This window comes from Streptomyces kaniharaensis (genome assembly GCF_009569385.1).
In the GTDB taxonomy this organism is placed as follows: Bacteria; Actinomycetota; Actinomycetes; order Streptomycetales; family Streptomycetaceae; genus Kitasatospora; species Kitasatospora kaniharaensis.
The window spans coordinates 1135867-1190914 of the sequence record NZ_WBOF01000001.1 but is presented as its reverse complement, the minus strand read 5'-3'; the positions used below and the strand labels follow the sequence as shown (position 1 = coordinate 1190914).

Annotated in this window: 54 protein-coding genes (2 of these 54 running past the window's edge); 22 read left to right on the top strand and 32 right to left on the bottom strand. The window is 72.2% G+C overall.

Annotated features, from left to right (window positions below):
- A protein-coding gene (locus tag F7Q99_RS05430) for a class I SAM-dependent methyltransferase (RefSeq protein WP_153460302.1) crosses the window boundary here: on the bottom strand, positions 1–391 show its 5' portion. It extends 338 nt beyond the left edge of the window; the window shows 391 of its 729 coding nt (coding positions 1–391); its start codon is at positions 389–391; the stop codon falls past the left edge of the window.
- Between the two features lie 412 nt (positions 392–803).
- Here F7Q99_RS05430 and F7Q99_RS05425 point away from each other — a divergent pair, with 412 nt between their 5' ends.
- Both F7Q99_RS05425 and F7Q99_RS05420 read left to right on the top strand, forming a co-directional pair.
- The gene (locus F7Q99_RS05425) at positions 804–3515 is read left to right on the top strand and encodes a beta propeller repeat protein (RefSeq protein WP_153460301.1); all 2712 of its coding nucleotides are present in this window, start codon (positions 804–806) and stop codon (positions 3513–3515) included.
- 294 nt (positions 3516–3809) lie between these two features.
- The gene (locus tag F7Q99_RS05420; RefSeq protein WP_153460300.1) at positions 3810–4469 is read left to right on the top strand and encodes an HAD family hydrolase; all 660 of its coding nucleotides are present in this window, start codon (positions 3810–3812) and stop codon (positions 4467–4469) included.
- Positions 4470–4596: 127 nt separating this feature from the next.
- Here F7Q99_RS05420 and F7Q99_RS05410 read toward each other — a convergent pair whose 3' ends face one another.
- From F7Q99_RS05410 to F7Q99_RS05370, 9 genes are all read right to left on the bottom strand, one after another.
- Positions 4597–5124 carry a GNAT family N-acetyltransferase gene (locus F7Q99_RS05410; protein WP_195910995.1) on the bottom strand — a complete coding sequence of 176 codons (528 nt, stop codon included), beginning with the start codon at positions 5122–5124 and terminating at the stop codon, positions 4597–4599.
- On the bottom strand, positions 5121–5957 hold the full coding sequence (locus tag F7Q99_RS05405) for a protein kinase family protein (RefSeq protein WP_153460298.1): 837 nt from the start codon (positions 5955–5957) through the stop codon (positions 5121–5123). Before F7Q99_RS05405 ends, F7Q99_RS05410 begins: the two co-directional genes overlap by 4 nt.
- A complete protein-coding gene (locus tag F7Q99_RS05400) occupies positions 5921–6574 on the bottom strand; it encodes a hypothetical protein (protein WP_153460297.1) in 654 nt (217 codons plus the stop codon). Before F7Q99_RS05400 ends, F7Q99_RS05405 begins: the two co-directional genes overlap by 37 nt.
- Complete coding sequence (locus F7Q99_RS05395) at positions 6571–6996, bottom strand: hypothetical protein (RefSeq protein WP_326846291.1); 426 nt, start codon at positions 6994–6996, stop codon at positions 6571–6573. Before F7Q99_RS05395 ends, F7Q99_RS05400 begins: the two co-directional genes overlap by 4 nt.
- Positions 6997–7099: 103 nt before the next feature.
- Positions 7100–7924 (bottom strand): helix-turn-helix domain-containing protein, encoded by an 825-nt coding sequence (locus F7Q99_RS05390; protein WP_326846290.1) that lies wholly within the window; start codon positions 7922–7924, stop codon positions 7100–7102.
- Positions 7925–7976: 52 nt separating this feature from the next.
- Positions 7977–8504 carry a DUF6879 family protein gene (locus F7Q99_RS05385; RefSeq protein ID WP_153460295.1) on the bottom strand — a complete coding sequence of 176 codons (528 nt, stop codon included), beginning with the start codon at positions 8502–8504 and terminating at the stop codon, positions 7977–7979.
- Positions 8458–8739: a hypothetical protein gene (locus F7Q99_RS05380; RefSeq protein ID WP_153460294.1), complete on the bottom strand. Its 282-nt coding sequence runs from the start codon at positions 8737–8739 to the stop codon at positions 8458–8460. Before F7Q99_RS05380 ends, F7Q99_RS05385 begins: the two co-directional genes overlap by 47 nt.
- A 117-nt stretch (positions 8740–8856) precedes the next feature.
- Positions 8857–9060 carry a DUF397 domain-containing protein gene (locus F7Q99_RS05375; RefSeq protein ID WP_153460293.1) on the bottom strand — a complete coding sequence of 68 codons (204 nt, stop codon included), beginning with the start codon at positions 9058–9060 and terminating at the stop codon, positions 8857–8859.
- On the bottom strand, positions 9057–9911 hold the full coding sequence (locus tag F7Q99_RS05370) for a helix-turn-helix domain-containing protein (RefSeq protein WP_153460292.1): 855 nt from the start codon (positions 9909–9911) through the stop codon (positions 9057–9059). Before F7Q99_RS05370 ends, F7Q99_RS05375 begins: the two co-directional genes overlap by 4 nt.
- 249 nt (positions 9912–10160) lie before the next feature.
- Between F7Q99_RS05370 and F7Q99_RS05365 the strand changes: the two genes are divergently transcribed.
- From F7Q99_RS05365 to F7Q99_RS05340, 6 genes are all read left to right on the top strand, one after another.
- Positions 10161–10553, top strand: coding sequence for an ATP-binding protein (locus F7Q99_RS05365; RefSeq protein WP_195910994.1), 393 nt, complete (start codon positions 10161–10163; stop codon positions 10551–10553).
- On the top strand, positions 10550–10825 hold the full coding sequence (locus tag F7Q99_RS05360; protein ID WP_153460290.1) for a hypothetical protein: 276 nt from the start codon (positions 10550–10552) through the stop codon (positions 10823–10825). The genes F7Q99_RS05365 and F7Q99_RS05360 overlap by 4 nt, the downstream gene beginning before the upstream one ends.
- A complete protein-coding gene (locus tag F7Q99_RS05355; RefSeq protein ID WP_153460289.1) occupies positions 10822–10998 on the top strand; it encodes a hypothetical protein in 177 nt (58 codons plus the stop codon). The genes F7Q99_RS05360 and F7Q99_RS05355 overlap by 4 nt, the downstream gene beginning before the upstream one ends.
- 162 nt (positions 10999–11160) lie before the next feature.
- Positions 11161–11514 carry a hypothetical protein gene (locus F7Q99_RS05350; RefSeq protein WP_153460288.1) on the top strand — a complete coding sequence of 118 codons (354 nt, stop codon included), beginning with the start codon at positions 11161–11163 and terminating at the stop codon, positions 11512–11514.
- A 250-nt stretch (positions 11515–11764) separates the two neighbouring features.
- Positions 11765–12289 carry a GNAT family N-acetyltransferase gene (locus F7Q99_RS05345; RefSeq protein WP_153460287.1) on the top strand — a complete coding sequence of 175 codons (525 nt, stop codon included), beginning with the start codon at positions 11765–11767 and terminating at the stop codon, positions 12287–12289.
- A 321-nt stretch (positions 12290–12610) separates the two neighbouring features.
- Complete coding sequence (locus F7Q99_RS05340; protein ID WP_153460286.1) at positions 12611–13474, top strand: alpha/beta fold hydrolase; 864 nt, start codon at positions 12611–12613, stop codon at positions 13472–13474.
- Between the two features lie 168 nt (positions 13475–13642).
- Here F7Q99_RS05340 and soxR read toward each other — a convergent pair whose 3' ends face one another.
- Positions 13643–14170, bottom strand: a complete 528-nt coding sequence (gene soxR, locus F7Q99_RS05335; RefSeq protein ID WP_153460285.1) for a redox-sensitive transcriptional activator SoxR — start codon at positions 14168–14170, stop codon at positions 13643–13645.
- A gap of 72 nt (positions 14171–14242) precedes the next feature.
- On the opposite strand from soxR, the gene F7Q99_RS05330 reads away from it, so the two are divergent.
- Both F7Q99_RS05330 and F7Q99_RS05325 read left to right on the top strand, forming a co-directional pair.
- Positions 14243–14935, top strand: a complete 693-nt coding sequence (locus F7Q99_RS05330; RefSeq protein WP_153465824.1) for a thiamine pyrophosphate-dependent enzyme — start codon at positions 14243–14245, stop codon at positions 14933–14935.
- 113 nt (positions 14936–15048) lie between these two features.
- Positions 15049–15945, top strand: coding sequence for a transketolase family protein (locus F7Q99_RS05325; RefSeq protein WP_153460284.1), 897 nt, complete (start codon positions 15049–15051; stop codon positions 15943–15945).
- A 1-nt stretch (position 15946) separates the two neighbouring features.
- Here the strand turns inward: F7Q99_RS05325 and treZ are convergent, their stop codons facing one another.
- From treZ to glgX, 3 genes are all read right to left on the bottom strand, one after another.
- A complete protein-coding gene (gene treZ / locus F7Q99_RS05320) occupies positions 15947–17683 on the bottom strand; it encodes a malto-oligosyltrehalose trehalohydrolase (RefSeq protein WP_153460283.1) in 1737 nt (578 codons plus the stop codon).
- Positions 17680–20124 (bottom strand): malto-oligosyltrehalose synthase, encoded by a 2445-nt coding sequence (gene treY / locus F7Q99_RS05315; protein ID WP_153460282.1) that lies wholly within the window; start codon positions 20122–20124, stop codon positions 17680–17682. Before treY ends, treZ begins: the two co-directional genes overlap by 4 nt.
- A 72-nt stretch (positions 20125–20196) precedes the next feature.
- Complete coding sequence (gene glgX / locus F7Q99_RS05310; RefSeq protein WP_153460281.1) at positions 20197–22344, bottom strand: glycogen debranching protein GlgX; 2148 nt, start codon at positions 22342–22344, stop codon at positions 20197–20199.
- Between the two features lie 443 nt (positions 22345–22787).
- On the opposite strand from glgX, the gene F7Q99_RS05305 reads away from it, so the two are divergent.
- Entirely contained in the window at positions 22788–24062 is a 1275-nt protein-coding gene (locus F7Q99_RS05305; RefSeq protein WP_153460280.1) for an SAV2148 family HEPN domain-containing protein, read from the top strand.
- A 457-nt stretch (positions 24063–24519) separates the two neighbouring features.
- On the top strand, positions 24520–25221 hold the full coding sequence (locus F7Q99_RS05300; RefSeq protein WP_153460279.1) for an exonuclease domain-containing protein: 702 nt from the start codon (positions 24520–24522) through the stop codon (positions 25219–25221).
- Between the two features lie 163 nt (positions 25222–25384).
- On the opposite strand, the gene F7Q99_RS05295 is transcribed toward F7Q99_RS05300, so the two are convergent.
- Complete coding sequence (locus tag F7Q99_RS05295) at positions 25385–26392, bottom strand: polysaccharide deacetylase family protein (protein WP_230210161.1); 1008 nt, start codon at positions 26390–26392, stop codon at positions 25385–25387.
- Positions 26393–26587: 195 nt separating this feature from the next.
- Complete coding sequence (locus F7Q99_RS05290) at positions 26588–27481, bottom strand: phosphotransferase enzyme family protein (protein WP_153460278.1); 894 nt, start codon at positions 27479–27481, stop codon at positions 26588–26590.
- 555 nt (positions 27482–28036) lie between these two features.
- Between F7Q99_RS05290 and F7Q99_RS05285 the strand changes: the two genes are divergently transcribed.
- The 3 genes from F7Q99_RS05285 to F7Q99_RS05275 all read left to right on the top strand — a co-directional run bounded on the left by F7Q99_RS05285 (position 28037) and on the right by F7Q99_RS05275 (position 32545).
- Positions 28037–30214 (top strand): MMPL family transporter, encoded by a 2178-nt coding sequence (locus F7Q99_RS05285; protein ID WP_153460277.1) that lies wholly within the window; start codon positions 28037–28039, stop codon positions 30212–30214.
- A 298-nt stretch (positions 30215–30512) separates the two neighbouring features.
- Positions 30513–30719 (top strand): cold-shock protein, encoded by a 207-nt coding sequence (locus F7Q99_RS05280; RefSeq protein WP_153460276.1) that lies wholly within the window; start codon positions 30513–30515, stop codon positions 30717–30719.
- A 158-nt stretch (positions 30720–30877) separates the two neighbouring features.
- Entirely contained in the window at positions 30878–32545 is a 1668-nt protein-coding gene (locus F7Q99_RS05275; protein ID WP_326846289.1) for a DEAD/DEAH box helicase, read from the top strand.
- 81 nt (positions 32546–32626) lie between these two features.
- Here the strand turns inward: F7Q99_RS05275 and F7Q99_RS40315 are convergent, their stop codons facing one another.
- Positions 32627–33475, bottom strand: coding sequence for a helix-turn-helix transcriptional regulator (locus F7Q99_RS40315; protein WP_195910993.1), 849 nt, complete (start codon positions 33473–33475; stop codon positions 32627–32629).
- Between the two features lie 113 nt (positions 33476–33588).
- On the opposite strand from F7Q99_RS40315, the gene F7Q99_RS05265 reads away from it, so the two are divergent.
- A complete protein-coding gene (locus F7Q99_RS05265) occupies positions 33589–34605 on the top strand; it encodes a hypothetical protein (RefSeq protein WP_153460274.1) in 1017 nt (338 codons plus the stop codon).
- Between the two features lie 152 nt (positions 34606–34757).
- Here F7Q99_RS05265 and F7Q99_RS42465 read toward each other — a convergent pair whose 3' ends face one another.
- The 11 genes from F7Q99_RS42465 to F7Q99_RS43055 form a co-directional block, all read right to left on the bottom strand.
- On the bottom strand, positions 34758–35486 hold the full coding sequence (locus tag F7Q99_RS42465) for a sirohydrochlorin chelatase (RefSeq protein WP_326846288.1): 729 nt from the start codon (positions 35484–35486) through the stop codon (positions 34758–34760).
- Positions 35487–35497: 11 nt separating this feature from the next.
- A complete protein-coding gene (locus tag F7Q99_RS05255) occupies positions 35498–36400 on the bottom strand; it encodes an ABC transporter permease (RefSeq protein ID WP_153460273.1) in 903 nt (300 codons plus the stop codon).
- Positions 36387–37214: an ABC transporter ATP-binding protein gene (locus F7Q99_RS05250; protein WP_153460272.1), complete on the bottom strand. Its 828-nt coding sequence runs from the start codon at positions 37212–37214 to the stop codon at positions 36387–36389. The genes F7Q99_RS05255 and F7Q99_RS05250 overlap by 14 nt, the downstream gene beginning before the upstream one ends.
- A 175-nt stretch (positions 37215–37389) precedes the next feature.
- The gene (locus tag F7Q99_RS05245) at positions 37390–38574 is read right to left on the bottom strand and encodes an aliphatic sulfonate ABC transporter substrate-binding protein (RefSeq protein WP_153460271.1); all 1185 of its coding nucleotides are present in this window, start codon (positions 38572–38574) and stop codon (positions 37390–37392) included.
- Between the two features lie 246 nt (positions 38575–38820).
- Positions 38821–40167, bottom strand: coding sequence for a sulfate adenylyltransferase subunit 1 (locus F7Q99_RS05235; protein WP_153460269.1), 1347 nt, complete (start codon positions 40165–40167; stop codon positions 38821–38823).
- Between the two features lie 2 nt (positions 40168–40169).
- The gene (gene cysD, locus F7Q99_RS05230) at positions 40170–41126 is read right to left on the bottom strand and encodes a sulfate adenylyltransferase subunit CysD (RefSeq protein ID WP_153460268.1); all 957 of its coding nucleotides are present in this window, start codon (positions 41124–41126) and stop codon (positions 40170–40172) included.
- The gene (gene cysC, locus F7Q99_RS05225; RefSeq protein ID WP_326846287.1) at positions 41123–41719 is read right to left on the bottom strand and encodes an adenylyl-sulfate kinase; all 597 of its coding nucleotides are present in this window, start codon (positions 41717–41719) and stop codon (positions 41123–41125) included. The genes cysD and cysC overlap by 4 nt, the downstream gene beginning before the upstream one ends.
- A gap of 31 nt (positions 41720–41750) precedes the next feature.
- Complete coding sequence (locus F7Q99_RS05220) at positions 41751–42446, bottom strand: phosphoadenylyl-sulfate reductase (RefSeq protein WP_153460267.1); 696 nt, start codon at positions 42444–42446, stop codon at positions 41751–41753.
- On the bottom strand, positions 42433–42636 hold the full coding sequence (locus tag F7Q99_RS05215; RefSeq protein ID WP_326846286.1) for an eL43 family ribosomal protein: 204 nt from the start codon (positions 42634–42636) through the stop codon (positions 42433–42435). Before F7Q99_RS05215 ends, F7Q99_RS05220 begins: the two co-directional genes overlap by 14 nt.
- A 73-nt stretch (positions 42637–42709) precedes the next feature.
- On the bottom strand, positions 42710–44434 hold the full coding sequence (locus tag F7Q99_RS05210) for a nitrite/sulfite reductase (RefSeq protein WP_153460266.1): 1725 nt from the start codon (positions 44432–44434) through the stop codon (positions 42710–42712).
- Positions 44435–44664: 230 nt separating this feature from the next.
- Entirely contained in the window at positions 44665–44748 is an 84-nt protein-coding gene (locus F7Q99_RS43055) for a putative leader peptide (protein WP_310593185.1), read from the bottom strand.
- A 176-nt stretch (positions 44749–44924) separates the two neighbouring features.
- On the opposite strand from F7Q99_RS43055, the gene F7Q99_RS05205 reads away from it, so the two are divergent.
- The gene (locus F7Q99_RS05205; protein WP_326846285.1) at positions 44925–46226 is read left to right on the top strand and encodes a YihY/virulence factor BrkB family protein; all 1302 of its coding nucleotides are present in this window, start codon (positions 44925–44927) and stop codon (positions 46224–46226) included.
- 63 nt (positions 46227–46289) lie between these two features.
- Here F7Q99_RS05205 and F7Q99_RS05200 read toward each other — a convergent pair whose 3' ends face one another.
- Positions 46290–47942, bottom strand: coding sequence for an FtsW/RodA/SpoVE family cell cycle protein (locus tag F7Q99_RS05200; RefSeq protein ID WP_326846284.1), 1653 nt, complete (start codon positions 47940–47942; stop codon positions 46290–46292).
- A 298-nt stretch (positions 47943–48240) separates the two neighbouring features.
- On the opposite strand from F7Q99_RS05200, the gene F7Q99_RS05195 reads away from it, so the two are divergent.
- Both F7Q99_RS05195 and rsgA read left to right on the top strand, forming a co-directional pair.
- Complete coding sequence (locus tag F7Q99_RS05195; protein WP_153460265.1) at positions 48241–49251, top strand: cytochrome c oxidase assembly protein; 1011 nt, start codon at positions 48241–48243, stop codon at positions 49249–49251.
- Between the two features lie 346 nt (positions 49252–49597).
- Positions 49598–50704 carry a ribosome small subunit-dependent GTPase A gene (rsgA, locus tag F7Q99_RS05190; RefSeq protein ID WP_407697840.1) on the top strand — a complete coding sequence of 369 codons (1107 nt, stop codon included), beginning with the start codon at positions 49598–49600 and terminating at the stop codon, positions 50702–50704.
- Between the two features lie 95 nt (positions 50705–50799).
- Here rsgA and F7Q99_RS05185 read toward each other — a convergent pair whose 3' ends face one another.
- Positions 50800–51255: an ASCH domain-containing protein gene (locus tag F7Q99_RS05185; RefSeq protein WP_153460264.1), complete on the bottom strand. Its 456-nt coding sequence runs from the start codon at positions 51253–51255 to the stop codon at positions 50800–50802.
- Between the two features lie 186 nt (positions 51256–51441).
- On the opposite strand from F7Q99_RS05185, the gene F7Q99_RS05180 reads away from it, so the two are divergent.
- A complete protein-coding gene (locus F7Q99_RS05180; protein WP_153460263.1) occupies positions 51442–53034 on the top strand; it encodes a DNA-3-methyladenine glycosylase 2 family protein in 1593 nt (530 codons plus the stop codon).
- Complete coding sequence (locus F7Q99_RS05175) at positions 53031–53552, top strand: methylated-DNA--[protein]-cysteine S-methyltransferase (protein WP_153460262.1); 522 nt, start codon at positions 53031–53033, stop codon at positions 53550–53552. Before F7Q99_RS05180 ends, F7Q99_RS05175 begins: the two co-directional genes overlap by 4 nt.
- A 110-nt stretch (positions 53553–53662) precedes the next feature.
- On the opposite strand, the gene F7Q99_RS05170 is transcribed toward F7Q99_RS05175, so the two are convergent.
- Both F7Q99_RS05170 and F7Q99_RS05165 read right to left on the bottom strand, forming a co-directional pair.
- Entirely contained in the window at positions 53663–54175 is a 513-nt protein-coding gene (locus F7Q99_RS05170; RefSeq protein ID WP_153460261.1) for a GNAT family N-acetyltransferase, read from the bottom strand.
- Between the two features lie 42 nt (positions 54176–54217).
- Complete coding sequence (locus F7Q99_RS05165; protein WP_153460260.1) at positions 54218–54718, bottom strand: MarR family winged helix-turn-helix transcriptional regulator; 501 nt, start codon at positions 54716–54718, stop codon at positions 54218–54220.
- Between the two features lie 122 nt (positions 54719–54840).
- On the opposite strand from F7Q99_RS05165, the gene F7Q99_RS05160 reads away from it, so the two are divergent.
- Positions 54841–55048 carry the beginning of an MFS transporter gene (locus tag F7Q99_RS05160; protein WP_153460259.1) on the top strand. Its footprint extends 1214 nt past the window's final position, so only the first 208 of its 1422 coding nucleotides appear in the window; it begins with the start codon at positions 54841–54843; its stop codon lies beyond the right edge, outside the window.

Genomic DNA, 55048 nt, shown 5'->3' with positions numbered 1-55048 from the left:
GGGGGAGGTCGACCGCGAAGATGTCGGCGCAGTGGAAGCGCGGGGTGCCGGCGGCCCCCGCCTCGCGCGCCCGCTCCTCGGCCCAGGCGATGGCGGCGGGGGAGATGTCGACCGCGTCGACGTCGAATCCGAGCGAGGCGAGGTGGAGCGCGTTGCGCCCCGGGCCGCAGCCGAGATCGAGTGCGCGGCCCGGGGCGATCAGGCCGCGGTCGAGGTAGGAGACCAGGTTCTCGTCCGGCTTGGGGACGAAGAACGGGCGCTCGGCGGTGCGGTCGGCGTAGAAGCCGTCCCACCAGGCGGAGGCGCCGGAGGTCCAGCGGTCGGCGGCCGGGGGGAGGAGGCGGTCGAGGAGGGCGAGGACGTCGTCGACGGTGCGGATCGTGCGGTTCATGCGGCCGAGCGTAGGCGTGGGGACGGGGTCGTTCACGCTCAATTCGGGTGGCGGGAAAGGGAGATGCGGGCTCCAGCGCGTGCTGTTCTGTGCCGTGTGGCGGGACGTATCGGGTCGGGGGTGTGCGGCCGGCGGGAAGGCTGTCGTGCCCCGGGAAAGGGCGATTCCGGGCGGCGGCGGAGAGTGCCGCGAAACGAATTCGAGTAAAGCTTTGACTAAAGTGCCCGGGCTTTTCTCCGCCGCTTCTCCATTCAGTTAATGCGACGCCGGAAGACCGTGGAAATTCGGGACAAAGCCCTTGTGTCCGACCCCTGTTGACGGAAATCCCGGCTGCGGTAGTGTTCGCCCGCTCCACCTCCAGTTCCCGTCTCCGCGACCGGCGGAGACGGTCCCCCGACGGACCGGAGAACCCATGGGCTCCCATTCCAGAAAGCGGAGCGGCAGAACCCGCGCCGCCCTCGTTTCCGCCGCACTGATCGCGACGGCGGGCACCGCCACCGCCTGGGGTGACACCGTCACCACCACGAGTTCCGGCAGCAGCACGAAACACCGCCAGGCCGGACAGGACTCCGGCGAACTGATGGACTCCCTCCAGTCGTTCAACGACCCCCGGCTCTCGCCCGGCGGCACGGTCACCCCCGGCGCCTACCGGGCCGCCTGGCAGCACGTCCTGGGCATGCCCGTCCGCCAGGCCTCCTTCACCGAGGTCACCACCCAGCCGTACAACGGGGACGCCCTGCACTACCGGGACCACAACGTCTCCAACGGCGGCGCCGGCGGCGGCTACAACGCCGGCCGGATCGCCGCGCTCGCCACCGACCCGGCCCACCCCGGGGTGGTGTACGCGGGCGGCGCCGACGGCGGCGTGTTCCGCTCCACCGACGACGGCGCGACCTGGACACCGATCGCCGACCACCTGCCCTCGCTGTCCGTCGGCTCCCTCGCCGTCGCCCCCGACGGCGCGCTCTGGCTCGGCACCGGCGAGGCCACCACCGCCTTCGACAACTACCTCGGCACCGGCGTCTACCGCCTCGCCGACCCCAGCCGGGCGACGTTCGGCCAGTCCGACGCGCTCGGCGGCGGCGAGCTCGACAACAGCTCCATCCACCAGCTGCGGTTCGACCCCGACGCCGGCTACGTCTTCGCCGCCACCTCCCACGGCGTGTACCGGCGTGCCCTCGGCGCCGCCCCGAACGACCCGTGGCAGAAGGTGCTCGCCCCCTGCGCGGGCGTCGGCATCGGCGGCGTGAGCTGCGGCACTGGCCCCTACTTCGCCGACCTCGCCAACGACCTGGTGGTCCAGCCCGGTTCCGGCGGCAAGCGCGTCGTGGCCAACCTCGCCTGGCGCGGCGGCGCGACGTACAACGGCTTCTACTACTCCGACGACGCCGGCACCACCTGGCACACCGCCAACCCGCAGGGCGGGATCAACCCGGCCGACATCGGCAACACGACCTTCGCCTACGCGGCCGACGGCAGCAAGCTGTACGCCACCGTCGAGTCGCCGACGCTGTACAACAAGAGCCCGGGAGCCAAGGCGCCGTCCACCATGCTCGGCGGCGTGTACGTCAGCAACAGCGGCGACATCAACGGCCCGTTCACCCAGATCGCCGACGCCGGCAAGCTGGCCAACAGCGGCTCGGCGATGAAGCTCACCGTGATGGGCCCCGGTTATCAGCCCGGCGTGCAGTCCTGGTACGACCAGTCCCTCGCCGTCGACCCGGCCGACCCGAACCACCTCTACCTGGGGCTGGAGGAGCTGTACGAGACCCGCAACGGCGGCTCCACCTGGACCACCGTCGGCCGCTACTGGAACCTCGGCCTGAACTGCTTCAGCTACACCGCCGCGCAGAACACCTGCGACGGCAACGTGATGCACTCCGACCAGCACGCGCTGGCCTTCTCCAGCTGGCCCGGCCGGGCCCCCGAGGTCTACGCCGGCAACGACGGCGGCGTCTACGCCCGCCCCACCACCCAGACCGCGCCAGGCTGGCGCAACCTCAACGCGAGCGGCACGCTGCGCACCCTGCAGTACTACTCGGTGGGGGCCGGCTCTCTTCCGGGCGGCGGCGAGGCGGTGTGGGGCGGCCTGCAGGACAACGGCGCCTCCGTGCTGGTGCCGAAGGGCTCGACCTACACGTACACCTACCCCGGCACCACCGCCCCGGTGACCGAACAGCTCAACGCGGCCGGTGAGATGGCCCAGCCGTTCGGCGGCGACGGCGGCGACCAGCTGGTCAACCCGGCCAACGGCTGCCAGACCGTGGGCGAGTACACCAACCTCGCCCTGTCGGTCACCAACAACTGCGGCTACACGGCGAACGACGACGGCACGCCGTCGTCCATGACCTCGATCAGCCCGAACGACCCGAACGCGCGCTTCATCGCCCCGTTCGGCGTGGACGCGAAGGACCCGGGCTTCTGGGTGGCGGGCGGCCAGTACGTCTACGCCAACACCAGGACGTGGCAGAGCACTTCGGGTGCCGACTGGCAGAAGCTCGCCGACTCCGGGGCCGGCCGTTCGATCACCGCGATCAAGTCGCAGCGGGACGCCAGCGGCAACCACGTGATCTGGGCGGCCTGGTGCGGCGAGTGCAACCCGGGCGCCGGGTTCGGCCGCGGGATCATGACCAACTACGGCGGCAGCTGGCACCAGGTGGCGCTCCCGGCGGACTTCCCGGTCCGCTACGTCCAGGACCTCGCCATCGACCCGTCCGACCCGACCGGCGCGACGGCGTACGCGGCGCTCTCCGGCTTCTCCCGGCACTGGAACGTCGGCCCGGGCGCGGGCTACGGCCACCTGTGGCGCACCACCGACGGCGGTGCGACCTGGCAGGACGTGAGCGGCGCCGACGGGGCTGCGGACCAGTTGGTAGACGCCTCCGCGAACCGGGTGCTGTTCGCCCCGGACGGCACGCTGATGGTCGCGACGGACCTGGGTGTCTTCGTGGACGACGTGCGCGCGGACGGCCTCGGCCACTGGAAGCGGCTGGGCCAGGTCGACCCGACGGCCGCCGGCAACCTGCCGACGGCGGCGGCGGTCTACCTCTCGCCGAGCCCGGACGGCACGTCGATGTACGTGGCCACGCACGGGCGCGGCATCTGGAAGACGCCGATGCCGTAGCTGGCGTTGGGCATGCGACCGGGCCGGGGCGACGTGGGGCGCCCCGACCCGGCCGCGTACGGCGTGGGCGTGATCGGACGTCAGCTCACGCAGGTTCACAGCTCCTCCAGGGCAACGGCGAGTTCGGCGGCCCTGGTGCGGTCCTGCGCCCGTGCGCGCAGGACCGCCCGCAACGGGGCTTGGGCGGTCGGCCAGGGCTCGGCGTGTCAACCGGAGGTGCTCGGGTGGCGCGACAGCGGGGACGGCGTGCCCCGGCCCCGAGCCGACCGTCGCGCATTAGCTAACCTGCGGAGCATGATTCGTGCGGTGGTATTCGACGTGGGCGAGTGTCTCGTTGACGAGACCCGGGAGTACGGGACGTGGGCGGACTGGCTGGGGGTGCCACGGCACACCTTCGCGGCGATGTTCGGGGCGGTCATCGCGCAGGGGCGCGACTACCGTGAGACGTTCCAGGAGTTCCGGCCCGGGTTCGACCTGACTGAGGAGCGAGAGAAGCGCGCGGCTACCGGCAAGCCGGAGTGGTTCGGCGAGGACGATCTCTACCCGGATGTCCGGCCCACCCTGGCTGCCCTGCGTGAAGCAGGGCTATGGGTTGGCATCGCCGGGAACCAGACCGTGCGGGCCGGCGGTCTGCTGCGAGGGCTGGACCTTCCTTCCGACATGATCGCCACCAGTGACGACTGGGGGGCGTCAAAGCCGGACGTGAGGTTCTTCGAGCGCGTCATCGAGGCGACGCCTGCTGAGCCTGGCGAGATTCTGTACGTCGGTGACCGGCTCGACAACGACATCCGGCCGGCTGTGCAGGCGGGCCTCCTTACTGCTCTCATCCGGCGCGGCCCCTGGGGCACGATCCAGCAGCGGGATCCGGACGCGGACGCGATCACGACGATGCGCATCGATTCGTTGACGGAACTGCCGGAAAGGATCGCCAAGTTCAACGCTGAAGGGCGCTGACCGTCGTGCCCCAGTCGTAGAGACGATCACCGAGGTCCCGGACGTACTGCGACATCTGCCAGGGAGCGAGCGTGCGCCGGACCTCGCGAATGCGATCCATACCTGTCTTGTCGAAGGGAGGAGCCTGCTATGCCTCAACCTCCCCCACCGCCTCCGCAGCCGGAGTCGGGCGCGGAGCCAGGCGGGGGCGACGGGGGCGGCGCCCCGGCCTGGCCGCATAGTGCAGGAGACCGTCGGCCGCGCGGATACGGGTGAACCCGGCCTTGACCAGCACCCGGCCGGAGGCGGGGTTGGCGGCGCGGTGCTTGGCGGTGATGGTGGTGAGGTGAAGTGTGTCGAATGCGAAGGCGAGCAGTTCGATGACGGCGGTGGTGGCGTGCCCGTGGCCCCAGGCGTCCTCCCGCAGGATGTAGCTCAACCTGCCCTCGGCGGTCGTGGTGTTGAGCTTGACGATGCCCAGGAGGTCGCCGTCCACGTTGATCCCGAGGATGTGCTGGACGCGCTGGTCCTCCTGGGCCCATTGGATCGCCTGCCCCACGTACCGGTGCGCCTCGACGCGTCCCATCTCGTCGCGCCCGAGGTGGCGGACCGATGCGCCGCTGTAGATCCGACGGACGGCGTGGGCGTCGTCGGTCGTGAGCTCCCGGAGATTCACAGCTCCTCCAGGGCGACGGCGAGTTCGGCGGCCCTGGGGCGGTCCTGCGCCCGTGCGCGCAGGACCGCCCGCAACGGGGCTTGGGCGGTCGGCCAGGGCTCGGCGGAGTGCAGCGGGATCGCGCCGGCGGCGATGGCGGCCCGGCGCGCGGATGGGCCGACGTCAGGGCCGATCCCGGCGGCGTCGTAGTCGAGCGGCCACCGGCCGGTGATGCAGGTCCACAGCGTGCCCGCGAGGGCGTAGACGTCGGACTCGATGGTGGTCCTCACCGGCCGCTCGCCGGACTCGACGGCGGCGGCCAGCTCGGGGGCGACCAGGTGGGTGATGCCGCCCTGGAAGAGCGGCGACGGGGGAAACATCGGCGACCAGGCCCAGGACAGATCGAGCAGCTTCGCGTCGTGGTCGGTGTGGATGCCATGGGCGGGTTGCAGGTCGCCGTGGACCCACCCGGCGGCGTGCAGCTCGGCAACCGCCCGGCAGAGATCGGCGGACCCGGCGAGGGCCCGGGCGTGGTCGCCGTCGCCGTGGCGGATCGGCTTGAACAGGTCCCAGGTTGAGGGGCCGGTGAGCCACGGGGTGACATACCAGACGCCGCTGGCGTACCGTCCGACGGTGACGGTGTAGCCGGGGAGTTGGTCGAGTACGGCGCCTTCCCGGGCGGTGATCTCCTCGCCCTCGCCGTACCCGGCCTTGATCGCCAGGGTTGCCACGGTCCCGGTCGCCTTCCAGACGGCGGAGCCGCGCCGGTCGGTGATCTCGGAGAGGGTGATCGGTCCGCAGATCGCCTTGGCGGCGTTCACCGCTTCGTCGGGACAGGGAGTGAACTCGCCCATGCTCGTACTGCCTTCCAATCGCAGGGGATGTGCTCGAACACGTCACGACCGTCGTCGTCAGCCGCGGCGAGGGCCTTTGCCATGTCGGGTGTGCTCGCGAGGAACCGAGGGTCGCGTGACGTAACGGCTGCCCGCACGGGGAGGAACGAGAACGGGGGCGGAGGGATTGCGCGGCCGAAGCGGTCGGTCTCGTGGCGGCCTGCGGAGAACTTGCCGAACAGCACGCCCACGGGGGCGTAGAGGTTGCGAAGGGCCCAGTAGGGTCGGCGCATCAGCTCCTGGTGACTGGTGTCCGGGACTGAGCCGAGAATCACCACGTTCTCGCAGGTGAGGACACCGTGCGGGCGGGTCTTCAGCGGCCTGATCCACTCGGCGGCCTGGACCCCGGCGTGGAACAGCTCGGTCTCCACGGCGTTCCGGTCCGTGCTGCCGATCTCGTACACCGTCCATCCGGTCAACTGCCGATCCACGGACGGGGGCAGGAACGGGCAGTGCTGGCCCACTGCGATGACGTACGCGGATACGTTCACGCTGGTGGGGTTCTCGGACCGGCCTTCGACGAGGCGGAGCGCCCCGGCTGTGGGCCGGGGCGCTCCGCTGGTTCGCGGCCTGGTCATGCGGGGGTCTTCTCCGGGACCACATCGCCGTCGCCCGGCACGGGGGAGCAGTCCCACTCCGCCCACACGCGACCCGTCTGGCGGTAGCGGGCCAGGGCTTTGGTGTCGACCGTGCCGTCGGCGCCAGTGAACCAGATCTGCGGCAGTGGCCCGTACGCCTCCTTGTAGGCAGTGACCCAGGAGATGAAGCCCTGGCCCCTCACGGGTGAGTGGCCGAGGCAGCGCCCGGCATGCCGGGTGGTGAAGGCGGTGTAGGCCTCCGGGTCTTCCAGTAGCCGGTGCCACGCCACGTCGATGGCGGTGGAGAACATCTGCGGCGCGGCCTGCCCGGTGTCGAAGAGCCGGGCAGCGATGGTGAAGAACCTGCCCAACTCGACCAGTTCGATGGAGGTGCGGGTGGGGTTCTGGGCGGCACGGGACACGGCGGTCTCCTTGCGGTTGAGGACGCTCCCTGTGGAGGAGCACCAACGACGCTAAGGAGCAACGGCATGTGCTCTCGAAGAAGTTGCGCCATCTTGCGCCGATTCACCCCAGGGTGTCGATTGCCGAGGTGATGATCTGGCGAGCGTCCGCTCCGCGAACGGCCATTCTCCCCAGCGTGGCAAACGTGTGCAGGTAGTCGGAGATCTCGCGGGGCTGGGTGATGCGGAGATAGCCGGAGGTCAGTTCGACGGCGACTTCGGCCTCATCGAACATGTAGAAGTCCTCGACCGGCAGTTGGGGACGATGACAGCCGGTGGGGATGATGCCGAGGCTAACGAAGGGACTGGAGGCGGCGGTGATGAGATGACGGAGCTGGTCCGACATTGTCTCGGTGTCGCACACAGCCGCGCGCAGGACGTACTCCTCGACCAGCAGGCCGAATCGGTGGCGGCCGGAGAACAGCATGCGCTGACGTTCCAACCGGGCTACCACGGCCTCTTCTACGTCATCGACCGGGACCCGGTCGCGTTGGATCGAGCGCAGCACGGCGGTGGTGTATTCGGGCGTTTGCACCATGCCGGGGATGACCCGGCTCGCATATACGCGGAAGAGCTTGGTGCGCTGGTAGAGCGCGGCCACGGACTCCTGCGCAGCCCTCAGCCCGGTGCGCTCCATACGACGCCACTCGGTGTACATCGACTCGACGGCGCGCGCCGTGGCGATGAGGTCGGGGATCTTGTCCTCGGCGTTACAGGCAACGCACCAGGCACGGAGGTCGTCCTCGGACGGAGCGGACTTGCCGCTCTGGATCCGGCTGGTCTTGGCAGGGTGCCACCCGCACCGGGCAGAGAGCTCGTCGCCGGTGAGCCCGGCGTCCTTGCGGATCTCGACCAGCCGATTGGCGAGCGCCTTGCGGGCCTCGATCACGCTGGACGACGGGGACGACGACATGTGCAAACTGCCCGGTGCCGGCGGCGAATCAGATGCTGTACTGCGCGTGCGGGATAGCCCGCTCCCAGACCGCTTCGAAGGAGGCGGAGACCATTTTCACCGTGGCCGGGTCCTCGTTGAACTCGTGCCCGGCCCAGTCACCGTTGCCGGTGAACCAGTGGAAGAGGACCATGCGGTCATCGATCAGCCAGAGATCGTTGCCGGGCAGCGCGATGTCGGAGGCCAGCCGTCGGGGCAGCCAGCGGACCTGCTCACCGAGTGCGACGTTGTGCCGCGCGGTGATGGCGTGCTCCCACCGGATGTAGTCGGTGACCGGCTCCGAGACGATCCGAGCGCGGCGCATCACGACGCCACGGGCGACGGTTTCCCTTACGAGCGAGGCCCACGCCTGGTACTCCTCGGGCAACTCGTACGCCTCGGGTCGGTCGACGGGCAGTCCGTCGCGCCAGTCGGCGAAGACCGGGTCGTCCATGTAGGAGTCCCGCATCTCCAAGTGGACGGCTGAGCGCTCAGCGCTCCTCAACAGGGAGCCAAAGTCCGGCACGCTCTGCGTCATCGCACACCTTCCGCAAGGCCGGAATCATCCGGACGGGGATACGGACGACGCCCTCGTGATCCGGGACGCCGACGGGGTGATCGGGAACCCACTCGGTCTCACTGATGATCCGGAGCATGTCGAGATCGGGGAGCCATCCCTGGATGACGATCTCGGCCTTCTCATCATCGAGCCAGATGGTCGGCGAACCACCATTGGGGGTATCCGGGTCCATCCCGGTGAAACGTAGTGCCATGACTGCCCCATCCGTGAAGTCGGTTGCGAGTCCTTGCGCCGCACAAGGTTTCGCAGAGCTGGCGAGGCGTCAAGTCGGCAGCCCCGTGCCCGGCACGGGGCCGCCCAGAGATGGAGGTTAGAGGGTGGTTGGGAACTCGTCCGCCCGGACGCTGGCTACGAAGGATTGCCAGGCCTCGGGGGTGAAGCTGAGGGCCGGGCCGTGGGGGTCCTTGCTGTCGCGGACCGGGACGATGTCGGTGATGCCGTCGGCTACTTCGACGCAGTTGCCGCCTTCGCTGCCGCTGTAGCTGCTCTTTCGCCAGCCGAAGTCAGTCGTCATTGTCGGTACCCCTTAGTTGCTAGCTCTTGCATCCATGCCTTGGAATCCTCTGGGCTCAGCGCGGCGGTCGTGAGCTGCTCGAAAACCAGCTCATGATGGGCGATGTCCTCCTCCTTCTCCAGGTAGAGGCTGCTCGTCAACGCCTCGACGTAGACGATGTCGCCCGGCACGTCGGCGAAGGAGAGAATGTGGAACGCCATGCTCATGGAAGGGTGGGGTCCATAGCTGAACGGAAGGACCTGGATCGTGACACAGGACTTTTCCGTGAGCGCGGTGAGGTGTTTCACCTGGCTGCGCATGACGTCGGGGCCGCCGACCGGCCTGCGAAGGACTGATTCACTCAGGATGACCCTCACCTCTGGCGGATCCTGACGGTGAAAGACCTCCTGCCGCTGGATACGCAGCCTGACTCTGCGCTCGACCTCCTCGGTCCTCAGCCTTGAGGGCGAGACGCGGAACATGGCCCGGGCGTAGTCCGCTGTCTGAAGAAGGCCAGGCACCAACTCGGTTTCGTAGCCGCGAATCCGCGCTGCGTCGGCCTCCAGGCCCACGTAGGTCTGGAACCAGTCCGGCAGGGTGTCGCCATAGTCGTGCCACCAGCCACGCTGGGTGCTGCGGCGGGTCAGGGAGATGAACTGCCGAAGTTCGGCCTCGTCGCTGACGCCGTACAGTTCGAGCATCGCGCGAACGTCGGATTCCTTCAGCGTCGTCTGACCTGATTCGATCCGCGACACCTTGGTCGCACTGAAGCCGAGCGCGTCCGCAACGGACTTGGCCTGAAGCCTGGTCCCTTCGCGCAATCGTCGCAGCTCGGAGCCGAGCCTACGGCGCAGCACGGTTGGACTGTCCACGCTCCCCGCTCCCTCTTTGTTGACGTCGAGTCACAGTCTGCCACCTCCCTCAGTGATCACAAGAGCCTTGCGAAGTCGCGCAATTGCGTCATGGTGCGCTTGCGCGATGAAGCCATCGCGGAGCATGCTACGGGGAGTAGTCCAATAGATCGTCTGAGTGATCAGGGTCGGATCTGCTGCCGGGCATTCCCATGTCTCCGTCCGGCCTTCGCATGGCTTCAACCCCCTGTCCTGGAAGGTTACTTCGCCATGTCTCGAAACTCCTCCACCATCTGGCTCCCGCGCAGCCGCCGTGCTCCCGCCGAGGCCCGTCGGCGACTCTCCGTGCTGCTCGCGGACTTCCCGGGTGGGGAGCGCTTCCTCGACTCGGGGCTCCTCGCCATCTCCGAGCTCGTCACCAATGCCGTGCTGCACGGCACGCCGGCCGGGTGCCTCATCTACCTCGCGCTCGACGTCGATCCCACCCGCCTCCGCATCGAGGTGCACGACGCCAGGCGGGACCGCGCGCCTGTCCTCTCCGCGCGCGGTCTCGACGACGAGACCGGGCGCGGGCTCCACCTCGTCAAGTCCGTTGCCAAGCGCTGGGGATGCTGCCCGCGTCAGCCCATCGGCAAGATCGTCTGGTGCGAGGTCGCCGAGTGAGGGCCGATCGCGAGGTGGTCGTGGAGATCGCCGGCCTCGAGTCGCCGACCATCTGCGACCTCGCCCCCGCCACCCTCGCCGCGATCTGGGCCTCGATCCGCTTCCTTCCGATGCCCGGATCGCAGCACCAGCTCCTGGAGCGTTACTTCGAGGGCCCCTGCGCCGAGCGGAACGTCATCAACCACCTCGCCGCCAACCCCTTCCTCGCCATCCCCGTGGGCGAGTGCGAGGTGCGGATCCGCTGGGCGAACCCTGACTTGCAACAGGCGTGATCGATCGCAGCCGGGACTGGTGGTTTCGGCACTGCTCCCGCTCCCGCGTCGCCCGCCTCCTGCGCGCCGAGCGCCGCCGCCTCGACGCGGAGCTGGCGGGCCGGCTCCCCGAAGCATCCGCGAGAGTTCGCGACCGCATCCTCGGCGCGATTGCGCGCGACCGGCAGGCCTGACGGTGCACCGCCCCCTGCATGCTAGGTTTGAACGTGTTCAAATAACTGGGTGCAGGGGGAATCATGACGACGGTGCCAGTAAGTGGCAGGTGGCTGGCTGGGCTGGCGGCGGCGGTGTGTCTGTGGCCGCTGGTCGCCGTAGTGGGGGCGTTGGGCCTTCATGTGACGATCCTGCATGTGATCGCGCTCAGCAGTGCCGTCGCCTGCGCCGTGCCGGTGTTCTGCCGCGACCGGGACGCGTTCCGGGTCGCCTGCGCCACCGCCGGTGTGGTGGTCGCGGTCGCCTCGGTCTTCCCCGTGCTCATGCTCGGCTGGATCGCGATCGTGGGTGCCGGCTGGAGCCCGTTCCTGGTCTTCCTGCTCCCGACCGCCGCCATTCCCGCGCTGGTGGCCGCCTTCCAGCGGGCGCGCGGCCGCCAGTACGGCCTCGTGGCGTCCGCCTTCGGCTGGTTTACGGGGCTGGCCTCGATAGCCGGCTGGACCCTGGTCGTCTGTCTGATCGCAAGCTGGCGGTAGTCGGCTGCCGTCAACCGGCGAAGCGTTCGCGCAGCGCCGCCAGGCTGGCTGTGAACACGCCGTGCCGGCCTTCGTGCCTGCCATGGCTGTTGCCGCCTCTCGCGGAGGACAACGACCTGCACCACCCTCGGGCTCGTACAGAGGTGGGGACGGGCCGATCAGCGCCGAAGCGGTCCGCGGTCGACCTGCTGCGCACGCGCGTCGGTCCTGAACGAGGAACCAACCGCTCGCGCCAGGGCGTTGGGGCTGTATGAGCGAAGAACCGGTCTCCCTGCGCCCGATCACCGAAGCCGACCTCCCGATCCTCTGCGGGATGCTGAACGACCCCGAGGCGCTGGGGGAGTTCCAGTGGTTCGGCTGGCGGGATCCGGACCGGTTCCGCCGCCGCTGGGCCGAGCACGGGCTGCTGGGGGAGGAGCAGTGGATACTCGCGGTCGTCGTTCGGGACGAGTTCTGCGGGTTCGTCGCCGCCAGCCGCAAGGGGATGCTGCCGACGGCCCCGTACTGGAGCATCGGCGCGCAACTTCTGCCGCAGGCGCGCGGCCGCGGCATCGGTACCGAGGGTCAACGCCTGCTCGTGGACTACCTGTTCGCGCACACCCCGGTGATGCGGCTGGAGGCGGACACCGAGGTCACCAACTACGCCGAGCAGCGGGCCCTGGAGAAGTGCGGGTTCATACGGGAAGGCGTGCAGCGGGCCAAGACCTTCCGGGACGGCGAGTGGCGCGACGTCGTCCTCTACAGCCTTCTACGGACGGATGTCAGGCCGGCCTGAGGGGGAGGGCCCGTCCGTCGAAGCCCAGGCCGTGCGGGGGGTGGGTGGCGAAGTGCACAGGTGGAAGAGCTCGTCCGGGTAGTGCGGATGATCTTTCACTCAGTAGTGTGAATCCCCGGATCGTGGGCGGCCGTTCGCACGCTGCCCTCGTGACTCCGCGCTTGACCGCTGACGCTTGCCATGCACGAAGACGTCTCCGCGGCTGGATGGTGCGCCGCAGGACGACGTCTCGTTCCTCGGCCGCGAGGTGGTTCGCGGCGTCGGGAAGAGCGACGCGCGTGCCGCCGGTGCCGCAGAGGACCAGAAAGTGAGTGTAGACAGATGCAACCGACGTTCGTACTCGTTCACGGAGCCTTCGCGAACTCCTTCTCCTTCGCGCCGCTCCAGGCCGAACTCGGTCTCCTCGGACACCGTTCGGTCGCCGTCGACCTTCCGGGGCACGGGTTCGCCGCGACGTATCCGCGGGCCTATCAGGCGCCGCAGGATCTCGGAGGGCTCGCCACCGCGCCCGGGGCCATCAAGGGCGTCACGCTCGCCGACAACGCCGCGCACCTCATCGGGATACTGGAGCGGGCCAAGCGGAACGGGCCCGTCATCCTCGTCTCGCACAGCCGCGGCGGCATGACGGCCACCGTCGCGGCCAACCGGCGGCCCGACCTGATCGACCGCATCGTCTACGTCTCCGCCTGGTGCCCCGTCGACCTCGACGTCAGCGCCTACTACGCCGAGCCCGAGATGGCCACGGTCGACGCCGCAGGGCTGGCATCGGCGATGGTCGGGAACCCCGCCGAACTCGGCCTGCTGCGTTCCAACTTCCGCACCGCCGACCCCGGCGTCCTCGCGGCCTTCAAGGCGGCCTTCCTCGCCGACGGGACGGACGAGGAGTTCATGGTCTTCCTCAACACCTTCCAGCCCGACGAGAACCTCGACGCCGGCACACTCGACGACCGGGCGCAGCCCGACAGCTGGGGGCGGATCCCCAAGTCGTACGTCCGGCTGACCGAGGACACCAGCGTGCCGCTCGCCATGCAGGACCGGATGATCCGCGAGGGCGACGCGCTGACGCCGGAGAACCCCTACGACGTCCGTACGCTCACCAGCAGCCACCTGAAGTGGCTGGTCGACCCGGCGCCGGCGGCCCGAGTGCTGGCTGAAATCGCCGCGCTCCTGCCTGCCGAGTCGTGAGCGGAGCCGGACGAGGAGAGCGGCGGCGGTGACAGTGCCGGGGTGGACGTGCCCTCGCTCGTCCTGTCGGTAGCCCGGAGGCCGTCCGCCGCGTGAACCCCGACGCAGGCGGGCGGCCTTGTGGTCCTTCTTCTCCGGGCTGACGGGCCGGATGCCGCGCCCGCGTAGTCAGGGAGCGTCGGGCGAGGGCGCCCCGGGCTCGGGCCCGGTGGTCGGGTCGCGGGTGAGCAGGTAGCGGGCGCCGGGTCCGGCTGCGCCCGCGCGGTCGCCGGCGTTGTAGAGGGCGCAGCGAGTCAACGACAGACAGCCGCAGCCGATGCATCCGGACAACTTGCGCTTCAGCAGTTCGAGTTCGGCGATCTGCTCGTCGATCCGGCTGCGCCAGGACTCGGCGACCAGGTTCCACTCGGTGCCGCTGGGCGCGGGGCGCTCGGGGAGACGGTCGAGGGCGACCCGCGCCTCGTCCAGCGAGAGGCCGACCCGCTGGGCGGCGCGGACGAAGGCGATCCGGCGCAGTGTGGTGCGGGTGTAGCGGCGCTGGCCGCCGGCGGTGCGGGTGGCGTGGATGAGACCGAGGCTCTCGTAGTACCGCAGGGCGGAGGTGGCGAGGCCGCTGCGCTCGGCGAGCTGGCCGATGGTGAGCAGGTCGTGCCGGGACGGTCCGGTCGCGGGGCCGTGGTCGGGGGTCGCGGTCATGGGTGCCCACTGTAGCCGCTTGACTTCAAGTCGACTTGAAGTTGCAGCATCGTGGACGTGACGACGAAGACGATGAGCATGGCGGACGTTCAGTTCGAGGACCTCCCGGGCCTGATGGGCCTGATGACCGGCGCCGAGAAGCACGGCCCGGCCGCGACCTCCACCCTGGACGCGATCTGGGTGCTGTACGACCGGGTGCTGCGGGCGACCCCGGAGACGGTCGAGGCGCAGGACCGGGACCGCTTCCTGCTCTCCAAGGGCCACGGCCCGATGGCGTACTACGCGGTGCTCGCCGCCAAGGGCTTCCTCGACCCGCAGGTGCTGCCGAGCTTCGGCGCGTACGACTCGCCGCTCGGCCACCACCCGGACCGCACGCTGGTCCCGGGCGTGGAGATCGCCTCCGGCTCGCTCGGGCACGGGCTGCCGCTCGGCGTCGGTACGGCGCTCGGGCTGCGCGCGCAGGGCCTGACCGACCCGGCGGTGTGGGTGCTGATCGGGGACGCGGAGTTCGACGAGGGCTCCAACCACGAGGCGGTGGCCTTCGCCGGCGCGTACGGGCTGGACCGGCTGCACGTGCTGGTGATCGACAACTCCTCGGCCACGCACGGCTGGCAGGGCGGCATCGCGGCCCGGTTCGCCGCCGAGGGCTGGTCGACCGCGACGGTGGACGGCCGCGACCACGAGGCGCTGTACCGGGCCTTCACCGCCGAGCACCCGGGCCGCCCGCACGCGGTGGTCGCCCGCGTCGAGCCCAAGAACGCCTGAGCTCAAGAACTCCCGAGCTCAAGAACACCTGAGCCCAGGAACGCCCGAGCCCAAGATCTCCTGAGCCCAAGATCTCCTGACACAACACCCCCACCGCGAAGGGCACTTCACCGATGGACACCATGCGCGACCGCTTCATCGACATCACCACCCGCCTGCTGGACGACGACCCCCGCCTGGCCCTGGTGCTCGCCGACATCAGCGCCGCCTCCTTCGCCCCGGCGAAGGAGCGCCACCCGGACCGGGTGATCAACGTCGGGATCCGCGAGCAGCTGCTGATCGGCGCGGCCGGCGGCCTGGCGCTGACCGGTCTGCGCCCGATCGCGCACACCTTCGCCAGCTTCCTGGTCGAACGGCCCTTCGAGCAGGTCAAGTTGGACCTGGTCCACCAGGGCGTCGGCGCCGTACTGGTCAGCGCGGCCGGCTCGTACGACTGGCCGGCCGGCGGCCGCACCCACATGTCCCCGGGCGACGTGGCGCTGCTGGACACCCTGCCCGGCTGGACGGTCCACGTGCCCGGCCACCCGGACGAGGCCGAGCAGCTGCTGCGCCACGCGTACGCGGACGGCGACCGCAACGTGTACGTCCGGCTCTCCGCACACCAGAACGCGGCGCCCGTACCGGTCGAGCCGGGCCGCTTCACCACCGTCCGCAAGGGCTCGCGCGGCGTGGTCCTGGCCGTCGGGCCGATGCTGGACGTGGTGCTGGCGGCCACCGAGGGCCTGGACGTCACCGTGCTGTACGCGGCGACGGTCCGCCCCTTCGACGCGGCCGGGCTGCGCGCCGCCGTCCAGGACACCCGAGCGGACGTCGTGCTGGTCGAGCCGTACCTGGTCGGGACCTCCGCCAACGAGGCGCACGCGGCGCTGGCGGACCGCCCGCACCGCGTGCTGGCCCTGGGCGTGCCGCGCGAGGAGCACCGGCACTACGGCTCGGTCCCCGAGCACCTGGCCGCCTACGGCCTGGACGCGGCCTCGCTGCGGGAGCGGATCGCCGCGTTCATGTGGTGAATCAGCCGGTCAGAACGATCGCCACCGCATCCGCCCCCAGCCGCACCGCCGTCCCCTCCGGCGAAGCCTCCCCGAAGGCCGCGAGCACCTCCCGCCCCGCGGCCTCCAGTGGCAGCGCGGCGCCGTCGGCACCCAGGTTGACCGCCACCCGGTACGGGCCCCGGTGCACGACCAGCCACCGAGCCGCCTCGTCGTACGCCACCCGCACCGCGCCCAGGTCGGGGTCGGAGAGCTCCGGCCGCTCCCGCCGCAGCCGGATCAACCTCCGATGCCAGTCTAGGAGTTCGGTGTGCGGGACGCGCCGCGGCTCGGTCCAGTCGAGGACGGAGCGCAGCACGGTGGCCGGCTCCTGCGGGTCCGGGACGGTCTCGGCCTGCCAGCCGTGTTCGGCGAACTCCCGCCGGCGGCCCTGCCGGACGGCGTCGGCGAGGCCGGGGTCGGTGTGGTCGGTGAAGTACTGCCACGGGGTGGCGGCGCCCCACTCCTCGCCCATGAAGAGCATCGGGGTGAACGGCGAGGTGAGCACGAGCGCGGCGCCGCAGGCGAGCCGGCCGGCGGTGAGGCTGGTGGAGATCCGGTCGCCGAGCGCCCGGTTGCCGATCTGGTCGTGGGTCTGCAGGTAGCCGAGCAGCCGGTGCCCGGCGGTGTGCGGTGCGAACGGCCGCCCGTGGCTGCGGCCGCGGAACGACGACCAGGTGCCGTCGTGGAAGAACCCGCGGGTGAGCGTCTTGGCGACGGCGGCGAGCGGGGCGCGTGCGAAGTCGCCGTAGTAGCCGTGGGATTCGCCGGTGAGCGCGGTGTGCAGGGCGTGGTGGAAGTCGTCGCTCCACTGTGCGGCGAGGCCTTGGCCGCCGGCCTCGCGCGGGGTGGTGGTGCGCGGGGTGTTGAGGTCGGATTCGGCGATCAGGAACAGTGGCCGGTTCGAGGAGATCACCAACTTCTCGACCTCGCCCGTGAGTTCCTCCAGGAAGTGCACCGCCCGGTCGTCCGCCAGCGCATGCACGGCGTCCAGCCGCAGGCCGTCGATCCGGTAGTCGCGCAGCCAGGCGAGCGCGCTGCCGGCGAGGTAGCGGCGCACCTCGTCCGAGCCGGGGGCGTCCAGGTTGACGGCGGAGCCCCACGGCGTGTGGTGCCGGTCGGTGAAGTACGGGCCGTACGCGGGGAGGTGGTTGCCGGACGGGCCGAGGTGGTTGTGGACGACGTCCAGGATCACCCCGATCCCCTTGCGGTGCGCCGCGTCAACGAACCGCTTCAGCCCCTCGGGGCCGCCGTACGGCTCGTGGACGGCCCACGGCGAGACGCCGTCGTAGCCCCAGCCGTGCTTGCCGGGGAACGGGCAGACCGGCATCAGCTCGACGAAGTCGACGCCCAACTCGACGAGGTGGTCGAGGTGTTCGGCGGCGGCGTCGAAGGTGCCGCGGACGGTGAAGGTGCCGACGTGCAGCTCGTACACGACCGCTCCGGGCAGCGGGCGGCCGCGCCAGCCGGTCCGCGACCAGCGGAACGCGGCGTGGTCGACGGGCCGGCTGGGCCCGTCCGGGCCGTACGGCTGCCAGGCCGAGCGCGGGTCGGGCAGCGGCGGGCCGCCGTCCAGCCGGAACGCGTAGTCCCCGTCCGGCGCCTCCCCGGCCCACCACCCGTCCCGGTCGGCGCAGCGGGCCAACGGGTGGGCGGAGCCGCCGACCTCGACCTCGACCCGGTCGGCGGCGAAGGGGGCCCACACCTCGTACCGGCTCATTCCCCGCCCCTCCTCGTCAGCAGTGCCACCGGGTGCGTCGCCAGCAGCTCGGCGACCGGCAGCGCGCCCGCCGGGTACGTCCGCAGGGTCAGCTCGTCCGTCCACGGCCCGCCCTCGGGCAGCTCCAGGACGGTGCCGCGCCAGCCGCCGGCCCGCTCCAGGCTGTAGGGCAGCCGGGTGACGGCGGTGACCACGTCGTCGCCGCGGGCGAAGGCGAGCAGGTGGTCGTTGGTGAGGCCGTCGGCGGTGAGCGGCCGGTAGGGGCCGAGCGGGCGGGAGCGCCGCAGATGCAGGGCCGTCGCGGTGAGGTGGAGCTTCTCCCGGGCGAGGTCGCCGGGGCGCGGGGTGGCCGCGTCGGTGAGCCGGACGGCGAGCGCGCCGAGGTCCACCACGCCGCGGTTGTCCGGGTCGACCAGGGTGTACAGCGGCTCCTCGCTGCCCTGGTAGAGGTCGGGCACGCCGGGCACGGTGAGGTGCAGCAGCGCGGCGGCGAGGGTGTTGGACCGGGCGTACGGCGCGAGGGCGTGCACCCGGCCCTCGATCCGGGGGAGCAGCCCGGGGTTGCCGTGGACGGCGCGGGCGCGGTCGGCGAGCGCCTGCTCGAACCGGGTGTCGGGGGTGGTCCACGAGGTGTGCAGCTTGGCCTCGCGGGCGGCCTTGAGGAGGGCGGCGACGAGGCGGTCCGGGCCGATCGGCCAGGCGGCGACGAGGGTGTTCCAGAGCAGCCAGTCGCCGTCCCGGTCGCCGCCGGGCCCGGCAGCGGTGGACCAGGCGTCGGCCTCGGCGGCCCAGGCCGCGGGTTGCTCGGCGAGCACGGCGAGGCGGGCGCGGGCGTCGGCGCTGCGCTTGGTGTCGTGGGTGGAGAGCACGGTCATGCTGTGCGGCCAGGTGCGTTCCAGGTACCGGCACCAGTCGTGGAACTCCGTGGGGTGCAGGCCGGGCCGGGCAGGTTCGCCGCCGACCTCGTTGAGGCCGGGCAGGGCGTTCCACCGGTAGAAGGCGGTGTCCTCGACGCCCTTGGCGGCGACGGCGGCGGCGGTCTGCGCGAAGCGGACGCAGAACTCGTCCCGGTCCGCCCCGCGCCCCAGCTCGCCGAGCGCCAGGGCGGCGACCAGCCGGTCCGTCGGGTCCGTCGAGCCGTCCAGGGCCGTCCGCAGCTGCTCGGCCGACACCGCCGGCGCCGGCTCCCCGGGGCGCACGTACGGCCGGTACGCCGGGTAGCCGGTGAGCAGGCGCTGCAGCGACGCGCGCAGCTGCCAGGGCGCGTGGTCGGCGTGCGCGGGCTCGGCGGCCCCGATCCGCACCGCGAGCCGGACCAGCCGGTCGACCTCGGCCGCCAGCTCGCCGTGCGGCTCGGTCATCTCGGCCCGCCCGCGCCGGGCCGCCGCCACCGCCGGGTGAGGTTCCTGGCAGAGGTCGCCCGGAACGGGGGACCCGCTCAGGAACGCCTCGTACGCCCCGGCCAGCCGGCAGGCGCCCGCGTGGTCGAGGAGCACGCCGTCGATGCGGCGCAGCGCGTCGTACCCGGTGGTGCCGGCGCACGGCCAGTCGGTGGGCAGCCGCTCGTCCCCGGTGAGGATCTTCTCGACGACGGTGTAGGCGCCGCCGGTGGCCTCGGCGAGGCGGCTCAGGTAGCCGCGGGGGTCGGCGAGCCCGTCGGGGTGGTCGATCCGGAAGCCGTCCAGGACGCCGTCGGCGTGCAGCCGCAGCAGGACGGCGTGGGTGGCGGCGAAGACCTCGGGCTCCTCGACGCGGACGGCGATGAGCTCGTTGACGGTGAAGAAGCGCCGGTAGTTCAGCTCGGTGCGGGCCAGGCGCCACCAGGCGAGCCGGTACCACTGGCGGGCGAGCAGCTCGGCGAGCGGCAGCCGCTCGGTGCCGGGGCGCAGCGGGAGCGCGTGGTCGTGGTAGCGCAGCACGTCGCCGTCCACGATCAGCTGGTCGAGGACGGCGCCGAGCCGGTCGCCGAGCAGCGGGAGCAGGACGCGGCCGCGTCCGGGGGCGTCGGCGGGGCCGGGCTGGGCGGTCCAGTCGATGTCGAACCAGCGCGCGGACGGCGAGTCGGGCCCGTCCCGCAGGACCTCCCAGAGCGGCCCGTTGAGCTGTTCGGGGACGGGCACGGCCATGTGGTTGGGCACGACGTCGGCGATCAGCCGCAGCCCGTGCCGGTGGGCGGCGGCGGCGAGCTCGCGCAGCGCGGGCTCGCCGCCGAGCTGCTCGCTGATCCGGCCGTGGTCGACGGTGTCGTAGCCGTGGGTGGAGCCGGGGGCGGCCTCCAGCAGCGGGGACAGGTGCAGGTGGGAGACACCGAGGGCGGCCAGGTAGGGGACGGCGGCGGTGGCGTCGCGGAGGGTGAAGCCGGGCTGGAGCTGGAGGCGGTAGCTGGACGTGGGGACGTTGGCGGCCGGGCGGGGCTGCGCGGGCTCGGCGGCGGAGGTCATAGGTCCATGACTACCCGGGGGAGCGCCCCGCCAAGACCCGTTGCTGGCCCGAACAGGTGACCGGCGTCGTCGTCACGCCGGCCGTTGCAGCACCATCAGCGAGTGGTCGGTGAGCCACAGCGTGTCCCCGGCCTTGACCCGGGGCCCCGTGCCCGGGGCGGGCAGCCGGGGCTGCGCGGTGTCCACCACGACCTGCCACTCCTGCCCGTGATCGGCGGGCACGGTGAACTCCAGCGGCTCGAAGTGCGCGTTGAACATCAGCAGGAAGGAGTCGTCGACGATCCGTCCGCCGCGCCGGTCGGGTTCGGAGATCGCGTAGCCGTTGAGGAACACGGAGAGCGACTTGGCGTAGCTGGCGCCCCAGTGGCGCTTGGTCATCTCCTCCCCGCCGGGGGTGAACCAGGCGATGTCGGTCAGGTCGTCGTACCCGCCGGAGGCGGACGAGCCCGGCCGGGGCCGCCCGGACACCGGCCGTCCGTGGAAGAACCGCCGGCGCCGGAACACCGGGTGGTCGCGGCGCAGCCAGATCATCCCCTGGGTGAACTCCAGCAGCCGCGCCTGCGGTCCGTCCTCCTCCGGCCAGTGCACCCAGGTGAGTTCGTTGTCCTGGCAGTAGGCGTTGTTGTTGCCGTGCTGGGTGCGGCCGAGCTCGTCGCCGTGGGAGAGCATCGGCACGCCCTGGGAGAGCATCAGGGTGGCGATGAAGTTGCGCTGCTGGCGGGCTCTGAGTTCCTCGACGGCCGGGTCGGTGCTGGGGCCCTCGACGCCGCAGTTCCAGGAGCGGTTGAAGGATTCGCCGTCCCGGTTGTCCTCGCTGTTGGCCCGGTTGTCCTTCTCGTTGTAGGAGACGAGGTCGCGCAGGGTGAAACCGTCGTGGCAGGTCACGAAGTTGATGGAGGCGATCGGGCGGCGGCCGTCGTCCTGGTAGAGGTCGGAGGAGCCGGTGAGCCGGGAGCCGAACTCGGCGAGGGCGGCGTTCTCGCCGCGCCACAGGTCGCGCACGGTGTCCCGGTACATGCCGTTCCACTCCGTCCACAGCGGCGGGAAGTTGCCGACCTGGTAGCCGCCCTCGCCGAGGTCCCAGGGCTCGGCGATCAGCTTGGCCTGGGAGACCACCGGGTCCTGCTGGACGAGGTCGAAGAAGGAGGAGAGCCGGTCGACCTCGTGGAACTGCCGGGCCAGGGTGGCGGCGAGGTCGAAGCGGAAGCCGTCGACGTGCATCTCGGTGACCCAGTAGCGCAGCGAGTCCATGATCAGCTGGAGCACGTGCGGGCTGCGCATCAGCAGGCTGTTGCCGGTGCCGGTGGTGTCCTCGTAGAAGCGCTGGTCCTGGGCGAGCCGGTAGTACGAGACGTTGTCGAGGCCGCGCAGGGAGAGCGTGGGCCCCAGGTGGTTGCCCTCGGCGGTGTGGTTGTAGACGACGTCCAGGATCACCTCGATCCCGGCCGCGTGCAGCGCCTTGACCATCGACTTGAACTCCTGCACCTGCTGGCCGCGGTCGCCGGAGCAGGAGTAGGAGGAGTGCGGCGCGAAGAAGCCGACGGTGTTGTAGCCCCAGTAGTTGGCCAGGCCGAGGTCGCGCAGCCGGTGGTCGCGGACGAACTGGTGCACCGGCATCAGCTCGATCGCGGTGATGCCGAGCTTGGCCAGGTGCTCGATCACCGCCGGGTGGGCCAGCCCCGCGTAGGTGCCGCGGATCTCCTCGGGGATGCCCGGGTGGAGCCGGGTGAGGCCCTTGACGTGCGCCTCGTAGATGACCGTGCGGTGGTAGTCGGTGCGCGGCGGATGGTCGGTGCCCCAGTCGAAGTAGGGGTTGACGACCACCGAGTGCATGGTGTGCGGGGCGGAGTCGAGGTCGTTGCGGCGCTCGGGGGCGCCGAAGTGGTAGCCGTAGACGGACTCGTCCCAGTCGATGTGCCCGCTCATCGCCTTGGCGTACGGGTCCAGCAGCAGTTTCGCGCTGTTGTGCCGCTGGCCGAGGCCCGGGTTGTACGGGCCGTGGACGCGGAAGCCGTAGCGCTGGCCGGGCTGGACTCCCGGGAGGTAGGCGTGGCGGACGAAGGCGTCCGTCTCGCGCAGTTCGACGGCGGTCTCCGAGCCGTCCTCGCCGATCAGGCAGAGCTCGATCCGGTCGGCGCTCTCCGAGAACACCGCGAAGTTGGTGCCGGCCCCGTCGTAGGTGGCGCCGAGGGGGTAGGGCTGCCCAGGCCAGACCTGCATGAGTCCTCAACCTCAACTTCCTTGGTGCCGACGGATGCTGACCTATCGTCGGACAATACAGTCCGACCACGGGTCCGGACCCGGACGCTCTCTTCCCGGCCGGGTGGCCGGGCATGTGCGGCGGTCGCGAGCCGTGACGCAGGACACGGTCCGCATACTCCCCGAGATACTCCCCGAGCCTTCCCCCGGTCGCCGGGACATGTGCCCCGGGTTCGCCCGAACGGGCCTCCGGCGGCCATTCCTGTGATGAGCGGGCGCTGTGGCGGATGGGCCGGGTGGTGCGGCCGGGTCCCCTCGGCCAACCGGCTGCGGACGTGTCGCGACGAGCAGTACCCTTGATCGTCCGGCCGCCTCCGCGCTCGTGGCGATCCATCAGCAGATCCCGGTAGTAACCCAAGGCAAGACCCGAGCAGTACGACAGAAGCAACCAGGTGAGGTGGCGCATGGTGTTCCCCGCCGGCGGCCTTGGCACAGGGCCCGACGGCCCCGACCGGGGCGGTGCCCGCAGCGAGGCGCCCACGGTGGTCATGCGTCCCACCCTGACCGGCCGCTCCCCGGTGCCCGCCCAGGGCGGCCCGGTGGAGATCCCCGCCCTCGCCTGGTCCGGCGCCGAATGGGAGGACGCCTACCAGCGCGTACGCCTGTCCGGGCGCGCCTACGTCTGGCTCAACCTGGTCGAACAGCGGCTGCGCTCCCTCGTCGACGAGGTCCTGCACCCCATCTACGCCCCCGCCCACGGCGAGGACTGGGTCACCGCCGCCGCCGGGCCGGCCGGCGAGGAATGGGCCCACCGGGCCGGCGCGGTGCGCGAGGTCAGCCGCCGCAAGGGCTACCTCCTCGACCCCGCCGACGACGACCCGCTGGTCTTCCTCACCCTGCCCCAGCTGCGCGAACTCATGGTCCAGCACTGGCCCTGCTTCGAGCCCTACCTCGCCGACCGGCGCGAGATCGAACTCGCCCTGGACGAGCTGGAGGTCGCCCGGCACGTGGTCTCCCGCAACCGGGTGCTCACCCAGACCGTCCTCGCCCAGACCGAGCGCGCCGCCGCCCGCCTGCTCGCCGTGCTCGACGGCGGCACCGGCGGCGTGCCCGCCGACGTCGTGGAGTCGCTGGTGGCCGGCCGGTACGCGGACGTCGTCGCCGTGCACGCCGACCGGGTCCGCCTCCAGCGCGACCTGCCCGTCGAGGACCTGCTGGACGGCGCCCGGCGGCTGGACGCGCTCGGCATCGGCCTCGGCATGCTCTGCCAGAACTACACCGGCAAGCGGCTGGTCCGCCTCGCCGGGGAAGGCTGCCGGGTGCGGCTGCTCTTCCTCAATCCGGCGAGCAGTGCCGTCCGCCGCCGCGAACGCGAACTCGGGCTCGGGCGCAGCGAGTTGTCCCGTTCGATCGAGATGAACATCATGCACGTCCGCCGGGTGCGGGCCCGGCTGCGGGACCAGGGCGGCTTCGAGATCCGGGTCTTCGACGAGACCCCGCGCTTCACCGCCTACCTGGTCGAGGGCCCGCGCCCGGCCGGCCAGCCCGGCGGCCGCCGCCAGACCCGCGACCTCGGCGTCATCCAGCCCTACCTGCGCCGCTCCCGCGGCATGGAGTCACCCGCACTCGTCCTGCGCGGCGGCGCCGGCCAGCAGCCGGGCGGCACGGAGGCCGGGCTGCTGGAGGTCTACCGCGAGGAGTTCGAGGGCGTCTGGGGGGACTCCCGGCCGGTGTCGTGAACCCCGGTGTCGTGAAGGTCGCGCTGCTGCCACCGGCGCTCGCCGAACGGGGCCTGGTCTTCCACCCCTTGGACGGGGACTCCGCCGCCGAGGCCTTGCTGCCGGCATTCGCCGCGCAGCTCCTGGAAGGGGAGCTGACGCCCCGGGAGCTGACCAGCGGGGTTCACCGGCGCTTTCGGGTACCAACTGGACGCGGCGGTGTCGCTCGCGTGCCTCAACGACGCGTACGACCTCCTCGGCTACACCCACCGCACCCATGAGGACATCGACGCCGACGTCCTGGTGGAGGCCAGCCGCCTCACGCGGGAAACGTTCCGGCAACTGAGCCGGCCGGGCCGTCCTGCGCGCCGCTCGGCACCCCCGCGCCCGGGCCCGGGTGACCCGGGGAGCCGGGTTGTCGGTGGTGCGGGCGATGATGAGGGCTGTTTCGACCAGCAGGACGGAAGGACGCACCCTTATGAGCTGGTGGCAGCAGCCACTGGTCGGCTTCGACCTGGAGACCACGGGCACCGACCCGGCCGTGGACCGCATCGTCACGGCCGCGCTCGTGGACACCGTCGGAGCCCGCCGGCTGAGAGCCGCCGGCTGGCTGCTCGATCCCGGGGTGCCGATCCCCGCGGAGGCGGAGGCGATCCACGGCATCGGCGACGACGTCGCCCGGCGCAAGGGCCGGCCGGCCAAGGAGGCGGTGGAGGAGATAGCCGCCGCGCTCTGCGAGCGGCTGGCGGCGGGGCGTCCGGTGGTCGCGTTCAACGCGCCGTTCGACCTCTCGCTGCTCGACGCCGAGCTGCGCCGCCACGGGCTGGCGCCGCTCGCCGAGCGCCTGGGCGGGCCGGTCGGGCCGGTGCTGGACGCCCTCGTGATCGACCGGGCCGTGGACAGGTACCGCAAGGGCTCGCGCACACTGCAGCGCGTCTGCGAGGTGTACGGGGTCGAGCTCACCGACGCGCACGAGGCCGGTAGCGACGCGCTGGCCGCCGTCCGGGTCGCCGTCGCCCTCGCCGAGCGCTACCGAGCCGAGGTGGGCGACGTCCCGCCGGCCGAGCTGCACGAGCGGCAGGTCGGCTGGTACCGCGAGTGGGCGGAGGGCCTGCAGGCGTGGCTGCGCCGGGGCAAGGACCCGCAGGCCGTGATAGACCCGCGCTGGCCGCTGCGGTAGCGGCCGGCGCGAGCGTCCGCTCTGCCGGACTGATGAATGCCGTGCCGTTCGGCGAACTCCTCGGCGGCGCGGTGGAGTTCGCCCGGTGAGCGCCTGTCTCTGACCGGCAGTCAGGAGAGCCGGTGCCGATGACGGCACCGGCTCAGCCGACTGTCAGAGCCGCCTACGCCGCCGGGAAGTCGAAGGTGTACCCCTGCGCGATCAGCCAGGGCAGCAGCTGCTTGAGTGCGGCCACGGTCTGGCTGCGGTCGCCGCCGCCGTCGTGCATGAGGATCACGCCGCCCGGCTTGAGCTGGCTCTGCACGGTGGAGACGATCGCGGGCACGCCGGGGCGGGACCAGTCGCGCGGATCGACGGACCAGCCGAGGGACTTCATGCCGAGGCCGGCCGCTATGTGCTCGTTATCGGCGTTGAAGCCGCCGCCGGGCGCCCGGAACCAGGTGATCTCGGTGCCGGGTCCGGCGGCCTGGACGATCATGTCCTTCGCGCCGGAGATCTCGGCCACGGCCTTGTCGTGCGGCAGCTTCGCGAACGGCTGCGGGTGGTGGACGGAGTGGTCGCACAGCCGGTGCCCCGCGGCGAGGACGCGCTTGACCATGGCCGGGTTGGCGGCGGCGTTCTCGCCGACCTCGCAGAACGTGGCCTTGACCCCGTACTGGGCGAGCAGGTCGAGGATCTGCGGGGTGGCCGGGCCGGGGCCGTCGTCGAAGGTGAGCGCGACGGTCCGGCCGCCGGACGCGGTGGAGCCGATCACCGGGAGGGGCCCGCCGGGCGCGGGCGGGGCCGCGGGGGTGCCCGGGGGCGTCGCCGACGGGCTGCCCGTGGTGGGCGTCGCGGCAGGGCCGGTGGGCTGCCCCGGCGTCTTCGGCGTCTTCGGGCTGACCGGCGGGGCGGCGGGGCTGGCGGAGCCGGCGGGCACGCCGTCCGAGCCGGGCGTGGCCGTGCCGGGCGCGGCCGAGATGGTCGGCGCCGGAGCGGTGGTGGGCTGCAGTGTGATCGGGTTCTGCGCCGCGGACGAGCCGCTCGGCGTCGGCTGGAGGGCTCCGTTGGCGGTCCCGCACGCGGCCAGGCCCAGGGCGGCGGCCATCGCGAGGCTGCCCGTGATCAGGTGGCGGCGGAGTCGGGCCGAGCGGTGCGGCGAGGCGGGCCGGCGGGCGGCGGGCTGGGGCATGGCGGCGGCTCCTGGGGTCCTGAGGCGGGTGCCGTTCCTCTCGGTCAGGATGACTGTCCGATAGGACGCCGATCGTACGTGGCCCGGTTGCGGGCCGGACCGATCCGCCGTGGGAGCCTTCTCACACGCGCGAGAGTTGGCGCGTTCGTACCGCCTCGGGTACCGGCACCGGCGCCAACTCCCCCATCAGCCCCATCAGAACGGGTACCAGCGCACCTCCGCCGCGCCGTCGCGCAGCGAGTCGACCCGGCGCCCGAACTCCGCCAGCGCCGCCGGGTTGCCCGGCGCCTGCTGCGCCACCCACGAGGCGGCGGCCGTCTCCCGGGCCCCGCGCAGCACCGCGAACCCGGGCCAGTCGCGCACGTCCCAGCCGTACGCCTCGGTGAACGCCCGGTACTCCCCGCCCGGCACGCCGTACCGGTCGTGGCTGAGCGCGAGGACCACGAGGTCGTGCTCGCGCAGGTCGTGCGAGACGTTCTCCAGGTCGAGCAGGACGGGCCCGTCCGGGCCGACGTGGACGTTGCGCGGCAGCGCGTCGCCGTGGATCACGCCCGGGTGCAGCTGCGGGGCGAGGTCGGGCAGGGCGGCGGCGAAGGCGTCCCGACGGTGGCGCAGGAACGCGACGTCGGCCGGGTCGACGTGCCCCTCGGCGGAGGCCAGCCAGCGCTCGACCGGGGCCAGCAGGTCGCGCGCGGCGAGCGGGAAGGGCGGCAGCGGCAGCCGGTGCAGGGCGCGCAGCAGCGGGGCGAGGTCGGCGGGGCGGGCGGGCCGTACGGCGGGGGCGAGCCGGTGCCAGAAGGTGACCGGGTGCCCGTGCGCGAGCTGCGGCTCGGGCGCCACCGCGCCGTACGGGCGGACCACCGGGACGTCCTGGCCGGCCAGCCAGTGCGCGACGGTGAGTTCGCGGTGCGCCCGCTCGTACAGTTCGGGCCCGCGGCCGACCTTGGCGACCACCGCCGGGTCGCCGAGGTCGAAGACGGCGTTCTCGCCGAGCGCGAGCAGCCGGGCGTCGCCGGGGCCGGGCAGGCCGGCCGACTCGCAGGCGTGGGCGAGTAGCAGCCGGGCGCGGCCCTCGTCGAACGGGATCATGGCGCTGCTCCGTTCCGCCGGTGTTCGTTCCGCGGGTGATCATCGTGCGGTTGCCGGTCGTCCGGAGACTCCCGGACGGTGATCATCATGACCCACGCGGGCCGGCCTCGCGCGGCGGGCCGCCCGTGATCAGGGTGCCGGATGGGGGTGCCGGCTCCGGGAACAACGCCAGAGGAACAAGAGTTGACTGGGAGTCGGGCTGCGGGAGCAGGTGGGGGTTATCCCTCACGGGCGACCCTGATCTCTCCTCCCCGGGGTTTAGGGACAGGCTCCACCCTGAGGGGGAGGTATCTCCACCCGGAGCACGAGGTGAACGGGTGTGCGGACGGTCCAGACTGGGACGGGGCCGTTTCGGGGCGGTCCCACACGGGGGTTGAAGCACACGGGGGCTCCTTGCCGGGCGGCAAGTAAGTACTCGTAGGATGATGCCCCAAACCTACTTACCTGCCGACCGGCAAGGCAGCGCCAGTGCGTGCTGCCCGGCCGGTCCTGCCGTCGCCCAGCGTCCCGTCCCCCAAGGGCTGCGGTGAACCATGCCCAGGAGGCATCACGAGCATGTTCCACCGACTAGGACAATTCGTCGTACGCCGCGCGTGGTGGGTGATCATCGCGTGGGTGGTCGCGGCCTACGCGCTCCTGCTCACCTCGCCGAAGATCGCCGCCCAGACCGACGAGGCGGCGTTCCTTCCCAAGCACTACGAGTCGATCCAGGCCGCCCAGGTTCAGTCCGACGCCTTCCCGACCAGCTTCACGCCGCAGGCGCTCGCGCTGTTCGAGCGCAACGACGGGGCCCCGCTCACCACGGCCGACAAGGCCGCGATCGCGAAGATCACCCAGGGCCTGACGGACCAGAAGATCGACGGCGTCGACAAGATCGTCCCGGTCAGCGACCAGACGACCTCCAAGGACGGCAAGTACGCGCTGTCCCCGATCGCCATCTCCAAGGACAAGCAGCAGGACCCCAACGACTTCGCCGACGTCGCCAAGAAGATCCGCGACGAGGGCAAGGCGACCGCCTCGGGCACCGACGTGAAGTTCCAGCTCGGCGGCCAGGCGGCGGTGGCGCTGGACCAGAAGGACGCCTCCGACTCGACCGACGGCCTCATCACGATGGCCACGCTCGTGCTGGTCATCATCATCGTCGGCATCATCTTCCGCAGCGTCCTGGCCGGCCTGCTGCCCATCCTGGTCTCGCTGGTCGTCGCCCTGCCGGGGGCCATGGGTCTGATCAACTACGCCACCGACGCGTTCGACCTCAAGTCGACGCCCGTACTGACGGCGATCCTGATCGTCGTCGTGCTCGGCGTTGGCACCGACTACTTCCTCTTCCTGGCCTTCCGCTATCGCGAGCGGCTGCGCGCCGGTGACGAGCGCAAGGACGCCGTGGTCAACGCGGTCGGCCGGGTCGGCGAGGCGATCGCCTCCGCCGCCGGCGCCGTCACCGTGGCCTTCGCGGTGCTGATCCTCTCCAGCCTCGGCATGTTCCAGGCCCTCGGCCCGGCGCTGGCCATCGCGGTCGTCGTCACCGCGCTCGCCGCGCTCACCCTGGCTCCGGCCCTGCTCACCGTCATCCCGGCCCGCGGCGTGTTCTGGCCCGGCAAGAAGTGGATGCAGGAGCCCAGCGACGCCCGCTTCACCGCGATCGGTCGCATGGTGCAGAAGCGCCCGGCCGCGGTCGCGGTCGCCTCCGGCGGTGTGCTGCTGGCCCTGTCCGTCGGCGCGCTGAGCTACAACGGCCTCTTCGACATGGCCGGCAGCTCCATGCCGAAGGAGAAGGAGTCGATGGTCGTCCAGGACAAGCTGGCCAACGGCTTCTCCAAGGGCGCTGCCGACCCCAGCCACGTCTACCTCAGGAGCACCGGCGGCGCGAAGCTGGACCCGGCCTCCTTCCAGGACTACGCCAGCAAGCTCGGCGCCGTGCCGGGTGTGGCGACGGTCATACCGAAGCCGCAGGTCAGTGAGGACGGCAAGACTGCCGAGTTCACCGTCATGCTCAAGGACGAGCCGTCCAGCAACGAGGCGATCGACACGGTCACCGAGCTGCGCGAGGTCGCCCACTCCCAGGCGCCGTCCGGCACCGAGGCGAAGGTCGGCGGTCTGACGTCGATCTTCAAGGACATCAACCTGGCGATGACCCACGACTACGAGCTGGTCTTCCCCATCGCCGGCCTGCTGATCCTGCTCATCCTCGGCCTGCAGCTGCGCAGCGTGGTCGCCCCCTGGTACCTGATGGCCTCGGTCGGCCTCGGCTTCACCGCCACGCTGGGCGCCAGCACGCTGATCTTCCAGAAGATCGGCAACGAGCCCGGCCTGATGTTCATGCTGCCGATCCTCATCTACCTCTTCGTGGTGGCGATCGGGACCGACTACAACATCCTGATCATCGCCCGCCTGCGCGAGGAGGCCCGCGAGGGCCGCGAGCCGCGCGAGGCGGCCCGCGAGGCGCTGCGCCACGGCGGCCCGACCGTCGCGGCGGCCGGCTTCATCCTGGCGGCCTCGTTCGCGACCTTCATGCTCGCGGGCAACAGCTTCATGATGGAGTTCGGCTTCGCCATGGCCTTCGGCATCATCCTGGCGGCCTTCGTGATGGCGATGTTCTTCACCCCGGCGCTCACCGCGCTGATCGGCCAGCGTGCCTGGTGGCCCGGCCACGGTGCCGACGCCGGCCACGGCGCTGGCCCCGCGCCGGTGGCGGGTGCGCACGGCGTGCCGGAGCCGGCCGGGCGGCGCTGACCGTCCGCGCCCGGTGGAACAGGCGGCGTCCCGCTTCGGCGGGGCGCCGCCTGCCCCTTTTCGCGGGCCGGCAAACGTGATCTCCCGGGCACGGAAATCCCCGGTCAGTCGGGGTTCCACCGTGCTACAGTCGAGTCAGTTGCAGTTTTGGTTCCCATGAACGTTTGTGTGCGCCTGCTGGTCCCAACCAACAGGCGCATTTGTTTTGTCCGGTGTTTCAGTCTCCGGATGGGGATCGCGGCTACTCCGGGGTTCACGCGGTGTGAATCCCTGATGCCCCAGTTAGAAGGAGACGGTTATGGCTACCGGCACCGTGAAGTGGTTCAACAGCGAGAAGGGCTTCGGCTTCATCGAGCAGGCCGAGGGCGGCCCGGACGTGTTCGCCCACTACTCGAACATCGCCGCTCAGGGCTTCCGTGAGCTGCTCGAGGGCCAGCAGGTCGAGTTCGACGTGACCCAGGGCCAGAAGGGCCCGCAGGCCGAGAACATCCGCGTCATCGGCTGACGTCAGCCTCCGCGCTGACTCGCGATCTCGCGAAGCGGGGGCCCGCACCACACGGTGCGGGCCCTCGCCCATGCCGCCATACGGCCGGGGCGGCGCACTCCCCACCGACGGCCGACCAGCCCGGGCGACCGGGCTGCCGACCGACGAATGGAGACCCCGTGACCACCCCTGCCCGCTCGCCCCGCGACCGCGGCCCCCGCACGACCGGCCCGCGCACCGACGCCGCCCGCACCGGCCGTACCGACGCCGGCTCGCGCGCTCGCAAGCCGCGCGGCCGCAACGCGGCCCCCAAGACTTCGCGCGCCGCCGCGCCCGCGCCCGCCGACTTCACCGTCGTCGAGGGCACCCCGGCCCGGCCCCCGGCGGCCACCTTCGCCGAACTCGACCTGCCGAAGGCGATCCTGGCCGCGCTCACCCGCGAGGGCGTCACAGAGCCGTTCCCGATCCAGGGCGCCACCCTGCCCGACTCGATCGCCGGCCGCGACGTGCTCGGCCGCGGCCGCACCGGCTCCGGCAAGACCCTCGCCTTCGGCCTGCCGCTGCTCGCCCGCACCGCCGGCCGCCGCGCCGTCGCTCGCCACCCGCTGGCGCTCGTCCTGGTCCCCACCCGCGAGCTGGCCCAGCAGGTCACCGAGGCGCTCACCCCGTACGCGACCGCCGTCAACCTGCGGATCACCACCGTCGTGGGCGGCATGTCGATCGGGCGGCAGGCCAACGCCGTCCGCCGCGGCACCGAGGTCCTCGTCGCCACCCCGGGCCGGCTCGACGACCTGATCGGGCGCGGCGACGTCATCCTCTCCGACGTCGCGATCACGGTCCTCGACGAGGCCGACCAGATGGCCGACATGGGCTTCCTGCCGCAGGTCACCAAGCTGCTGGAGCAGGTCGCCGAGGACGGGCAGCGGATGCTCTTCTCCGCCACCCTGGACCGCAACGTCGACCGCCTGGTCAAGCGCTTCCTGACCGACCCGGTGACCCACTCGGTCGACCCGTCGGCCGGCGCGGTCAGCACCATGGACCACCACGTCCTCCAGCTCGACCCGGCCGACAAGGCGTCCGCCACCGCGCACATCGCCTCCCGCGACGGGCGCGTGATCATGTTCGTGCACACCAAGCACGGCGCCGACCGGCTCGCCAAGCAGCTGCTCGCCAACGGCGTCAAGGCCGCCGCGCTGCACGGCGGCAAGTCCCAGCCGCAGCGCAACCGGGTGCTCGACCAGTTCCGGGACGGCCACGTCACCGCACTGATCGCCACCAACGTCGCCGCCCGCGGCATCCACATCGACGGCCTCGACCTGGTCGTCAACGTCGACCCGCCGGTCGACCACAAGGACTACCTGCACCGCGGCGGCCGCACCGCCCGGGCCGGCGAGTCCGGGACGGTCGTCACCCTCGTCCTGCCCGAGCAGCGCCGCGAGGTCAACCGGCTGATGACGGTGGCCGGCATCCGCCCGACCGTCACCAAGATCCGCCCCGGCGACGCCGACCTCACCAAGATCACCGGCGCCCGCACCCCCAGCGGCGTCCCGGTCACCCTCGCCGCCCCGGTCGTCGCCGAGACGCCCGAGACCAAGGCCAAGGCCGAGGGCAAGAACACCGCCCCGCGCCGCCGCCCCGGCAAGCGCTCCGGCCTGCCCACCGACGTCGACATGAACGGCAACCCGCGCCGCCCCCGCCCCAAGCAGCGCCTCGGCGGCGCCGCCCAGGGCGACCGGCCCCAGGCGGCCGGCTTCATCGGCCGCTCCTCCGGCCGTACCAAGCCCGGCAGCGGCTCCAAGTCCGGCTCCAACTACGGCACCGGACGCCAGCGCCGCTCCTTCGACTGACCCCCGGCGCCCGACGATCCGGCGCCCACGGCCCGGCACCCCTCCCGGCGAGGGGTGCCGGGCCGTTCCCGTTCCCGCCCGTCAGACCGTCACGGCCGTCGGAGCGAGCCGGCGCAGGCGATCGCCCGTCTCGGCATCACGCGGCGCGAGGACGACCAGCTGAAGGCCGCCCGCCGACTGGAGAACGTGCTGGTCGATCCGGAGCAGGCCCAACTCCTCGTGACGGATGACCTTCTCCGTACCCGCCCGCTCCTCGACCTCGTGCTCGTCCAGCCAGCGCTCCGCCTCCGGGTAGGACTCCCGCACCTGGGCGATCAGCCGCGCCAGACGGCGACCGGCGGCCGTCCCGTCACCACCGCGCTCGGCATAGGCGGAACGCAGCTGGGCCAGGAAACGGCGCGCATGCGCCTCCCACCCCACAAGCCGCGCCCGGTGGACGGCGTTGCCGAACACCACCCACGCCAGGTTGCACCGCTCCGGCGGCCGGGCCGACAGCCCGAACAACGCCTCCGCACCCGGATTCCAAGCACGGACATCCCAGTTCACGTCCATCAGGAACGCCGGCGCCGGCCACTGCGCGTGCATCAGCCGCAGCAGCGCCGCCGGCACCTCGTCCGGCGCATCCACGTCGGCGTCCAGCGGATGACCGCACGCCAAGCGGAACAGATACGCCGTCTCCGCCCGATCCAGCCGCAGCGTACGGGCCAGACTCGTCAGCACCTCCGGCGACGGATTGATGTTCCGCCCCTGCTCCAGCCACGTGTACCAGGTCACCCCCACCCCCGCCAGCAGCGCCAGCTCCTCCCGCCGCAACCCCGGCGTACGCCGCCTCACCCCGGGCGCCAACCCGACGTCCTCCGGCGTCAACCGGGCCCGACGGCTGCGCAGAAAACCCGACAACGCCTCACGGCGCTCCTCCGCCTCACCCATGTCCCCCGCCCTCTCTGGTAGTCGGACTACCAGTATCGCCACGCACTGTTGCACCCCGCCCGACCCGGCGAGGCTTGATCCCGTCAACGGACCGCACTCGCAAGGGAATTCCGATGAACCGCCAGAACCGATCGGTGCGCCGCGCTCTGATCGCCACCGCCACCGCCCTGCTCCTCGGCACCGTCGGCGCGCTGCCCGCCGCCGCGAACACCGGCTGCGCCCCGGCCGTCATCACCGGGCACGCAGCCTCGCTGGTGCCCGAGTCGGCTGTGTGGGATCCGGCCCACCACCGCTTCCTGCTCGGCTCGTTGCGGCACGGTACCGTCTCCGCCGTCCGCACCGACGGGAGCGTCCGCACCCTGGTCGACGACCCGGGCACGCTGCTGGAGGTCGCCGGTCTGCGGGTCGACGCCGCCCGCGGCCGGGTCCTCGTCACCAACCTCGACAACGGCCTCGGCGAGCGCAGCAGCACCGCCACCAACGGCCGGATCGCCGGGATCGGCGCCTACGACCTGGAGACCGGCCGCCGCCTCTTCTACGTCGACCTCGCCGCCGTGGCCGGCGACGGCGGCCCGCACCTGGCCAACGACATCGCCATCGGCCCGGACGGCACCGCGTACGTCACCGACTCCTTCGCCCCGATCGTCTACCGGGTCGGCGCGGACGGCAGCGCATCCGTCCTGGTCCACGACGACCGGCTGACCCCGCGGCCCGGCGGCTACGGCCTCAACGGCATCGTCCACCGCGACGGCCGGCTGGTCGTCGGCAAGTGGGACGACGGGACGCTCTGGCAGATCCCGCTGCACCACCCGGCCGACCTGCGGCGCGTCGAGGTCACCGGCGCGGACGGCGGCGCCCTGCTCCACCTCGACGGCCTGCTCGGCCGCCCGGACGGCAGCATCGCGGGCATCACCAACGCCTTCTTCGGCGCGGGCCGGGACGCGGAGGTCGAACTGCGCTCGGACGACCACTGGCGCACCGCCCGGCTGGCCGCCGTCCGCCCCTCCGCCGACCCCACCCCGACCGCCGTCACCGCGGGCCCGGGCGGCAGCCTCTACCAGCTGTCCGGCGGCCTGCCGGACGCCTTCGCCGGGCACCCGACGGACACCTTCACCCTGCGGCGGCTCTGACCGCCCCGGCCGGACGAGGTCGAGGACGTCGTGTTACTACGAGACGCACGAGCCAACCGAGGACGAGGTCACGAGCGCCGAACCGGTCGAGCCGCAGCCGGCCGAGTCGGTGATGATCACCACGTCGCTGCGGCTGCCCAAGCCGGGTCCCATTAGCCGGTGAGGGCGGGGAGCGGAAGCGGCGCACGGCGGGCCTCGTCGTAGCGGGTGAGGAGGAGGGCGGCGAGTTCCGGGGCGGGGCCCAGGACGTCGGCCACGAGGTCCGCTGCGGCTGCCGCTTCGGTGATCCGGTCGGGGAGGCGGCCGGGGGCGAGGAGGTAGGGGGCGACGGCGGTGCGGCGGGCGCCCGTGGCGCGCAGGGCGGCGAGGGCGTCCGGGACGCGGGGACCGGTTCCGGCGGCGTAGGCGACCTCGACGGCGGCCCAGCCGCGGGTGCGCCGCCACTCGGCGGCGACGGCGCGGGTGGCGGCGTCGGCGGCCGGGTCGGAGGAGCCGGCGGCGGCGAGGACGACGCCGGTGCGGGCCCGGACGGTGGGGGAGGCGACGTCCAGCCCGGCCTCGGCTAGCCGCCGGTCGAGGGCGGCGAGCAGCAGCGGGGACGGGCCGAGGACGTCGGCGACGGGCAGGGCGGCGCCGGCGGCCCGGAGCGCGGCGGGGATGTCGTGCTTGGCGTGGAAGGCCCGGTTCAGCAGGAGGGGGACGGCCACCGCGCCGTCGAGCCGCGCGACGACCTGCGGGATGCGCGGCGCGCAGTGGTCGAGGTAGGCGGTGGCGATCTCCAGCCCGGGCCGCCGCGCCCGCACCCCGTCGACGAGCGCCGCGACCGTGGCGGCGTGCCGCGGGTCGCGGCTGCCGTGCGCGATGAGGAGGAGTGCGGGCACCGGCGGCTGCCTCACTTGACCGCGGCCACCAGGCCGCGGTTGCGCAGCACCCGGCGCTCGACCGGGGTGAAGACCAGCAGTTCGATGGCGATGCCGACGAACAGGATGAGGATGATGCCGAGCAGCACCCCCGCCATGTCGGAGAACTCGCGCTGGTTCTCCAGGTACCGGCCGAGCCCCAGGCCCAGGTCGGGGGAGGAGGCGACGAGTTCGGCGGCCATCAGGGAGCGCCAGGAGAACGCCCAGCCCTGCTTGAGCCCGGCGAGGTAGCCGGGCAGTGCGGCGGGGATCAGGACGTGCCGGGCGCCGGCCAGGCCGGTGGCGCCGATGGTGCGCCCGGCCCGCAGGAACAGCGGCGGCACCTGGTCGATGCCGGCGACGAGGCCGTTGGCGATGGACGGGACGGCGCCGAGCAGGATGACGGCGTACATCATCGAGTCGTTGATGCCGAGCCAGATGACCGCGGCCGGCACCCAGGCCACCGAGGGCAGCGACTGCAGGCCCTGCAGGACCGGCCCGATGGCGGTGCGCACCGGCCTGACCCGGGCGACCACCAAGCCGATCGGGGTGCCGATGGCGACGGCGAGCAGGAAGCCGGACAGGCCGCGCCAGACGCTGGTCCAGATGATCGAGAACAGCGTGCCCTGGTACCAGAGGTCCTGCGCGGAGTGCCACACGTCCGCCGGGCTGGGCAGCTTGTACGCCGAGGTGAGGTGCAGGCTGTACGCGCCCTGCCAGAGCGCGAGCACCACCAGCACGCCGATGAGCGGCGGCAGCGCCTTCTGCCGCAGCACGTCGCCGAGCGAACTGCGCTGCGCGGAGACGGAGTCGAGCGCGTCGAGGCCCGCGCCGACGTCGGCGCTGTCGCCGGCGTTGTCCCCGGGCCGGGTGAGCGTGGTGTCAGTGCTGGACATGGCGACGGATCTCCCCACGCAGTTCTTCGGTGATCTCGATGGACAGGTCGGCGACGCCCGCGGACTCGATCCGGCGCGGCTGCGGCAGGTCGATCCGCCACTCACGGGCGACCTGGCCGGGGCGGGAGGAGAGCAGGACGACGCGCTGGGCGAGCCGGACGGCCTCCCGCACGTTGTGGGTGACGAACAGGACGGACAGCTGTCGCTCGGTCCAGATCCGGGTGATCTCGTCGTGCAGCACGTCGCGGGTGATGGCGTCGAGCGCGGCGAACGGCTCGTCCATGAGCAGCACCTTGCTGCCCTGGGCGAGCGCCCGGGCCATCGCGACGCGTTGGCGCATGCCACCGGACAGCTCGTGCACGCGCTTGCCGTAGGAGCCGTTCAGGCGGACGAGTTCGAGCAGCCGCTCGGCCTCGGGGCGGCGCTCGGGGCGGGGGACGCCGGCGAGCTTGAGGGCGAGTTCGACGTTGCGGCCGGCGGTGAGCCAGGGGAACAGCGCGTGCTCCTGGAACATCAGCGCGGGCCGGCCGCCGGGCACCTCGATGCTGCCGCGGGTGGGCTGGTCGAGGCCGGCGACCAGGTTGAGCAGGGTGGACTTGCCGCAGCCCGAGGCGCCGAGCAGGGTGACGAACTCGCCGGGCGCGACGTCGAGCGTGATGTCGTCCAGCACGTGGGTCTGCGCGCCCGGCCGGCCGAAGGACTTGTGCACGTGCGAGATCCGGACGGCGGGCGCGGCGGCGCGGGCGTCGTCGGCGGTGGTGTCGGTGCCGGTGGTGTCGGTGGCGTCGGCCGAGGTGGTCAGTGCCGGGGTCATCCGGGCACCTCCTGCGGTGAGTGGTCGTGGGCCCCTCCTGCCCGTCGGCGGGCGGGGCGGGATGGCTGCGAGGTCGGGTGCCGGGGTCCGGCCCCGCCCGTCCCGGTGGGCATCGATCGGGGATCGACCGGGCAGGCGGGAGGCCGGACCGCGGAGTCGGGGGCGGGCGGCGGCGCTACCTGGCGGCGAGTCCGGCGTCCGCCACGGGGCCCTGGCCCTTGGCCGCGAGGACCTTGTTCAGCAGAGTCAGGTCGTAGATGCCGTTCAGGTTCGCCCCCGCGCCAGCGGAACTTGATCTGGGCAGCTTGAGCAGTCCGGCGGTGACGGCGTGGTCGGCCTCGGCCTGCAGGGTGCCGGCCAGTGGGTCGTCGAGGAAGTCGATGCCCGCCCAGGCCGCGTCGAGGACGGAGGGCTCCAGCGCGTTGCCGGTGTCCTTGCGGATGGCCTCGTTGGCATCGGCCTTGGCCTTGTCGGGGTCGGCCTTGATGAAGGCGTTGGTGGTCACCGAGCCGCGCAGGACGGCCTCGACCACGTCCGGGTGCTCCTTGAGGAACTTCTGCGAGACGATGATGTTGGTGATCACGAACTTCTTGTCCGGCCAGAGGTCCTTCTCGTCGAGCAGGACCTTCGCGCCGAGGCCGACCAGCTTGGAGGCGGTGGGCTCGGGCACCCAGGCGCCGTCGACGGATCCCTGCTTGTAGGCGTCGGGGGTGACCTTGTTGTCGGTGCGCACCACCGAGACGTCCCCGGCGCCGGAGGAGGCGTCGACCTTGTAGCCCTTGCCGGAGAGGTAGTTGAGCAGCGCGACGTCCTGGGTGTTGCCGAGCTGCGGGGTGGCGATCTTCTTGCCCCTGAGGTCGTCGAGGGAGGAGATCTTGTCGGGGTTGACGACGAGCTTCACCCCGCCGGAGGCCGAACCGCCGATGATCCGCAGCGACTTGCCGTCGGACTTGGTGAAGCCGTTGATCGCGGGGGAGGGGCCGATCCAGCCGATGTCGATGGAGCCGGCGTTGAGCGCCTCGATCTCGGCCGGGCCCGCGTTGAAGACCTGGGTCTTGATCTGCGTGCCGCCCAGCTCCTTCTGGAACAGGCCCTCCTGGAGGCCGACCAGCGCGGTGCCGTGGGTGAGGTTGGCGAAGTAGCCGATCTTGACGGTGTCGGCGGAGAGCTTGCCGCCGGCGGCCGAACTCGCTGCGGCGGCCGTGGAGTCCGAAGACTTTCCGGGCGCATTGGAGCCGTACCCGCAGGCGGAGAGCAGCGCGGCGGCGGTGAGGCCGGCGACGGCGGCAGCGGCGGTGCGTCTGATCCTTCCCGCGTTGGGGCGTGTGTACGTATGCGGAGGTGTCGGGGTCGTTGCCATGGGTGGGTCCTGTTCGCGGACTGACCGTCAGTAGGCGGTCTCGGGGCGGAAGTTCGGAAGGTGGTGGTGCTCGCGGCAACGATGTGCCGGGCAAGCCGGGCGGCTGCGGGGGAGGCGGCCCGGTGACGGGGCGTTCTCAGCCCCGCCGGCCCACACATCGGGTCAGGCCGCCCTGGCCGCTGCCGAGGGCGCCGCTGCCGATGCGGCCGCCTTCCTTGTCCATGCCCGAGAACGCCTCGCTGGGCATCAGACCCAGTCCTCCTCGTCGGTGGCGTCGTTGGCGTCGGTACTGCGTACGGTGTCGAAGGCCTCGCCCGCCATGCCGGCGGTGAGGGTGGTGCCGTCGGCGGGGTCGATCAGCAGGAAGGACCCGGTGCGGCGGTTGTCGGAGTAGCTGTCGAGGGCCAGCGGCTCGGCGGTGCGCAGCACCACGTGGCCGATGTCGTTGACGTTCAACCCGTCGGCGCCGGAGCTCTGTTCGAGCTTTCCTTCCCTGACCGGCGCGGTGATGTCGATCCGGTAGGAGATCTCCTTGACGAGTGCGCGGACGGTGCGGGTGGTGTGCTTGAGCAGCACCTTGTCCCCGGCACGCAGCGGGCGCTCGTTCAGGTGGCTGACCGTGGCCTCGACGTCCTTGGTGGGGACGGGAGTTGCACCTGCCGCTATCAGGTCGCCGCGGGAGATGTCGATGTCGTCGGCGAGGCGGACGGTGACCGACTGGGGCGCCCAGGCGATGTCCGTCTCCTCGCCGAGGGCGTCGATCCCGGCGACGGTGGTGGTGTGGCCGGAGGGCAGGACGGTGACCGGGTCGCCGACGCGCAGCACGCCGGAGGCCAGCTGGCCGGCGTAGCCGCGGTAGTCGGGGTGCTCCTCGGTCTGCGGGCGGATCACGTACTGGACCGGGAATCGGGCCGGCTCGGCGCTCGGGTCGCTGCCGACCGGGACGGTCTCCAGGTGCTCCAGCAGGGTCGGGCCGCCGTACCAGTCCATGTGCGCGGACGGCTCGACGACGTTGTCACCGGCGAGGGCGGAGATCGGGACCGCGACGACGTCCTTGACGCCGAGCGAGGCGGCGTAGGCGGTGAACTCCTCGGCGATGGCGGCGAAGACGGGCTCCGCGTAGTCGACGAGGTCCATCTTGTTGACGGCGAGGACGACGTGCGGCACGCGCAGCAGGGCGGCGACGGCCGCGTGCCGGCGGGTCTGCTCGACGACGCCGTTGCGGGCGTCGACGAGGACGACGGCGAGCTCGGCGGTGGAGGCGCCGGTCACCATGTTGCGGGTGTACTGCACGTGGCCCGGGGTGTCGGCGAGGATGAACCGCCGCCTGGGGGTAGCGAAGTAGCGGTAGGCGACGTCGATGGTGATGCCCTGCTCGCGCTCGGCGCGCAAGCCGTCGGTGAGCAGTGCGAGGTCGGGCGCGTCCTGGCCGCGGCCCAGGGAGACGCGCTCGACGGCCTCCAGCTGGTCGGCGAGCACCGACTTGGAGTCGTGCAGGAGCCGGCCGACCAGGGTGGACTTGCCGTCGTCGACGGATCCGGCGGTGGCGAAGCGCAGCAGCGAGGTGGCGGTCGCATCCTGAGTGATCGTCATGATTAGAAGTACCCCTCGCGCTTGCGGTCTTCCATCGCGGCCTCGGACAGCTTGTCGTCGGCCCGCGTGGCGCCGCGCTCGGTGAGGCGGCTGGCGGCGATCTCGGCGATCACGGCCTGGATGGTGGTGGCGTCGGAGTCGACGGCGCCGGTGCAGGACATGTCGCCGACCGTGCGGTAGCGGATCAGCCGCCGCTCGACGGGCTCGTGGTCCTTGGGGCCGCCCCACTCGCCGGCGGTCAGCCACATGCCGCCCCGGGCGAAGACGTCCCGCTCGTGGGCGTAGTAGATCTCGGGGAGGTCGATGCCCTCGCGCTCGATGTACTGCCAGACGTCCAGCTCGGTCCAGTTGGAGAGCGGGAAGACGCGCACGTGCTCGCCGACGGCGTGCCGGCCGTTGTACAGCGACCACAGTTCGGGGCGCTGGCGGCGCGGGTCCCAGGCACCGAACTCGTCGCGCAGGGAGAAGACGCGCTCCTTGGCGCGGGCCTTCTCCTCGTCGCGCCGGCCGCCGCCGAAGACGGCGTCGAAGCGGCCCTTCTCGATCGCGTCGAGCAGCGGGACGGTCTGCAGCGGGTTGCGGGTGCCGTCGGGGCGCTCGCGCAGGACGCCGCGGTCGATGAAGTCCTGGACGTGGGCGACGTGCAGGCGCAGGTTGTGCTCGGCGACGACGCGGTCGCGGTAGGCGATGACCTCGGGGAAGTTGTGCCCGGTGTCGACGTGCAGCAGTGCGAAGGGGACGGCGGCGGGCCGGAAGGCCTTGAGCGCCAGGTGCAGCATGACGATGGAGTCCTTGCCGCCGGAGAACAGGATCACCGGGCGTTCGAACTCCCCCGCGACCTCGCGGAAGATGTGCACCGACTCGGCCTCCAGCGCGTCCAGGTGGGACAGCGCGAACGGCCCCCCCGAATTCTGGTTGGGGTCGTCGGCCTGCACCAGGCTCCGGGTCGCGGTGGTCATGCGAGGCCCCTCTCGGTCAGGAAGGCGTGCAGCTCGGCGGCGGACTCGGCGACCGCGCGGCCCTGCGTCTGGATCCGCAGCTCCGGCGTCGTCGGGGCCTCGTACGGGTCGTCGACGCCGGTGAGGCCGGAGAGCTCGCCGGCGGCCTGCTTGGCGTACAGGCCTTTGACGTCGCGCTCGGCGCACAGCTCGACCGGGGTGGCGACGTGGATCTCCAGGAACTCGGTGCCGGCGGCGGCGTGCCGCTCGCGGACGGCGGCGCGCGAGTCGGCGAACGGGGCGATCACCGGGGCGAGCACCTTGACGCCGTTGGCGGCGAGCTTCTCGGCGACAAAGCCGATCCGGGTGACGTTGGTGTGCCGGTCCTCGCGGCTGAACCCGAGGCCCTTGGAGAGGAACTCGCGGATCTCGTCGCCGTCCAGGACCTCGACCTTGTGGCCCTCGTGGCGCAGCCGCTCGGCCAGGGCGAACGCGAGCGTGGTCTTGCCCGCGCTCGGCAGCCCGGTCAGCCACACGGTGGCGCCGCGCTCGCAGGGGGCGGCCGCGCGGGCCGCCTCTGCGGCTCTGTCGGCGACCGGGGTGTGAGCTGTCACAGTGAAGTCCTTAGGGAGAGTTGACGATGGGTCAGAGGTGGATGCCGCACTCGGTCTTGCCGGAGCCGGACCAGCGGCCGGCGCGGACGTCCTCGCCCTCGGCGGGCTTGCGGGTGCAGGACAGCGGAGAGCAGCCGATCGAGGTGTAGCCCTCCCACAGCAGAGGGTTGAGCAGCACCCCGTTGGCGGCGACGTAGGCGTCCACGTCCTCCTGTGTCCACCGGGCGATCGGGGCGATCTTGACCTTGCGGCGCTTCGGGTCCCAGGCCACCACCGGGGTGCCGGCCCGGGTCGGGGACTCGTCGCGGCGCAGCCCGGTGGCCCAGGCGTCGTACGCGAGGAGGCCGCGGTTCAGCGGCTCGACCTTGCGCAGCGAGCAGCAGAGGTCCGGGTCGCGGTCGTGCAGGTTCGGCCCGTACTCGGCGTCCTGCTCGGCCACGCTCAGGCGCGGCGTCAGGGTGATGACGTTGACCGGCATGGTCGCGGCCACCGCGTCCCTGGTGCCGATGGTCTCGGCGAAGTGGTAGCCGGTGTCCAGGAACACCACGTCCACGCCGGGGAACACCGAGGAGGCGAGGTGGGCGACGACCGCGTCCTCCATGGAGGAGGTGACGCAGAACCGCCTGCCGAAGGTGTCGGCGGCCCACCGCAGGATCTCCTGCGGGGTGGCCTCCTCCAGCTCGCGGCCCGCTCTGGTCGCCAGCTCCTCGTAGTCAGTGCTCGTCATGCTCTGTATCCCCGTTGGTCGGATTCCCGTTGGCCGGACGCCCGTTGGCCGGTGACAGCAGACCGAGAAACTTCAACTGGAAGGCGCGGCGGCACCCGTGGCATTCCCAGGCGCCGTGGCCGGCCTCGGAGGGGCGCAGGTCCTCGTCCCCGCAGTACGGGCAGAAGAACGGCGCCGCACGCTCGCTCACTGCCCACCTCGCTTCGCTCGGCGTCCGCTTCGCGAGACGCGCCCCTCTCGATCGGTTCGCTTGCTTCGCTCGCTCACGACAGCTGCTCCTCGCTGGCCCGGGCCGCCCACTGGGCGAAGCGCTCGCCCTCGGTGCGGTCGGCCTGGTAGCGGGTCAGGACGCGCTCGACGTAGTCGGGCAGGCCGTCCTTGGTGACCTTGAGGCCGCGGACCTTGCGGCCGAAGCCGGCCTCCAGGCCCAGCGCTCCGCCCAGGTGCACCTGGTAGCCCTCGACCTGGTCGCCGTTGTCGTCGGTGACCAGCTGGCCCTTGAGGCCGATGTCGGCGACCTGGATGCGGGCGCAGGCGTTCGGGCAGCCGTTGATGTTGATGGTCAGCGGTTCGGCGAAGTCCGGCAGGCGCGTCTCCAGCTCGTCGATGAGGGTGCGGCCGCGCTCCTTGGTCTCGACGATGGCGAGCTTGCAGTACTCGATGCCGGTGCAGGCCATGGTGCCGCGGCGGAACGGCGACGGGGTGACGCGCAGGTCCAGTGCCTCCAGGCCGGCCACCACCGACTCGACCCGGTCCTCGGCGATGTCGAGGATCAGCATCTTCTGCTCGGCGGTGGTGCGCAGCCGGTCGCTGCCGTGGGCGGCGGCGAGGTCGGCGATCTCGCCGAGCAGCTTGCCGTCGACCCGGCCGACGCGCGGCGCGAAGCCGATGTAGTACCGGCCGTCCTTCTGCCGGTGGACGCCGACGTGGTCGCGCCAGCGGGCGGCGGGCTCGGCGGGCGCGGGGCCGTCGACCAGCTCGTACTTGAGGTACTCGTCCTCCAGCACCCGGCGGAACTTCTCCACGCCCCAGTCGGCGACCAGGAACTTGAGCCGGGCGCGGTTGCGCAGGCGCCGGTAGCCGTAGTCGCGGAAGATGCCGATGACGCCGCCGTAGACGTCGGCCACCTCGTCCAGCGGGACCCAGGCGCCCAGGCGCACGCCGAGCCGCGGGTTGGTGGAGAGGCCGCCGCCGACCCACAGGTCGAAGCCGGGGCCGTGCTCGGGGTGGACGACGCCGACGAAGGCGACGTCGTTGATCTCGTGCGCGACGTCGAGCAGGGGGGAGCCGGAGACGGCGGACTTGAACTTGCGCGGCAGGTTGGAGAAGTCCTTGTTGCCGATGAAGCGGCGCTGGATCTCCTCGATGGCGGGCGTGCCGTCGATGATCTCGTCCTCGGCGATGCCGGCCACCGGGGAGCCGAGGATGACGCGCGGGGTGTCGCCGCAGGCCTCGGTGGTGGACAGGCCGACGGCCTCCAGCTTCTGCCAGATCGCGGGGACGTCCTCGATCCGGATCCAGTGGTACTGGATGTTCTGGCGGTCGGTCAGGTCGGCGGTGCCCCGGGCGTACTGCTCGGAGACCTCGGCGATGGCCCTGACCTGGGCGACGGTGAGCCGGCCGCCGTCGATCCGCACGCGGAGCATGAAGTACTCGGCGTCGAGCTCGTGCGGGTCCAGGATCGCGGTTTTGCCGCCGTCGATGCCCTCCTTGCGCTGGGTGTAGAGCCCCCACCAGCGCATCCGGCCGCGCAGGTCGGCGGGGTCGATGGAGTCGAAGCCGCGGTGCGCGTAGATCGTCTCAATACGTGTCCGCACGTTGAGACCGTCGTCGTCCTTCTTGAACTGCTCGTTGGCGTTCAGCGGGGTGAAGTGGCCCATGCCCCACTGGCCCTCACCGCGGTGGCGGGTCACCTTGCGAGCCGCGGCGGGGCGGCGCGCGGCGGCGCGGTCGGCCGTGGGCTCGGCGGTCTCGGGAGAGGTGGCCATGGTGAAGTCCTTCGGGGCAGGTGGCTCTGACGCCGGGTGGGTCGCGGAGGCGTGCTCGGCGGTGCGGTGCTGCTGTGACCTGCTGATTCTCAGGAACTGGAGAGCAGTGACCGGGGCCGGGCAGGCGCCTGCGCATCCGCTTCGGCGGGGATGGCAAGGTGGGTCGCGCCGGGTGCGGTGGTGCGGCGGGGTGGGGCTCCACCTGCGCGCCGGCGGGCAGGAAAGGGGGCTCAGGTCACCGGACAGATGGCGCTGGACACGCGAAGGAGATCGACGTGGAGTCGACCAACTAGGGTGGTTCCGGCGCTTGGCATGGCAAGAGATTCGCACGGCGCACGACTCGCGGTCCACTAACGTCCGCATCCTGGACGCCTGGGTTTCGTCAGGCGAGACGCCGAACCGTTCCCGCCGCTCCCCGGCAGGCCCCCCGCTGCACGCCCGAACCCCGGGGAGATCAACCGGACGGCCCCGGCCCGATACCGTTAGCCCTGTGGAAGCAGCAGGCGATACGAGCAGATCGACCCCCGAGCGGCTGCCCCGGCGCCGGGGCAAGGGCTCCCGGCGCGCGGCCAAGCAGGCGACCTGGCGCCGCACCGCGTGGGAGCTGGTCAAGGACACCACCAACACCTGCGTCGAGTACCGGGTCACCGGCCTCGCGGCGGAGGCGGCCTTCTTCACCCTGCTGTCGATCCCGCCGCTTCTGCTCGGCCTCGCCGGCACGCTCGGCTACCTCGACGAGTTCCTCGGCGCCGGCACCATCGACCGGCTGAAGCACGACATCGTCTCGGCCTCCGGGACGGTCCTGTCGGACTCGTCCATCAAACAGGTCGTGGTTCCGCTGCTCGACGACGTGTTCGACCACACCCGGCCCGACCTCATCTCGATCGGCTTCCTGCTGTCCCTGTGGTCCGGCTCCCGCGCGCTCTACATCTTCATCGACACCATCACCGTCATGTACGGGCTCGACGGCAAGCGCGGGATCGTCAAGACCCGGCTGATGTCCCTCGGCCTCTACCTCGGCGCGCTGGTGATCGGCTCGCTGGTGCTGCCGCTGCTGATGGCCGGCCCCGGGCTGATCGAGAACGCCGTGCCCGGCATCGCCGGACTGGTCGGCGCCGCGTACTGGCCGGTGGCGATCGTGCTGCTGATCGTCTCCCTGACCACGCTCTACCACCTCGCCGTACCGGTCTCCACGCCCTGGCGCGAGGACATCCCGGGCGCCCTGGTGGCCCTCGTGGTGCTGGTCTTCTGCAGCGTCGCCCTGCGGATCTACCTGGTCAGCTCGGTCGAGGGGCCCTCGGCGTACGGCTCGCTGGCCGCGCCCGTGGCCGTCCTGCTGTGGATCTTCGTCGTGGCGCTCGCCGTCCTGATCGGCGCCGCCATGAACGCCGCCATAGACCGCCGCTGGCCCACCCTGGAGACCGCCGACGCCCGCGCCGAGAACGAGCGCGCCCACGAGGCCGCCGCCGCGGCCGTGGTCCGCGAGGTCGCCGCGCGGCGGGCCGTCGAACGGGCCCGGCGGGCGCGCGAGCTCGGCCTCGCCGACGGCGCCGAGGAGGAATGGGGCGAGGAGGACGCCGAGGACCACGACGTCCCCTCCGAGTACCCCGAGCGCTGGGCCGACGTCCTCGCCGCCGACAACCTGCGCGGCCGGCTCACCGCCCGCGGCGGCGGCCCGCACCACCGGCCCACCCCGCCCCCGCCCGACAGCGACCGGCCCACCGCCCCGCCGCCGGAGTACCCGATGCCCGACTACCCGCCCAGGCCGCCCTGGGACCAGCAGCAGCACTGAACGAAGGAGGGCCTCTCCCCCAGATGCGGGGGAGAGGCCCTCCTCGTCGTCTCGCCGTGCTCGTCAGGCGGTCGCCGGGTTCTGGTTGGGCGGATACGGCCCGGACGGGAACGGCGGCGTGTGCGGCCGGCCCGACGCCTCCGGCGCGGCAGCCGGGTGGGGCGCCGACGGGTACCCCGGCATCTGCTGCTCGGCCGACTGCGGCTGCGGCTGCGACTCGGGGGAGGGGTGCCCGGCCGGCTGCCCCGCCGAAGGCGCCTGGCGGCCCGCCTGCCGCGCCGCGGCGCGCTTGGACGCCGGCGCAGGCGCCGCGAAGTCCGTACTCGGCAATGCCGGCTCCAGCGCCGTCCGCCCCGCGGAATCGCTCAGCTTGATCAGCAGAGCCACCGTCAGCCAGTTCGCCAGCAGCGACGAACCACCCGCCGCCAGGAACGGCAGCGCCTTGCCGGTCAGCGGGACCAGCCCGCTCACCCCGCCGACGACCACGAACACCTGCAGCGCCAGCGCCGTCGACAGCCCGGTGGCCAGCAGCTTGCCGAACGGGTCGGTCAGGCCCACCGCCGTGCGAAGCCCGCGCTGCACCAGCAGCAGGTAGACCAGCAGGATCGCGGTCACCCCGGCCAGGCCCAGCTCCTCGCCGATCGTCGTGAAGACGAAGTCGCTGCGCCCGGCGAAGCCGATCAGCCACGGCCGCCCCGAGCCCAGGCCCGTCCCGGTCAGGTGCCCCGTCCCCAGGCTGAACAGCGCCTCGGCGGGCTGGTCGGAGATGATCGCCGGGTCGTGGTGCTCCTTGTAGATGTCGAGCGGGTGCAGCCACGCCTCGACACGCCCGTGCACGTGCGGCTCCACGGTGCCGACCACCGCCGCGCCGCCGACCGCCATCAACAGACCGAGCACCACCCAGCTGGTGCGCTCGGTCGCCACGTACAGCATCACGACGAAGACGCCGAAGAAGATCAGCGAGGTGCCGAGGTCGCGCTCGAAGACCAGCACCAGCAGGCTCACCACCCAGATCGCCAGCACCGGCCCGGCGTGCCGGCCGCGCGGCAGGGTCAGCCCCCAGATCTTCCGGCCGGCCAGCGCGAGCGCGTCCCGGGAGGCCATCAGATAGCCGGCGAAGAAGATCGTGATCGCGACCTTCACGAACTCGTCCGGCTCGAAGGAGAGTCCGAACAGGCGGATCCAGCGCTTGGCACCGAAGTCCTCCGGGCGGCCGGGGAAGAACGCGGGCGCGGCCAGCAGGATCAGTGCCCCCGCCATCAGCAGGTAGACGTAGCGCTGGAGGAACCGGTGGTGCTTGATCAGCACGACCACCGCCACCAGCGACACCACCACGGCTATGTACACCCACATCAGCTGCTGCGGCGCGGCGGGGATCTTCTGGTAGTCCCCCTTCCGCGAGTGCGCCGCCGCGTAGGAGATGTCCAGCCGGTCGAGCAGCATCAGCCCGAAACCCGTCAGGAAGACGCCCAGCGGCAGGATCAGCGGATCCGCGTACGGGGCGAAGCGGCGGACCGCCATGTGCGCCGCACCGGCCAGTGCGCCCAGGGAGAGGCCGTGCACCAGCAGGCCGGGCGGCATCTTGCCGGTCAGCGCCAGGTCGGCGTCGATGTGTCCCGCCAGACAGATGGCCACCGCGAGGACCAGCAGGCCCAGCTCGATGTTGCGGTGGCGGCCTGCGAGCCGGCGGCCCTCGCCGCGTGCAGTGCTTTGCACCCTTGTCGTCCCCTTGTTGTCACCCACGTGGCGTTATGCCGACGGTGCATCCTGCCAGACGAACGTGCTCCTCCGCCGGTTGCACCGAGCGCGGTACCGGGGCCAGAACTTTGCCCGGGCAAAGCTTTGACCGTACTTGGCAAAGCTTTGTTCAGCTCGCGGTATAGAGACGGGCCCTGGCGCCGGTGATCCACGACCGACCGGACATCATGGCCGGGCGCCGCCCGTTCCGCCCGGACGGCGGCGCGGCCCCACGCCCGGACGGGCGGCGGGGCGGCAGCGGCCCGGTGCGAACGAGGTGAGCGGACGGATGGACGGCGCGGTGCAGACGCTCGGCTACAGCGGGCCGCCGCCCTGGCAGTGGTCCGACCTCGCCACCTCGTGGACGGCCGAGCCGCTCGTGCTCACCCTCTCGGTGCTGCTCGGCGCCTGGTACCTGCTCGCGGTGCGCACCGTCAACCGCGCCGGGGACGAGACGTGGCAGCCGTCCCGGACCGCCGCCTTCCTCGGCGGGCTGCTGCTCTGGATCTGGGCCACCTGCTCCGGCCTCGGCGTCTACGACCGGATCCTGTTCACCGACCGCGCCGTGCAGGTCGTGCTGCTGCTGATGGTCGTCCCGCTGCTGCTGGCGCTCGGCGCGCCCGTCTCGCTGCTGGTCGAGTCCTCGCCGCAGCGGCGCCGGGAGCGGATCCTGCGGGCGCTGCGCAGCAGGCCGTCCAAGGTGCTGATGTTCCCGGCCGTCTCGACGGCACTGCTGATGGCGCCGCCGTGGCTGCTGTACTTCACGCCCTGGTACGAGGAGTCGGTGTCCAGCGCGTTCGGGAACGTGCTGCTGCACCTGGCGCTGGTGCTGCTCGGCCTCGCCTACTTCTGGCCGCGGCTGCAGCTCGACCCGGTCGGCCACGAGTACCCGCACCTGGTCGGGCTGTTCATCACCTTCGCCGAGGTGATCTTCGACGCGGGGCTCGGGATCGTGCTGATCTACGGCGGCCACCTGGTCGCCGAGCACTACTACGTGGCGCTCGGACGGCCCTGGGGGCCGAGCCTGGCGCAGGACCAGACGTGGGGCGGCAACGCGTTCTGGGTCCTGGGAGACCTGGTCGGGCTGCCGTTCCTGGCCGCGCTGGTGCGGCGGATGGTGGTCCAGGGGCGGGAGGAGACCAAGGCGGTCGACGCCGAGCTGGACGCCCGCTTCGAGGCGGCGGCCGCGCAGGCGCGCGCGGAAGGGCGGCCGGAAGAGGACGAGGAAGCCGGGATGCGGCCCTGGTGGCTGGACGACCCCAACCTCAAGCACCGGTACGGCGGCTGAGGGTACGGCGGTCGCACTCTTGGCGGCGCATCCGGGCAGCGTTTCCGCAGGTCAAAAACCCGTTGGCGCAGACGGACCGGTCGGCTAGCGTGTGACGCGTCCGGTTCGGGGGCCGTTGAGGCCAACCCGAGGAGAAGAAAGCAGGAGGTGAGCCCCGTGGTCGTTGTCGCCCCGATAGCTGCCTTGGGCAGCACTCGCGTTCACCTCCTTTTCCCGGCCGCCGGCTGACGTTTCCGAGCCAGTCGCAGCCCGCCGGGACCACTCTTCCCGAAGGGCCACTGCGTTGTTCAACGCTGCCTCCGTTCCGTCGTTCTCCTCCGTTCCGCCGTTCTCCTCCGATCTGTCGATCTCCTACGACTCCTCGCTCGATTCCTCCCTGCTCGACTCCGCGCTGTCCGGCTACGGCTGGACCGCCGCGCTCGCCGAGGACTTCGCCCCGCTCGCCGAGGCCGGCCTCGTCCCGGCCCGGATCGTCCGCGTCGACCGCGGCCGGTGCGACGCCGTCCTGGCCGACCCCGAGACGGGCGAGCCGCGCACCGTCCGGCTCGACACCCGACCGGTCGGCGACGCCGACATGATCAACTGCCCGTGCACGGGCGACTGGGCCGCCGTGGACCTCGGCGCCCAGCCGATGGCCGCCGTCGCCGCGCTGCTGCCGCGCTCCACGGCGATCATCCGCAAGGTCGCCGGCAAGCGCTCGGACGGCCAGGTGCTGGCCGCCAACGTCGACACCGTGCTGATCGCCTCGTCGCTCGCGGCCGACCCGGACCTCGGCCGGATCGAACGCTTCCTCGCCCTGGCCTGGGAGTCCGGCGCCGAACCCGTGGTCGTCCTCACCAAGGCCGACCTCGTCGACGACGCCGAGTTCATCCGCGAAGACGTCGAGGCCGTCGCGCCCGGCGTCACCGTGCTGGTGGTCAGCGCCGAGACCGGCGAGGGCATGGACGTGCTTCGCGCCTGCACGCCCGGCACCACCGCCCTGATCGGCCAGTCCGGCGTCGGCAAGTCCACCCTCACCAACGCCCTGGCCGGCGCCGACGTGATGACCGTCCAGGCCACGCGCACGGTCGACGAGAAGGGCCGCCACACCACGACCACCCGCGAGCTGACAGCACTGCCCGGCGGCGGCGTGCTGATCGACACGCCCGGCCTGCGCGAGGTCGGCCTCTACGGCGGCGAGGGCGTGGACCTGGCCTTCGCCGACATCGCGGAGCTGGCCGAGGAGTGCCGCTTCCACGACTGCGGCCACCACACCGAGCCCGGCTGCGCCGTCCAGGCCGCGCTGACCGACGGCACGCTGCCGCAGCGCCGGTGGGACAGCTACCGCAAGCTCCAGCGCGAGAACGAGTGGATCGCCTCGCGTTCGGACGCCCGGCTGGCCTCGGCCCGACTGAGGAAGTGGAAGACGATCACCAAGTCGATGCGCGGGGCGGGCAGTTCGGCTCGGCGCTGACTCGGCACCGTCTGCCGCGGCCGACTTCAGCGGGGGTCCGCAGCTGAGTGGAGGTCCTTCGCTCAGCGGGGCGTTCGCTCAGCGGGGGCGTTCGCTCAGCGGAGGTCGGCGAGCAGACGGAAGCGCTCCAGGACCACCGGAGTGGTGTCGTCCACGGTGAAACCCGGGTCACCGAGGGCGGCGCGCATCTCCGGGCCGTGCCAGAAGCGCTCGTGCGCCGAGCGCCAGGCGGCCACAGTGGCGTACCCCTCGCCCTCGTCGAGGGTGTGCCGCAGGTCCACCTCGGCGAGCGGGACCACCTGGACGTCCGTGGTCTCGATCACGGCGACCGTGCGGCCGTCAGAGTCGATCACGGCCGTTCGCTCGCCGAGCTGCGGCAGGGCGTCGCCGGCGTGCTCGTAGTCGGCGAACAGGCCGGTGGTGGTGGTCTTGGCGCCGCTGAGGACGGCCGCGACCAACTGGTCGCGCAGAGGGCCGGGGAACGCGAACTCGGCCGGGCGCAGGGCGACGACCCGTGGGTCGTCCGGGCCGTTGTAGGGCTGCTCGCTCATGCGGCGAGCGTAGCCGCCGGCCGGGCGCCGGGCCCGGGGTTATCGGGCCTGGCTGCCTGGCCCCGGCTGTCGGGCCGGCCTCCCCATCGCGGGGAGGCGTGGGGCGGGCGGCGGGTGGGAGAGACGGGCGGAAGTGTGGCGAGGGCGGAGGGGATGGGGGGCCGGGGGGGAGGGCCCCCAAAGGTCATGTCCGATTCCCGCCAGTCGACCCCCCACCGGTACCGCAGACTGGACAGCGTGATCGACGACGACATCCGGTACCGAGCCGTGGACAGCCGGGACTCCCGCTTCGACGGAGTCTTCTTCACGGCCGTCACGACGACCGGCATCTACTGCCGACCGAGCTGCCCCGCCGTGACCCCCAAGCGCGCCAACTGCGTCTTCTACCCCAGCGCCGCGGCCGCCCAGGGCGCGGGCTTCCGCGCCTGCCGCCGCTGCCGCCCCGACTCCGTGCCGGGCTCGCCCGAGTGGAACCACCGCGCCGACCTGGTCGGCCGGGCGATGCGCCTGATCGGTGACGGCGTGGTCGACCGCGAGGGCGTCGCCGGCCTCGCCAGCCGCCTCGGCTACAGCTCCCGCCAGCTCCAGCGCCAGCTCACCGCCGAACTCGGCGCCGGGCCGATCGCGCTGGCCCGCGCCCGCCGCGCCCAGACCGCCCGGCTGCTCCTCCAGACCACCGAACTCCCGGTCACCGACATCGCGTTCGCAGCCGGCTTCGCCTCCGTCCGGCAGTTCAACGACACCGTCCGCGAGGCCTACGACCGCACCCCCAGCGGCCTGCGCGCCGAGGTCGCCGCCGGCCGCCGCACGGCGACCCCGGCGGGCGGCCTCACCCTCCGCCTCGCCTACCGCGGCGCGCTCGACAGCGACCACCTGATCGACTTCCTCGCTCTGCGCGCCGTCCCCGGTGTCGAGGAGGTCATCCCCGGCACGCGCCCGGGCGTCCGCACCTACCGGCGCACCCTCGCGCTCCCGTACGGGCACGGGATCGCGGAGGTCGACGGGCTCGCGCCCGGCGAACCGTGCACCCGCGGCTGGCTGGACTGCCGGCTCCTGCTCACCGACCTGCGCGACCTGCCGACCGCCGTCCAGCGCCTGCGTGTCCTGTTCGACCTCGACGCCGACCCGGACGCCGTCGACGAGCAGCTCGGCGCCGACCCCGTCCTCGGCGCGCTGGTCCGGGATCGCCCCGGCCTGCGCTCGCCCGGCCACGTCGATCCGCACGAACTCGCCGTCCGCGCCGTCCTCGGCCAGCAGATCACCGTGGGCGCGGCCCGCACCCTGGCCGGCCGGCTCGCCGAGAAGTACGGCACCGCGCTGCCCGAGCCCAACGGCGGCCTGCGGCTGCTCTTCCCGACGGCGGCGGCACTGGCCACCGCCGACCCGGAGGACTTCGCGATGCCTGCCGCCCGCCGCCGGGCCCTCACCGGCCTGTGCGCCGCCCTCGCCGAGGGCGCGGTCCGGCTCGACGGCGGTGTGGACCGGGAGGAGTCGGCCGCCCGGCTGCTGGCCCTGCCCGGCATCGGCCCATGGACCGTCGGCTACTTGAGGATGCGGGCCCTCGCCGACCCCGACGTCTTCCTCCCCGGAGACATCGGCGTCAAGCACGGCCTCACCCGCCTCGGCGCCCCCGGCGACCCGAAGTCCGCCGCCCGCGCCGCCGAGGCCTGGGCGCCCTGGCGCTCCTACGCCGTCCACCGGCTCTGGGCCGGTCCCGCGAGCAACCGCACCGACGGGCCCGCGAGCAACCGCACCGAAACGGAGAACACCCCGGTATGAGCACCGCCAGCCCCACCACCGTCTTCACCACCATGGAGAGCCCCTTCGGGCAGCTGCTGCTGAGCGGAGTCCGGCTCGAGGGTGGCGGCCCGGCCGCGTTGGCCACCGTCACCGCCCCCGGCCAGAAGTACGCCCTCGCCGAGCCCGCCGACGACTGGGTCCACGACCCGGACGCGCTCGCCGAGCCGGTCGCCCAGCTGACGGCCTACTTCGCGGGCGAGCGCACCGGCTTCGACCTCCCGCTTGCCCCCGCAGGCACCGAGTTCCGGCAGCGGATCTGGGCCGCCCTGGACAAGATCCCGTTCGGCGAGACCGTCACGTACGGCCAACTCGCCGATCTGGCAGGCGAATCCCCGCGTGCCGTCCGTGCCGTGGGTGGCGCCGTGGGCGCCAACCCCCTCCTCATCGTCCGCCCCTGCCACCGCGTCCTCGGTGCCAACGGCTCCCTCACCGGCTTCGCCGCCGGTGTGGACCGCAAGCGCTGGCTCCTCGAACTGGAGAGCCGCACGCTGTTCTGAGCCGCACGCCGTTTTGAGTTCACGCCGTTCTGAGCTCACGCCGTTCTGAGCCGCGCGAGCCGGACATGCAGGCGGCCCGGCCCCCCGAGCGCCCGGGCCGCCGGATGCTGCTACTCCGCCCGCAGGTCGACGCGCCAGTTGTGGCTGCGCATGAAGCGCCCGGGCGGGAACTCGAAGTCGGTCTCCCCGAGGAGGGTGAACCCGGCCTTCTCGCAGACGGCGTTGGAGGCGGGGTTGTCGGTCGAGGGGAACGCGTGCAGGTAGCGGTGGCGGGCCTCGCGGCGGGCGGCCGCGACCGCGGCGCGCGTGGCGGCGACGGCGATGCCGCGGCCCTGGTAGGGCGGGAGGACGTTCCAGCCCATCTCGTGGACGGTCTCGCCCTCCCACGTCCGGGTGCCGTAGCCGACGGTGCCGACGGACTCGCCCTCGGGCAGGAGCGCGATGCGGTACATACAGCCCTGCCCGGACGGGACGAAGTCGAGGTAGCGGCCGTGCCGGACGAGCAGCTGCTCCTCGGTCTCCGGCCCGCCGACGTGCTTCTTCATCGCCGGGGTGTTGACCCGGCGCAGCAGCGCGAGGTCGGCGTCCGTCCAGGGTTCGAGGTGTACCCGTGCCGTGTTCATGGCCGGGACCGTAGCGCCGGCCGTAGTGCCAGGACCAGCGGATTATGCGGCCGGAGGGGCCGGCTCGGCGAGCGCGCGGGCGAGGTGTTCGAGGGCGGGAAGGGCCTGGACGACGGCCGCGCGGTCGGCGGGGTCGAGGGTGCCGAGGGCGCCGGCGATGCGTCGTTCGTGGGCGTGCTGCCAGTCGTCGAGCTGGCGCTGCCCGGCCGGGGTGAGGGCGATGCGGGCGGTGCGGCGGTCGCCGGGGTCGGCCTGGCGGTCGACGAAACCGGCTTCGAGGAGCTTGCCGACCAGCCCGCTGACGGTGTTGGGGGCGAGGCGCTGCCGGGCGGCGAGTTCGCCGACCCGCAGGGGTGCAGCGGCGAGCGTCTGGAGGAGTTCGACCTGCGCCATCGGCAGGGACTCCCACGGGTAGTCGGTCCGGATGCTGCTGCGCAGGGCGCGGCGGAGCCGGGTGACGACGTCGGTCAGCCGTCGGGCGTGCTCGACCGCCGTCCCGGGAGTTCCGGGGGCGGGGTCGGGAACGAGTGGTGACGACGGCATGGCGGACAGCGTATCGCCTGATGCGGATCGTTCTTCTCCGCTCCTGTGGGGGCCTTCTCCGATCCTGTCGGGCTACGATCTGCTCGGAGAAAGAATATGTCTGCATCGGATATATTGGTGCCATGAACGCCACCGCCCTTGCCGCACGGCTGCTCACCGAGCGCCCCCGGCCGCGCGGCATCGCCGGCTGGCGTCACGCCCACTGGCTGGCCGTCGGCACCGTCTGCCTCGGCGCCTTCCTCGGCCAGCTCACCGCGAGCGTCACCACCCTCGTCTTCCCCGCCCTGGGTCGGCACTTCGACGCCGGCTTCGCGGCGGTCGAGTGGGTCG

What these genes read in the sequence shown, in the direction of transcription:
- F7Q99_RS05425 (WP_153460301.1), top strand. Translation starts at nt 804, where the DNA reads ATGGGCTCCCATTCCAGAAAGCGGAGCGGCAGAACCCGCGCCGCCCTC.
- F7Q99_RS05420 (WP_153460300.1), top strand. Translation starts at nt 3,810, where the DNA reads ATGATTCGTGCGGTGGTATTCGACGTGGGCGAGTGTCTCGTTGACGAG.
- F7Q99_RS05405 (WP_153460298.1), bottom strand. Translation starts at nt 5,957, where the DNA reads ATGGGCGAGTTCACTCCCTGTCCCGACGAAGCGGTGAACGCCGCCAAG.
- F7Q99_RS05400 (WP_153460297.1), bottom strand. Translation starts at nt 6,574, where the DNA reads ATGACCAGGCCGCGAACCAGCGGAGCGCCCCGGCCCACAGCCGGGGCG.
- F7Q99_RS05385 (WP_153460295.1), bottom strand. Translation starts at nt 8,504, where the DNA reads ATGACGCAGAGCGTGCCGGACTTTGGCTCCCTGTTGAGGAGCGCTGAG.
- F7Q99_RS05380 (WP_153460294.1), bottom strand. Translation starts at nt 8,739, where the DNA reads ATGGCACTACGTTTCACCGGGATGGACCCGGATACCCCCAATGGTGGT.
- F7Q99_RS05375 (WP_153460293.1), bottom strand. Translation starts at nt 9,060, where the DNA reads ATGACGACTGACTTCGGCTGGCGAAAGAGCAGCTACAGCGGCAGCGAA.
- F7Q99_RS05365 (WP_195910994.1), top strand. Translation starts at nt 10,161, where the DNA reads ATGTCTCGAAACTCCTCCACCATCTGGCTCCCGCGCAGCCGCCGTGCT.
- F7Q99_RS05345 (WP_153460287.1), top strand. Translation starts at nt 11,765, where the DNA reads ATGAGCGAAGAACCGGTCTCCCTGCGCCCGATCACCGAAGCCGACCTC.
- F7Q99_RS05340 (WP_153460286.1), top strand. Translation starts at nt 12,611, where the DNA reads ATGCAACCGACGTTCGTACTCGTTCACGGAGCCTTCGCGAACTCCTTC.
- soxR (WP_153460285.1), bottom strand. Translation starts at nt 14,170, where the DNA reads ATGACCGCGACCCCCGACCACGGCCCCGCGACCGGACCGTCCCGGCAC.
- F7Q99_RS05330 (WP_153465824.1), top strand. Translation starts at nt 14,243, where the DNA reads ATGAGCATGGCGGACGTTCAGTTCGAGGACCTCCCGGGCCTGATGGGC.
- F7Q99_RS05325 (WP_153460284.1), top strand. Translation starts at nt 15,049, where the DNA reads ATGGACACCATGCGCGACCGCTTCATCGACATCACCACCCGCCTGCTG.
- treZ (WP_153460283.1), bottom strand. Translation starts at nt 17,683, where the DNA reads ATGAGCCGGTACGAGGTGTGGGCCCCCTTCGCCGCCGACCGGGTCGAG.
- treY (WP_153460282.1), bottom strand. Translation starts at nt 20,124, where the DNA reads ATGACCTCCGCCGCCGAGCCCGCGCAGCCCCGCCCGGCCGCCAACGTC.
- glgX (WP_153460281.1), bottom strand. Translation starts at nt 22,344, where the DNA reads ATGCAGGTCTGGCCTGGGCAGCCCTACCCCCTCGGCGCCACCTACGAC.
- F7Q99_RS05305 (WP_153460280.1), top strand. Translation starts at nt 22,788, where the DNA reads ATGGTGTTCCCCGCCGGCGGCCTTGGCACAGGGCCCGACGGCCCCGAC.
- F7Q99_RS05300 (WP_153460279.1), top strand. Translation starts at nt 24,520, where the DNA reads ATGAGCTGGTGGCAGCAGCCACTGGTCGGCTTCGACCTGGAGACCACG.
- F7Q99_RS05295 (WP_230210161.1), bottom strand. Translation starts at nt 26,392, where the DNA reads ATGCCCCAGCCCGCCGCCCGCCGGCCCGCCTCGCCGCACCGCTCGGCC.
- F7Q99_RS05290 (WP_153460278.1), bottom strand. Translation starts at nt 27,481, where the DNA reads ATGATCCCGTTCGACGAGGGCCGCGCCCGGCTGCTACTCGCCCACGCC.
- F7Q99_RS05285 (WP_153460277.1), top strand. Translation starts at nt 28,037, where the DNA reads ATGTTCCACCGACTAGGACAATTCGTCGTACGCCGCGCGTGGTGGGTG.
- F7Q99_RS05280 (WP_153460276.1), top strand. Translation starts at nt 30,513, where the DNA reads ATGGCTACCGGCACCGTGAAGTGGTTCAACAGCGAGAAGGGCTTCGGC.
- F7Q99_RS40315 (WP_195910993.1), bottom strand. Translation starts at nt 33,475, where the DNA reads ATGGGTGAGGCGGAGGAGCGCCGTGAGGCGTTGTCGGGTTTTCTGCGC.
- F7Q99_RS05265 (WP_153460274.1), top strand. Translation starts at nt 33,589, where the DNA reads ATGAACCGCCAGAACCGATCGGTGCGCCGCGCTCTGATCGCCACCGCC.
- F7Q99_RS05255 (WP_153460273.1), bottom strand. Translation starts at nt 36,400, where the DNA reads ATGTCCAGCACTGACACCACGCTCACCCGGCCCGGGGACAACGCCGGC.
- F7Q99_RS05250 (WP_153460272.1), bottom strand. Translation starts at nt 37,214, where the DNA reads ATGACCCCGGCACTGACCACCTCGGCCGACGCCACCGACACCACCGGC.
- F7Q99_RS05245 (WP_153460271.1), bottom strand. Translation starts at nt 38,574, where the DNA reads ATGGCAACGACCCCGACACCTCCGCATACGTACACACGCCCCAACGCG.
- F7Q99_RS05235 (WP_153460269.1), bottom strand. Translation starts at nt 40,167, where the DNA reads ATGACGATCACTCAGGATGCGACCGCCACCTCGCTGCTGCGCTTCGCC.
- cysD (WP_153460268.1), bottom strand. Translation starts at nt 41,126, where the DNA reads ATGACCACCGCGACCCGGAGCCTGGTGCAGGCCGACGACCCCAACCAG.
- F7Q99_RS05220 (WP_153460267.1), bottom strand. Translation starts at nt 42,446, where the DNA reads ATGACGAGCACTGACTACGAGGAGCTGGCGACCAGAGCGGGCCGCGAG.
- F7Q99_RS05210 (WP_153460266.1), bottom strand. Translation starts at nt 44,434, where the DNA reads ATGGCCACCTCTCCCGAGACCGCCGAGCCCACGGCCGACCGCGCCGCC.
- F7Q99_RS43055 (WP_310593185.1), bottom strand. Translation starts at nt 44,748, where the DNA reads ATGCCAAGCGCCGGAACCACCCTAGTTGGTCGACTCCACGTCGATCTC.
- F7Q99_RS05185 (WP_153460264.1), bottom strand. Translation starts at nt 51,255, where the DNA reads ATGAGCGAGCAGCCCTACAACGGCCCGGACGACCCACGGGTCGTCGCC.
- F7Q99_RS05180 (WP_153460263.1), top strand. Translation starts at nt 51,442, where the DNA reads ATGTCCGATTCCCGCCAGTCGACCCCCCACCGGTACCGCAGACTGGAC.
- F7Q99_RS05175 (WP_153460262.1), top strand. Translation starts at nt 53,031, where the DNA reads ATGAGCACCGCCAGCCCCACCACCGTCTTCACCACCATGGAGAGCCCC.
- F7Q99_RS05170 (WP_153460261.1), bottom strand. Translation starts at nt 54,175, where the DNA reads ATGAACACGGCACGGGTACACCTCGAACCCTGGACGGACGCCGACCTC.
- F7Q99_RS05165 (WP_153460260.1), bottom strand. Translation starts at nt 54,718, where the DNA reads ATGCCGTCGTCACCACTCGTTCCCGACCCCGCCCCCGGAACTCCCGGG.